Origin of the sequence: Nocardioides sp. (genome assembly GCF_024509035.1) — a bacterium.
Classification (GTDB): domain Bacteria; phylum Actinomycetota; class Actinomycetes; order Propionibacteriales; family Nocardioidaceae; genus Nocardioides.
The window spans coordinates 1-56811 of sequence record NZ_JANINT010000010.1 but is presented as its reverse complement, the minus strand read 5'-3'; the positions used below and the strand labels follow the sequence as shown (position 1 = coordinate 56811).

The following is a 56811-nucleotide window of genomic DNA, read 5'->3' as shown; positions in this document are numbered from 1 at the left end:
ATCCTCGTGCCGTTGGCCGGCACCAGCCGTCCGTTCGGGCTCAGCGTGTCGGTCAGGCAGTCGTGCGTCCCCGGCGTGTTCGCGGTGCACTCCATGCCGAAGAACGTGCCGTTCGTGATCTCGTTCCGGAGCTCGGGGGTGCCGCCGGAACCCATGACGACGATGGACGTCGAGGTCGTGCACTGGCCCGGCGTCGCGCAGTCGTTCCCGGCGTCGTAGCCACCCGCCGAGACCGACCCGGGGCTCGTCTGGGTGAGGAACTGCTCGCCGTTGAGGTAGGCGATCATCGGCTGGCCGGACGGGTCGAAGTAGCGCAGCTCACCCGAGGGCAGCCAGCCGGACAGCCCGGCCTCGGTCTCGTCCGTCGGTGCGGAGGACGGGTCCTGCTTGGTCCACACCTTGCCGCCGGCGATGCCCACGCTCACGGTCGGCACGCCCAGGGCGCCGTTGGACGCCCCCATGCCCCAGGTGTTGATCCGGGTGGCGACCGAGTCGAGCCTCGACCAGCCGCTCGGCGTGCCGTCGGGGTGCAGCGCGGTCATCCGGATGCGCGCCGGCGGGTTGGCGGCCGACAACGGGATCTCGTCGTACACCACGCAGGCCGGGCACGCGGACGGCGCCGCCTGCACCCCCACCGTGTGCGCGGGGAACTGCAGCTGGGCCCGGTAGTTGGCGTAGACGATGGGTGCGTCGACGCCCTGGTCGGCGGTCAGGAGGTCGAGGACGTAGCGGTCGGTGTTCGCAGGCTCGGCCGCGGCGGCATCGTCGGCGAGCTGCTTCGGAATGGCAGCCGCGGTGAAGACGCTGATGCCACGAGTGACGGCGATCGTGATCGCGATGGTCGCGATCGTCATCGGGCCGGACAGCGAGCGAGCGCCGGTCTTGACGAGGTCGGCGGCCGCGCGCATCTGGTTGAGGACACGCTGGCTGCCCAGGACGACCCGGCCGGCCTTGACGGCGCCCTGCACGGCCTTGGAGACGACCTGGCCGGCCTGCCGGAGCGAGTTGTAGACCGCGCGGTTGTGGGGCTGGACCACGCGCAGGAACGAGCCGAGCGCCCCGGCGGTCGACTCGAGGGTCGCCGCGACGTGCGGAGCTCCGCCTGCCAGCACGGCGGCCACCGCGCCGGACCCGGCCACGATGCCGTTGTCGATCAGCGTGCGGTCGATGCGCTCCTCGGCCTGGTGGGCCAGCCCGAGGATCTTCTCGGCGTCGTACCGGCCGTACTGGACGAAGTTGGCGTACGTCGGGGGCGCGACGCTGGTGAACAGGCCGATCATGCCCGGGTTGCCGTCCGGGTTGCAGACCGGTTGGCTGCTCGGGTTGTAGGCGAAGACCGTCGTGTTCGGCGGCCGGTAGCCGCACTGCTGGGTCCGCCACTTCTGGTACTCGCGCTGCGCCTCGGCCGCGGCGGTGCGCTGGAAGTGCTGCTGGATCGCCAGGAACCACTGGTAGGCCGCCCGCTGGGCCGGCGTCACGCCGCTCACGTTCTTGCCGACCGCGTAGGCGATCTGCTGCAGGAACGTCTGCACCAGTCCCGCCTGGGCGTAGAGGCTGCTGACCATCACCTCGTCGCCCTCGTCGTAGCCGTGCATGGCGTTGTACGCCGCAGCGGCCGCGTTCTGCAGGCCCCACATCGCGCAGATCTGCGTCGCGCTCTGGGCATAGGAGGGGTAGGTAACGAACTGGTTGGCGGGTCGCTCCTCCTCGCACGAGGCGAGGTCGGGGTTGTAGAGCCGGCGGTCCAGGTCGAAGGTGCCGCCGGTGACGCCCGGCGGATAGATCGAGACGACCGCCGCCGGCGTCGGAGCGGCCGATGTCTGCGGCGGTGCGACCACGGCCAGCGTCGCGATCACGAGGACCAGGCCCAGGACGGACATCGGCAGGTGACGGAGCGCGCGCATCAGGTCCCCTTCGGTGCGGTGGCGTCAGCGCTGCCATGATGGCAAAACCTCGGTTCGCGCGTGGCCCAATGGGACGACTGGCCTAGATTGGTCCCGTGGCCGAGCAGGGTGGCCGGGCCCCGTCGGCGCCCTGGCAGGAGGTGCGCAAGGCGGCGACGCGAGCGCGCATCCTCGAGGCCGGGCGGGGTCTCTTCGCCGAGCGGGGCTACGCCGGCACCTCGATCGGGGACATCTCGGAGGCCGCCGGGGTCGGCGTGCGGACGATCTACCTGCACTTCCCGTCCAAGGCGGCGATCATGCTCGCCTACTTCGACGGGTGGCTCGACGCCTTCGTCGCAGCGGTCCGCGAGCGCCCCGTCGAGGAGCCCGTGGCCGAGACCGTGGCGGCGGCCCTGGCCGCCATGGCCGACGCCGGCTGGGTCGACCGGGCCGGGGAGGACGTCGCGCTCGCCTACCCGTTCCTGGAGCAGCTCACGGTGGGGTCACTCGACATCGCCGGGCACGTCATGCAGCGCTGGATGGCCGCGATCGCCGACCTCGTCGACGACGCGACGGCCCGCGCGGCGGACCCCGATCCCACCCGTTCCCAGGCTCGCGCCAGCGCCCTCTTCGCCGCGTGGGTCGCGAACATGGCCGCCGTGCATGCGAGCAAGCGCGGCGCACCCCTGCCCGAGGGTGCGAGCGGCAACAGCAACGGGTTGGAGATCCTGCGACTGATGACCGGCGGCGAGCTGGCGCAGTAGACCGCACCCCTTCCGCTCGTCGCCTCAGGCGCAGCCCAGCTGCTGGACGGTGCGCGGCCAGACCTCGACGTCACCAGGGCCCGAGCCGACGTAGCCGCGGGAGCGGTCCGGATCGGTTCCGGGGGCCGGGTCCACGCCCCGCTGACATGATGCTCGGATGGTGGCGGCGATCAGTGCGGTACGTCGGGCGTACCGGGCCAGTGGTGCCGACCTGCCCTTCGGGGACCCGCTGCCGGCGCACGGCGTTGCGATGGAGGGCTACTTCTGGCGGTTCACCGACCCCGCTTCGGGGCGCGTGCTGATCGCGCTCAACGGGGTGAACCGCGCGGCGGACGGCCACTGGGCCACCCTCGGGCTCGCGGCGCACCCGCACGGCTTCCTGCGCACGGTCGCCCACCCCGAGGGTCACGCGTCCGGTGCGTGCCTGGGTGCGTACGCCGGCGACGCGTTCCGGGGCGAGGCCGACCGGCTGGTGGTCGACCTCGGGGCGGACGCCCGGGTGGACGTGAGGGTGACGGTCCCGACGCCGTGGCCCCGGCGGGCCGTCGGCGGGTCGAGCGTCTTCCAGGCGGTCCCGGGGCTCAACCAGTACTGGCACCCGTGGCTGCTCGGGGGCTCCGCCCATGGGCATGCGGTGGTCGGCACGGAGACCTGGGACCTGGACGGCTGGGCGGTCTACGCCGAGAAGAACTGGGGCAAGGGCGGCTTCCCCGAGTCGTGGTGGTGGGGCCAGGCCCAGGGCTTCGAGGACCCCTCGGTGTGCGTGGCGTTCGCGGGCGGCGAGGTGACCGCCGGCCCGCTGCGCACGACGGTCACCGCGCTCGTCGTGCTCCTGCCAGGCGGACGGCTGCTCCGGCTGGGCGACCCGGTCGTCTCACCCGTGCGCGCCGAGGTGACCGACGAGCGCTGGCTGCTGCGCGGACGATCGGCTCGGTGGCGCGTCGATGTGGAAGGCGTCGGCGGTCTGGATGCCGCGCACGTGCTGCCGGTCCCGCTACCCCTCGAGCGTCGCAACGTTCCCGGTGCGATCGAGCACCTCGGCGCCACCATGCGGGTGAGCGTCCGGCGCGACGGCCGCCTGCTCTGGGCGGACGACTCGACCGCCGCCGCCCTCGAGCACGGCGGGATCGACCGGGCCATGGCCGAGGTCGCCCGCCGCGGACACGCGCCGGACCAGGTCGACGCCGCGCCCCTCGGGTGAGAGGCACCGACGTACCGCTCCGTCAGCGAGAAGCCTGCTGAGGGACCTCCGCGAGGTGCCGCACGATGTCCTCGACCCGGTCCTTGGCGTCACCGAACAGCATGCTGGTGTTGTCACGGAAGAACAGCGGGTTCTGCACACCGGCGTAGCCCACGGCCATCGAGCGCTTGAAGACGATGACGTCCTTGGCCTCCCACACGTGGAGCACCGGCATGCCGGCGATCGGACTGCCGGGCTCCTCCAGAGCGGCGGGGTTGACCGTGTCGTTGGCACCGATGACCAGGACGACGTCGGTCTGCGGGAAGTCGTCGTTGATCTCGTCCATCTCCAGGACGACGTCGTAGGGCACCTTGGCCTCGGCGAGCAGGACGTTCATGTGCCCGGGCAGCCGGCCGGCGACGGGGTGGATGCCGAACCGGACGTCGACGCCACGGGCCCGGAGCTTGCTGGTGAGCTCGGCGACCGGGTACTGCGCCTGCGCGACCGCCATGCCGTAGCCGGGGGTGATGATCACGCTGGAGGCGTCGGCGAGGAGCTCGGCGACCTCCTCGGCAGTGATCTCGTGGTGCTCGCCGTAGTCGGTGTCACCCGATGCGGCGACCTCGATGCCGAAGCCTCCGGCGATGACGGAGATGAACGATCGGTTCATCGCCTCGCACATGATGTAGGACAGGTACGCACCCGAGGACCCGACGAGCGCGCCGGTCACGATCAGCAGGTTGTTGTCGAGCAGGAAGCCGGACGCGGCCGCGGCCCAACCCGAGTAGCTGTTCAGCATCGAGACCACGACCGGCATGTCGCCGCCGCCGATGGAGGCGACCAGGTGCCACCCCAGGGCGAGCGCGACCGCGGTCACGGCGATGAGCACGCCGATGTTCGGCGAGACGGTGAACCACACCGTCAGGCCGGCGAAGATCCCCAGCGCGCCGAGGTTGATGGCGTTCTTGCCGGGCAGCATCAGCGGCGCCGACTTCATCCGCGCCGAGAGCTTGAGGTTCGCGACGATCGAGCCGGTGAACGTCACCGCGCCGATGAAGACGCCGATGACGACCTCGGCGCTGTGGATCCGGTGCAGTGAGCCGGTGAGCCCTTCGTCGTGCAGGTAGCCGTTCCAGCCCACGAGGACCGCAGCCAGACCCACGAACGAGTGCAGCAGCGCGATCAGCTCGGGCATGCCGGTCATCGCGACGACCCGGGCCCGCCAGAGGCCGATGGCGGCTCCGGCCGCCACGGCCACGACGAGCAGGATCATCGGCAGCGCCTCGTCGGTGTCGTCGATGAGCAGACCCACGGTCGCGGCCAGCGCGAGGGCCATCCCGGCGATGCCGTAGCTGACGCCGTTGCGGGCGCTCTCGTGCCGCGACAGGCCGGCGAGGCTGAGGATGAAGAGGAGGGAGGCGACCAGGTAGGCGCCGACGGCGATGCTCACGGCATCCATCACTGGTCCGCCTTCCGGAACATGCCGAGCATCCGGCGCGTCACGGCGAAGCCGCCGAACACGTTGATGCTGGCGAGGAGAACTGCGACGAAGGACAGGGCGCGTACGGCGGCGTCGTCCACTCCGAGCTGGAGCATCGCTCCGACGACGATGATCCCGGAGATCGCGTTCGTGACGCTCATCAGGGGCGTGTGCAGCGCGTGGTGCACGTTGCCGATCACGTAGTAGCCGATCACGATCGCGAGCGTGAGCACGAAGAAGTGCTCGGGCAGCGGGGCCGGGGCCGTCGCGGCCACGAGGAACAGCAGGACGGACACCGCGGCGAACACCAGCCACATCGGCCGCTTCTTCTTCGGCGGCGCCGGCTCGGCCGGCGCGGCCGGCGCCGGCGTCTTGGGTGCGGCGGAGACCTGCACCGGGGGCGGCGGCCAGAGCACCTCGCCGTCGCGCACGACCGTCAGCCCGCGCTGGACCGGGTCCTCGAGGTCGAGGGTGAGGGCGCCGTCCTTCTCGGGCGTCATCAGCGTGAGCAGGTTGACGACGTTGGTGCCGAAGAGCTGGGAGGTCTGGGCGGCGAGGCGGCCCGCGAGGTCGGTGTAGCCGAGGATCCGCACCCCGTTGTCGGTGACGACCTCCTGGTCGGCGACCGTCAGGGCGACGTTGCCGCCGTTGGCCGCGGCCATGTCGACGATCACGCTGCCCGGGCGCATCGCGGCCACGGTCTCCTCGGTGAGCAGCCGCGGCGCCGGGCGTCCCGGGATGAGGGCGGTGGTGATGACGATGTCGGCCGCGCGGGCCTCCTCGTCGTACATGACGGCGGTGGCCTTCTCCTGCTCCGCGGTCATCTCCTTGGCGTAGCCGTCGGAGCTGACCTCGGACTGCATGTCGACGGTGACGAACTCCGCGCCCATCGACTCGACCTGCTCGGCGACCTCCGGGCGTACGTCGAAGGCCCGGACGATCGCGCCCATCGACCCGGCCGCGCCGATCGCGGCGAGCCCGGCGACGCCGGCGCCGACGACGAAGACCCGCGCGGGCGGGATCTTGCCGGCGGCGGTGACCTGTCCGGTGAACTGACGGCCGAAGGCGTGCGCGGCCTCCACGACGGCCCGGTAGCCGGCCACGTTGGCCATCGAGGACAGCACGTCCATCGACTGGGCACGCGAGATCCGCGGCACCGCGTCCATCGCCAGCGCGGTCACGCCCGCGGCCGAGAGCCGCTCGACGAGCTCGGGCGAGCGCGCCGGCGCCATCAGCGACACGACGGTGGCGCCGCGGCGCAGCCGCGCGATCTCGCCGTCGGTGGGGGCGTTGATCTTGACGACGATGTCGCTGGACCACACGTCCTCGGCGCTGCCGACCGTCACGCCGGCCTCGGCGTACGCCTCGTCGGGCTGGCTGGCCGCGCCGCCGGCGCCGGACTCGACCACGACGTCGTAGCCGAGCTTGACCAGTCGTGACGCCGTGGTGGCGGTCGCCGCCACGAGGGTCTCCCCTGCTCGCGACTCACGTGGGACACCGATACGCACTGGACCTCCTGGGGGACGCTGACGGCGGGTGACACCTCACCAGCCGGACTCGAACCTGTCAGTGACCGCAGTCACTTCCGGCTCGTGCGTCCCACAGCCTGGACGCGGCCGAGCGCTCGCACGCTACCTCGGCGAAGGTCCCCCCAAGAAGGGCCGAAGGTCGCCCGCGTGGTCGCCCGTGGATCGCGTCAGTAGTACCAGGGGAAGGGCGACCAGTCGGGCTCGCGCTTCTCGAGGAACTGGTCGCGGCCCTCCTGGGCCTCGTCGGTCATGTACGCCAGACGCGTGGTCTCGCCGGCGAACAGCTGCTGGCCGACCAGGCCGTCGTCGATCGCGTTGAAGGAGTACTTGAGCATCCGCTGGGCGGTGGGCGACTTGCCGTTGATGATCCGTCCCCACTCCAACGCGGTCGCCTCGAGCTCGGCGTGCGGGACCGCGCGGTTGACCGTGCCCATCCGGACGCCGTCCTCGGCGGAGTACTCCTGGCCGAGGAAGAAGATCTCGCGGGCGAACTTCTGGCCGACCTGACGGGCGAGGTACGCCGAGCCGAAGCCGCCGTCGAACGACCCGACGTCGGCGTCGGTCTGCTTGAACCGCGCCTCCTCCAGGCTCGCCAGCGTCAGGTCGCAGACCACGTGCAGGCTGTGCCCGCCGCCGGCGGTCCAGCCCGGCGCCACGCAGATCACGATCTTCGGCATGAAGCGGATCAGCCGCTGCACCTCGAGGATGTGCAACCGGCCGAGCTTGGCCTTGTCGACGGTATCCGCGGTCTCGCCCTCGGCGTACTGATAGCCGGCCTTGCCCCGGATCCGCTGGTCGCCGCCGGTGCAGAACGCCCACTTCCCGTTCTTCGCGCTCGGGCCGTTGCCGGTGAGCAGCACGCAGCCGACGTCGCTGGAGGTGCGCGCGTGCTCGAGCACGCGCAGCAGCTCGTCGACCGTGTGCGGGCGGAACGCGTTGAGGATGTCCGGCCGGTCGAAGGCCACGCGCACGGTGCCGTGCGCCTTGGCCCGGTGGTAGGTCAGGTCGGTCAGGTCCTCGAAGCCGGGGACGGCGTCCCAGGCGTCGGCGTCGAAGATCTCCGACACCCCGTCGATCGCGCTCATGCGGGTGAGGCTAACGGGCCCGCACCCAGGCGCGCGCGAGCAGGGCGGCGGCACCGAACGCCGCCGCCGCCGGGAGGTACGGCGTCGCACCGGCCGCGACGAGCGCGCCGGTGAGCGCCGTACCCAGCGCGTAGGTCAGGTTCGTCGAGGTGTTCACCAGCGTCGACGCCTCGGTGCGCTGCCCCTCGGGGGCCAACCGGTCCGCGGCCTCGAACGCCTCGACGAACGTCGGCGCCCAGGACAGGCCACCGAGCGCGATCAACGCCGCCGCCACCCAGAAGGGCGTCACCGCTGCCCCGATCAGGAGACCGGCACTGCCGGTCAACAGCACCGGCACCGGTGGCAGCAGCCGTCGCGACGACGCCCAGAGCACGCCGCCGGTGACCGAGCCGGCCGACAGGCAGGCCTCGACGAGGCCCGCCCAGCTCGGGTGTCCGACGGCGTCGGCGGCCGCGGCGACCCCGGTGAGCGTGAGCGAGGCGCCCACCCCGAAGCACGCCATCGTCGCCATCAGCCGGGGCACCCCCGGCCGGCGGGCCGGACCGAGGAGGCTCGCACGCGCAGGACCGAGCTCGGCGCGCACGGTCGCTGCGGGCGACGCGGTCAGCGCGGCGGTGCCGACGACGGCGAGCACCGCGACCAGGAACAGACCGTTGCGCGCGGGACCGACGGCCAGCAGCCCACCCGCGATGGCGGGACCCACCAGGTAGAGCATCTCCTCAGCCACCGTGTCGACGGAGTAGGCACGGGCCCGCAGGTCGGTGCCCTCGGTGAACCACCGCCACTGGGCACGCATCGAGGGCCCCAGCGCGGGCGCGCAGACGCCGAGGGGCACCGCGATCGCGACCCACGCCACGGGCGCGGACACCCCGAACAGCGACAGCGCCAGCGCTACGCCGAGCAGGCCGACCCAGGTGCCGGCGACCAGCGGCAGCACCCGCCGCTGGCCCCAGCGGTCGAGCGCGCGTGCCTGCAGCGGCATGGCCAGCGCACCCAGCCCGAAGACCGCGACGGCGCCGCTGGCGGCCGAGAACGACCCAGTCGCCTGGCGGACGGTGAAGAGGAACGAGAGGGGGAGAACGCCGTACCCGAGCCGCCCGACGAGTCCGAGCGCGAAGGTGCGCAGGACAGCGGGGCGGGAGAACAGGCGGCTCCGGGCACGAGACGTGCCGGTCATGCCGGACATGGAGGGACTCCGTGAGGGTGGAGAGGGACGGGACCGGAAAGGCGGTCGACCGTCAGTCACGGAGGTGCAGCATGGCCTCAGCCTAGACCTGGAATACGGCGACCGCGCGTGGTCTTCTGGTGGACATGACTCTCGAAGGCGAGTACGAGCCCAGCCCGGAGCAGTGGGTCCGCGACCAGGTGGCGGAGTACGAGGCGTCGAACGGCGCGCGCATGAACACGCTCCCCGACCATCCCGAGTGGCCGGTCGTGGTGATCACGTCGAGGGGCGCCAAGTCCGGGAAGCTCCGCAAGAACCCCGTCATGCGCGTGGAGAAGGACGGCGTCTACGCCGCGGTCGCCTCCAAGGGCGGCGCTCCCGAGCACCCGACCTGGTACCACAACTTCGTCGCCCACCCTGAGGTCGACCTCCAGGACCGCGCCGAGAAGCACACCTACTCCGTGCGCCTCGCCGAGGGCGCGGAGCGCGAGGAGTGGTGGGAGCGCGCGGTGGCGGTCTACTCGCCGTACGCCGAGTACCAGCAGAACACCGACCGCCAGATCCCGGTGTTCCTCCTCGAGCGCAAGGACTGACGTCACCCCGGCGGCAGGACGCTCGTTGAGCGCACATGCGTGCACTCGCCTCGGGCGTCCTGTCCCTCTGCGTCGCCGCCGCCCTCGCGGCCCCGGCCGCCGGTGACCCGGCGCCGACCGACCCCGCGTACACGCAGCGCGACCTGCAGAACATCGCCGACGCCTACGGCCGGATCGACGGACCGGGCGGGCAGCTGCAGAACCCGGCGTACCTCCCCGCGCTCGTGGCGGCCTCGACCCAGCGCAGCGTCGACCAGCTGCTGACCCAGGTCGCCTCGCCCACGCGCCCGGCACTCACCGCCGGCAACGTCGTGCCCGGCTGGAACGTCGGCAACCCCCTGCGCGCCGGCTGGAACGGCACGCGTGGGCTGTCGCAGGCGGTCGCGTTCGAGAACCGGTACGGCGCGCAGCTGCGCGGCCACGTCTACAAGCCGCTCCCCGGCGCGGTCGACCCCTACACCGGCCGCCGACTGCGCGGGCCGTTCCCCGGCGTGGTCGTGACCGAGGGCTCGGTGCAGGGCTCGGAGGGCATGTACGAGTGGTTGGCCCAGGACCTCGCCGAGCGCGGCTACGTCGTGCTGACCTACGACGTGCAGGGGCAAGGCACCAGCGAGACGCTGCCGCACCAGCCCTCGCCCCTGGATCCCGTGGTCGGCGCAGGCACCCTGCCGTTCTGCAACCCGTTCGCCGCACCCGAGGACGGCGAGATGCTCGGCTGCCCGGGCGTGCCCTTCCAGCAGCTGTCGAACTTCCTCGTCGGCACCGAGGACGCGCTCGACTTCTTCACCTCGCGCGCCAACCCCTACCGGGGCAGCCTCGACCTCTCCCCCGACCCGCACCCGGCGACGCCGGGACGCACCACGCGGATCGCGATCATCGGCCACTCGATGGGCGCGGCGGCGGTCTCGAAGGTGCAGGGCACCGACCGGCGCGTGGCCGCCGTCGTCGCGCTCGACAAGCTCACCGGACCGAGCTCGACCGGACCGCTCGACGGCAGCGGCAACCGGCCGGTGGTCCCGGCCCTGGCCGTGCAGTCGGAGTACGGGTTCACGGTGTCGCCGTGGTTCCTCAGCGGCGGCAGCTCGCTGACCCCCTCACCGAGCCCGGAGGGTCCCGACCCGATGCGCGAGCGCGAGAGCGGCTACGACGCGTGGCGCGCCGCCGGCGTGGACGCGATGCTCGTCGTACCCCGTGCCTCCACGCACCTCGACTACACCGACATCCCCCTGGTGCTGCCGGCCAGCCGGTACGGGCAGGACCTCACCAGCGTCTACGTGCAGCGGTGGCTGGACCGCTACCTCAAGCACCGTGCCAACACCAGGGCGCTGCTGGCCGACTCGTTCCGCTACCTGGAGCCGACGGGCAACGGGATGTGGTCGCCGGTGCGGCTGGAGCGCGAGGACCTGTTGAGCTTCTACTACTGCTCGGCGTACGGCCTCCACACGCCGGGCGGGGTGGTGACCGAGGGCGACATCGCGGACGTCGGCTGCTGATCTTCCGCCGATTCCGGGTGCTCGCGCCCGGCGGGTGCGCCACGATGCCCGGGTGACCGGCACCGCTCCGGCTCCGCGCTCGGCCCTGGCCGAGCCGACCGACAACCCGCCCGGCCGCTGGGTCGCGGCGATCACCCTGACCAGCATCGGGCTGTGGGCGGGCTTCTTCGGTCCGATCCAGGTGCTGCTCGCCCAGCAGGCCGAGGAGATCTCGGCCGACCACAAGAAGACGATCCTGGCGGTCGTGCTCGGGCTGGGCGCGTTCGTCTCCGTCGTCTGCAACCCGGTGTTCGGGGCGTTCTCCGACCGCACGACGCTACGCGTGGGACGCCGGCTCCCCTGGGTGATCGGCGGCGCGGTCGGCGGCGCGCTGTCGCTGCTGCTGCTCGCCGTCGCCGACAACGTCGTCGTGATGGCACTCGGGTGGTGCGGCGTGCAGGCCACGCTCAACGCGATGCTCGCCGCGGTCACCGCGACCGTGCCCGACCAGGTGCCGGTCGCCAGGCGCGGCCGGGTCGGCGGCATCCTCGCGGTGGCCCAGACCGTGGGCGTCGTGGCCGGCACCGGCATCGCCTCGGCGACCGGCAGCATCGCCGCGGGGTACGCCGTGACAGCGGCGGCGCTGGTCGTGCTGACCGTGCCGTACTGCTTCGACTCCCGCGACCTGGCCCTGGCGCCTGACGAGCGGCCCGCGCCGTTCGACTGGGGCGGCTTCGTGCGCGGGTTCTGGATCTCGCCACGGGAGCACCCGGACTTCGCCTGGGCGTGGATCACGCGGTTCCTGGTCAACCTCGGCAACGCGCTGAGCCTTCTCTACCTCCTCTACTACCTGCAGGACGTGATCGGCGTCGACAAGGACGAGGCCGACGACCGCGTCTTCGTGCTGACCGCGATCTACGCGGTCGTGATCATGGCGACCACGGTCGTCTTCGGCATCTGGAGCGACCGGTCCGGTCGGCGCAAGGTGTTCGTGACGTGGTCCGGCGTGGTCGGCGCCCTCGCCTCGCTGCTGCTCGCGGTCGGCCAGAGCTGGCCGGCCGCCGTCGCCGCGGCCGTGCTGCTGGGCGTGGGCTACGGGATCTACACCTCGGTCGACTTCGCCCTGATCACCCAGGTGCTCTCCGGCGCCGAGGACCGGGCCAAGGACCTCGGCGTCATCAACATCGCCAACGCCCTGCCCCAGGTCGTGGCGCCCTTCATCGCCGCCCTGATCCTGCTGGTCGTCGAGGCCGCGGGCGGCGTCACCGAGACCGGCGGCGACCGGTTCTCCGTGGGTTACTGCGTCCTCTACGCCGCCGCGTTCCTCGTCGCCATCCTCGGGTCGGTGCTCGTCCACCGGATCCGCTCGGTGCCGTAAGCACGTTGACCCGCCCGAAACTTCACGACGGGTCAACGTCGAATGTCGACAAGTGACGTTGACCCGCCCGAAAGTTCACGACGGGTCAACGAGATCAGCTGGTGGCGCGGGCCGCCTTGGCGATCGACATGGCCAGGCCGACGAGGTGGCCGAGGCGGGCGATCTCGGAGTCGAGGAACGCGGGGCCGCCGCGGCGGCCGATCACGATGATCTCGGACTTGTTGAGGCGCGCGCCGCAGTGGATGTTGTTCTCGTCGGTCGACTCGATGACCTCGGCGCGCTCGATCGGCTGCCAGGTCAGGTCGGTCGGCGCGGCCCCGGTGGCGTGGAGGATGCCGTCGGTCTTGCTGACCCGGGCGCCCCAGTCGGCACGGAAGACGACGGGGAGCCGGTCGACCAGCCGGTCGAGGGCGGTCTCGGGGTCCTCGGTGAGCTCCTCGACGGCCTCGAGGTCCAAGAACAGGTTGCCGCCCGCGGCGTACCGGCCGATCCACAGCACGCGCACGCCCTCGAGGGCGTTGACGGTCGAGACCACGGAGTCGGGCATCGACCCGGGCGCAACCTCGAGGAACACGTCGTCGACGGCCGAGCCACCGCGGCCCTTCTCGACGATCTCGATGGCCTCGATGTCGCCGCCGGCGTCACCGATCGCACTCGCGAGGCGTCCCAGGGAACCCGGGACGTCGGGCAGCTCCACGCGCAGCAGGTAAGGCATCAGCACTCCAATCCGACGTCGACCCTAGCCGCCTGAGGTTGCGGCAGCGTTTCGTCAGCGGCCCGCGAGACGCGCCGGGAGCCCGGTCGCGCGCTGTGCGCGGGTGGTGACGGCGGCGCGTACGGCGACCTCCGACCCCACCACGCGCACGTGATGCCGGGCGCGGGTGACCGCGGTGTAGAACAGCTCGCGGGTGAGCAACCGCGACCCCTCGTCGGGCAGCAGCACCGTCACCCGGTCGGCCTGGCTGCCCTGGCTCTTGTGGATGGTCATCGCGTGCATGGTCTCGACGGCCTCGAGCCGACCGGGGGCGAACTCCTTGAGCCGCTCCGAGCCGGCGATGAACACCCGGCGCCGCTGGTCCTGGCGGACCACCACCCCGCTCTCGCCGTTGTAGACGTCGAGGGCGTAGTCGTTGCTGGTCACCAGCAGCGGGCGGCCGACGTACCACTCCCCGTAGACCTCGACGTCCGGGTCCTCGGCGAGCCAGCGCTCGACGAGGTGGTTCCAGCGCCGTACGCCGTAGGGTCCCTCACGGTGCGCGCAGAGCAGCCGGTAGCGGTCGAGCTCGGCGAGCGCCGCGTCCGGGTCCTCGTCACGGGCGGCCGCCCAGACCGCCCGGGCCGCGGCGAGCGAGTCGGGACGCAGGGCCGCCTCGATCTCGGCCTCGTCCGACGTCTCGAGCCAGGAGACCTGGTCGGAGGGCATGCGCAGCGCCTGCACCACCTCGTCGGGATCGCCCGTCCGCAGCGCAGCGGCGAGCGACTTGATGTCCTCCTCGGACCGGAAGTTGGTGGTGAGCTGGGCGACCGGCGAGTCGGGCCTCCCGTCGTAGCCGACGACCAGGTCGCTGAGCACCGCGCCAGCGCCGACCGACGTGAGCTGCTGGGGGTCGCCGACGAGCACCAGCCGGGCGTCGGGCCGCAGCGCCTCCAGCAGCCGCCCCATCATCGTCAGGTCGACCATCGAGGACTCGTCGACGACGACCACGTCGTACTTGAGCCGGTTGGCACGGTCGTGACGGAAGCGGGTCGCGTTGTCCGGGCGCCAGCCCAGCAGCCGGTGCAGGGTGAGCCCGTCGACGCGGCCGACCAGCCCCGGCGCCTCCGGCCAGCTCGACGCGACCGCGGCGAGCTCGGCCGCGACGGCCTCCTGCAGACGGGTCGCGGCCTTGCCGGTGGGCGCCGCGAGAGCGATCGACAGCCCACCCACGGCCTGGTCGGCGAGCAGCGCGAGCAGCCGCGCGACCGTGGTCGTCTTGCCGGTGCCGGGCCCTCCGGTGAGGATCGTCGTACGCCGACGCACGGCCGCGACGACCGCCTCGCGCTGCTCGGGGCTGAAGTGCCCTCCACCGAGCCGCGCCAGCGCCGCCTCGAGCCGCTGCTCGTCGACGACCGGCGGCGCGAGCGCGAGCCGGGCGGCCAGGTCGTCGTGGACCTGGCGCTCGAGCCGGTGGTAGCGGTCGAGGTATAGCAGCCCGTGCTCATGACGCACCACGCCGGCGTGCACGAGGGGCGAGTCGGCCACCGGCCACTCCTCGGGCCAGGGCAGCTCGGGCGCGATGGCGGCGACACCCGCGAGGTCGAGGCACACGGAGCCGCGGCGCACGGCGCGCACCGTGAGCGCCACCGCGAGGAGCACCCGCTCGTCGGTCTCACCGCCGAGGGCGCCGATCCGCCTGGCGACGTGCACGTCGCTCGCCGTCAGCAGCCCGGCGGCGTTGAAGGTCGCGAGCAGGCCGGTGGCGCCGGTGGCGATCCGCCAGTCGTGCTCGTCGACGGGCTCGAACAGCTCGCTCATGCGCTCCCTCCGTCCAGGAGGTCGGAGAGCTCCTCGACCAGCGCGACCGGCGGCCGCCACGCGAAGACGCCGCACGGCGAGCCGTCGACGAGCGGGGTGTCGGGGCCGCACATGCCGCGCAGGTAGAGGTAGAGGACGCCGCCGAGGTGGCGCTCCGGGTCGTAGCCGGGCTGGCGCCAGCGCAGGAACCGGTGCAGGACCGCGGCGTACAGCAGCGCCTGCAGGGGATAGTCGGAGTGGCCCATCGCGGCGTCGAGCGCGGCAGGCGCGTAGCTGTGGGCGGTCAACGGCTCGTCGGCCGGTCCGAGCCAGTTGGTCTTGTAGTCGACGACGAGGTAGCGCGGACCGCCCTCGGCGCGCAGCCGCAGGACCACGTCGACCGAGCCGGTGAGGTAGCCGCGCAGGGTCTGCTGGCCGAGCGGGCCGTCGAGGTGGGCGACGTAGGCCCGCACCGGGTCACCGAGCGGCAGGTGCCGCTCGAGGAGCGGAGCCAGGTCCGCAAGGAGCCCGTCGCCGAGCGGCAGCTCGAACTCCATCTCGCGCAGCCGGTCGCCGAGGCCGACCCGGCGCAGCGTGGTGCCGTCGGCCAGCGGCCCGAGCGGCGAGTCGCAGACCGCGACGAGCGCGTCGGCGAGCTCCTCGCGGTCGAGGGCCACCGGCCACCACCCGAGCTGCTCGTCGATGTGACCGAGCAGCTCCTCACGCAGGTCGGGCGCGTCGGGGTCGGCGTGCTCGAGCACCGCGTGGACCAGCGAGCCGAAGGTGGCCCCCACCGGCAGCCCCGCCATGGGCGACGGGACGTCATCGGCGATCGCTGGCGGGGCGGGCACGGACTCGGGGGCGAGGGACTCGTCCTCCTTGGCCCTGACCTCGGGCTCGCTCGCGACCGCCCCCACGGCGCCGCTGGACGCCGCGACCTCGACCTTGCTCAGCGAGGAGTACGACGCCCGACGCCACTCGGTGTCGACGCTCCGGCTGAACGACCGCGCCGCGAGGTCGGGCACCGTCGGCAGCGGCGGGTCGGCGCCGGGGTCGGCGTGGATCGCGGCCTCGGGGGCCGGCCCCCCGCGGTCGCGCCACCGCGAGAACAGCGGGATCACGGCGTCGTCGTCCGGCACGGGCGGCGTCTCGGGCACGTCCGAGGAGGCCTCCTCGGGGTCGCGCATCAGCATCCGGTGCAGCGGCGAGGCGACGGCGTTCTTGGTCGGCGCCCACCAGGCGACCACCTGGGACTTCGCCCGCGTGGTCGCGACGTAGAGCAGGCGCAACCACTCGCCGGCCTCCTCGTCGGCCCAGCGCCGGCAGTGGTCGGTCCAGCTGCCGCCCGAGCGCGACCCACCGACGTCGAGGCAGCGGGTGCCCTGGTCGTCGTGGAACAGCGGGCGCGTCGGCTTGGGGACGAACCGGTCGGCGAGCGCGGGGACGTAGACGACGGGGTACTCCAGGCCTTTGCTGGCGTGGATCGTCACCAGCTGGACGGCCGCGGCGTCGGAGTCGAGCCGGCGGGTGCGCTCGACGCCCCGTCCGGCGCGGCCCTCGGCGACCTGCTCGCGCAGCCACGTCAGCAGCGACGGCAGCCCGTGCCGCTCGGTCAGGGTCACCTCGTGCAACGCCTCGCCGATGTGGCGCAGGTCGGTCAGCCGGCGATCTCCCCCGACCTCGGCCAGCACCCGCTCGGGCAGGCCGGCCACGTTGGCCGCCTCGAGCACCGCGGCGAGGCCCCGGGTGGCGAACAGCTCGACCCATCCCCGGAGCCGGTCGGCGACCGCGTCGGTCAGCTCGTCCCCGCCGGCGTCGAGCTCGGCCGCGGTGTGGCCGACGAAGCAGGTCAGTGCCGCGGACCGCACCCGCGTGCTGCGGTGGGGCTGCTCAAGCGCCTCCAGCAGCGTGAGCCACTCGACCGCCGCCGGGGTCGCGAACACGCTGCCGCCCCCGGCGATCACGGCCGGCACTCCCACGTCGAGCAGCGCCTCGCGCACGGCGGCCAGGTCGGCGTGGCGGTAGCTGATCACCGCGATGTCGCGGGGCCGGACCGGCTCACCGCACCACGTCGCCCCGGACGCGAGGAGCCGGCGTACGTCGAGCGCCAGGTCGCGCGCGACATGGGGGCGCACCTGGCCGACCGCGAGCGTGCTGCTGCCGCGGCGTCCGAACGTGTCGCGCCGCACGACGCGCAGGCGGAACGGGTGCGGAACCGGCGCTCCCTGGAGGCGGGAGGTGGGGTGGTGTGCGGTCACGTCGTGCACGACGATGCGGTCGTCGCCCAGCGCGGCGCCGGCGAGCAGGGCCTGTAGCGAGTCGAGCAGCGGGGCGTCGCTGCGGCGGTTGACCGCGAGCGTCTGACGCGTCTGTGCCGTCGCGGCGGCGCGGAGGTAGGTGGTGACGTCGCCGCCCCGGAACGCGTAGATCGCCTGCTTGGGGTCGCCGATCAGCACCATCGTGGCGTGCCCGGTGAATGCCCGGTCGAGCACGTCCCACTGCACGGGGTCGGTGTCCTGGAACTCGTCGACGAGCACGATCTGCCAGCGCGCCCGCATCCGCTGGGCCGCGGCGCTGTCGGGCTCGTCGAGCGCGTCGGCGAGCTGGGAGAGCAGGTCGTCGTAGGAGAGGATGCCGAGCCGACGCTTGCGCCGGTCGAGCTCCTCACGGACGGTGCGCGCGAACGCGACCTTGCGGCCGGCGGTCGTCGAGCGGTCCTCGTCGGCGGGCTCGAGCCGGGCCTGCGGGTCACCGATCGCCGCCCGGGCGATCGCCAGGGCCTCGTCGTGGGTGAACGCCGGCTCCGCGTCGGCGAACGCCCGCAGGTAGAGGTCGTCGACGGTCTCCTTGACGAGGTCGTCGAGGTCCTCGACCAGGCGAGCGCGCGCGTCGCTGTCGCCGGCCACGCCGAGTGAGTCGAGCACCATCGAGCAGAACTGGTGGGTGGTCGCGATCGTCGCGGCGTCGAAGCCGGCGAGCGCCTCGGTGACCCGTCGATGGCCGCGCCGCCGGTCCTCGGGACCCCACGAGCGCAGCAGCGTGACGAGGTCGGAGTCACCGACCCCACCCGCAGCGGGGTCGTCGCTCAGCACCCGCTCGGCCTCGACGAGCTGGGCACGCACCCGCTCGCGCAGCTCCTGGCTGGCCGCGCGCCCGAACGTGACGACGAGCAGCTGCTCGAGCCGGGCGACCCCCTCGGCGACGTAGCGCGTGACGAGCGCACCGATCGTCCAGGTCTTGCCGGTGCCGGCGCTGGCCTCGAGCAGCACGGTGCCCGTGGGCAGCGGGTCGGCGATGGAGAACGGGGTCATGGCGTTCATGCGGGGTCCCCGCGGAATCGTGGGCTGGAGGAGCGGAGCGGGGGAAGTCCGCGATTGCGTGGGGTGCTCACAGCGGACCCACCCGCTCGGCGCCGCTGAGCAACGGCTCCCAGATCGCCCACGCAACCTCGCCGAGCCCGGCGTCGCGCAGGACTTCGACCGGGGCGCCGGCCCCGTAGACCCGCTGGTGGTAGGGGTCGGCGTCCTCGCCGGTGATCCCGAAGGCGTTGTGCGGGTCGGTCTCCCACTCGCGGCGGGCGGCCTCGATGGGTGGGTGGTCCTGGCCCATCAGCTCGCGCGCGTAGGCCTCCGCCCACGCGAGCCCGGTCTTGACCGGCACCGGCAGCGGCGCGCAGAGACCGCGGTCGCGCAGCTCCACGAGCCCGCGCAGCCACTCCACCGACCGGTGGTCGAGCGGCCCGCTGAGCGCCCGCTTGGGGCCGGCGCGATCCTTGCCGATCGCGTGCGCGGTCCAGTGCTGGTCGGGGCAGGTCGCCGAGAGCGCCAGCAGGTCGACCCAGGCGAGCAGCCGCTGGCGAGCATTGAGCCGGGAGTAGCCGAGGCTCACCACGCGGCTGCCGTAGACACCCGGCACGGTGCCGGTGAGCCGGCGTCCGTCGCCGAGGTCGACCTCGACGTCGACCGAGCGCCGCTCGCCCTCGCGCACCTCGTCGGTGCGTGACCAGAGCCGCTGGCACTCCTCGGCGACCTCGTGGAGCGTGCGCGTGCCGAGACCGCCCGGCGGCAGGGTGCCGGCGAGCTGCTCGGCGGTCATCACCGCGACCGGGTCCTGACCGGCGAGCAGCTCGCGCAGCAGCCGGTCGCCGATCTGCCACTTCTCGAGGCTGTCGAGCGAGACCGGGATCGCGTCGGCCAGGTCGTCGGGCTCGAACGGCGCGGCCACGTCGAGCCGGCCGCGCAGGAACGCCCGCACCGGGTGGGCCAGGAAGTCGCGCAGGTCCTGCAGCGAGACGTCCTCGCGGGGCCTCGGTGGCAGCGGACCGTCGAGCAACGGGGGCGGGTCGCGGCGTACGCCCGCGGCCGATCGCGCCCCGGCGAGCGCGGCGGTGTCGAAGCTGAACGGGCGCTCGCGGACGAAGTTGCGCGCGTCGTAGGGCTGGAGCGGGTGACGGGTGAGGATCCGGTCGCGGACCGGCTCGGCGGTGGTGCGGTCGGCGGCGTCGAGGATCTCACCGAGGGGTACGGCGGGCGGGCGGGCGGCACCGGACTGCTCGTCGGCACCGGAGTAGGTGATGACGAGGTGCTCGGTCGCGGCGAGGACCGCGTCGAGGAGCAGCTGTCGGTCCTCGCTGCGCACGTCACGCTCGCCGGTGCGGGGGTGTCGCGCCAGCACGTCGTCGCCGTCGACGGCGCCCGCGCGCGGGAACACCCCGTCGTCGAGCCCGACCAGGCACACGACCCGATGGGGGACCGAGCGCATCGGCACCATCGTCGCGACGGTCAGGCTGCCGGTGCGGAAGTTGGCGCGCGTCGGCCGCCCGGCCAGCCGCGACTCGAGCATCGCGCGCACGTCGGAGAGCCGCAGCTCCAGGCCGCCCTCGTGGGAGGACGCCGCCGCCCGGGCCAGCTCGCGCTCGAACTGGGGCACCTGCCATGCATCGTCGGACGCCACGTCGACCAGCGAGCGCACGCCGTCGCGCAGGCCGGTCGTCCAGTCGGCGACCGTGGTGGCGCGGCCCAGCGCCGAGAGCGTGCGGTCGACGCGGTCGACGAGCTCGGCGAGCCGGCCTGCGAGGTCGATCTCGGAGCTGGCGACGTCGTCGAGAGGCAGGCCACGGCCGAGGTGATGGTGGTCGTCGCCGCTCATGGCGACGCCGAGGAGGATGCGGTCGAGGCCGGTGCGCCAGGTGTTGTGGGGGAAGCGCTCCATCCGGAACGCCGATCGCGACTCCTCGTCGAGGCCCCACCGGACCCCGGCCCGCGCGACCCAGCGGGACATCCGGTCGAGCTCGTCGTCGGTGAACGCGAAGCGGCGGCGCACCGGGTCGGACCCCGCCAGGTCGAGGACGTCCGAGGCGGTCACCCGGCCGCCCGCGAGGTCGAGCAGGTCGCTCGCCACGGCGAGCAGCGGGTTGGTGCTGGTGAGCGCCCGGTCGGCGAGCTTGACGCGCAGCCGGTGGGCGGGGTGCCCGTCGGTCGTCGCGAGCCCGAACCCCGCCGAGATCAGCGGCGCGAAGGTCTCGATGTCGGGGCACATGACCAGCACGTCGCGCGGCTCGAGGGTCGGGTCGTCCTCGAGCAGGCCGACGAGCACCTCGCGCAGCACGTCGACCTGGCGGGCCGGGCCGTGGCAGGCGTGCACCTGCAGGCTCCGGTCGGCCGGGTCGAGGTGGCGGGCCGCGCGCTCGCCGTAGGTCGGCGCGTGGTTGGCGCGCAGGTCGTGCTGGAGCCACCCGAGCAGGCGGTCGTCGCCGGCGGTCGAGACCGGCACCAGCGTCGAGGGGACGCCGTCGAGCAGGCGGCGCAGCTCGCGGGCGTCGCGGCCGAGCGAGGCGAGCAGCGGGTGGCCGACCCGCTCGACGGAGTCGTCGTCCTCGCGCGCGACGACCCCTCCGAGGCCGGTCAGGTCGTCCCACAGCGCCGGCGAGGGCTGCGGCAGGAACAGGTGGACGTCGCGGTGCTCGCCGAGGGCCGTGAGCAGCCCGACCTCGGTGGGCGGGATCCGGGTGTGGCCGAACAGCGAGAGGCGGTCGGGCAGCGGCAGGTCGCGGCCGCCCGCCTGCAGCGCCGCGCAGGTCTCGGCGTGCCGGACGTCGGGCGGCGGCGCGTCGACCTGGGCGATCAGCCGGCGCCACAGCTCGGGCTGCCACGCGAGGTCGGGTGGGAGCTCGTCGGCGTCGTGCCGTCCCTCGCGCCAGGCGGTCACCAGCGACGGTCGCTGGACGGCGTACGACGCGAACAGGTGCGCCAACCGCAGGGCGACCGAGTAGCGCCGGTTGCGGCGCAGCTCGCCGTCGGGCCCGTCCTGGCCGTGGCCGAGGTGGCGCGCCAACGTCGCGAACTCCCGCTCGTCGAGGCTCTCGTCGATCGTCGCGAGCAGCGGCCACACCAGCCGCTCGGGGTCCCACGGGTCGTCGCGCTCGCGCCCCAGCAGGAGCGACACCAGCGACCGCGGGTTGAGGAACCGCACGCCCGCGCACACCCCGTCGCCGCCGCGCGGGCCGGTGCCGAGCCGGTGGCTGAGCCGCTGGGTCAGCCAGCGCTCGACCCCCTTGGCCGGGACGACCACGACCTCCTGCGCGAACGGGTCGTCCAGCGGCGTGCTCAGCAGGTCACCGAGCGCGTCCGCGAGCACGTCGGTGCGCGCGGCTCGGTGGATCTGCAGGGTCACGACGCGACCCTAATCGGGACCAGGGACACCAGGGACACCGAGCGCCCGGGTCGATGCGGCACCAGCAGGTCGACCCGCCCGAAAGTTCCGGGCGGGTCGACGTCGTCAGGCGTCGCGCCGCCGCAGCACGACGTAGGCCGCGGCGAGCAGCACGGCCGTCTCGGCGGCGAAGACCGCGAACCCGGTCCAGGGGCCGAGCAGGTCGGGGTTGAACGGCACCGGCGTGGAGATCACCGAGCCGGCGTTGCCGGGCATCAGCTTGACCAGCCAGTCGCCGAACGCGCCGGGCACCAGGTTGACCATGTTGCCGAGGATCAGCATCAGCGCGAGGACGACCGAGATCGTGCCGGCGGTGTGCCGCAGCAGGAACCCGACGGCGACGGTGAACAGCCCGATGCCGGCGAGGTAGAGGCCCGAGCCGTACATGGAGCGCAGCACGCCGCCCTCGAGCGCCATCCCGATGCCCTCGCGGTCGAGGAAGTAGTTGCCGCCGGCGTACCCGGCCAGCGCGGTCACGGTGCCGACGACGAACAGCACGGTCACCAGCAGCAGCGACTTCGCCGCCAGCACCCGTCCGCGAGCCGGCACGGCCGCGAAGCTCGAGCGGATCATCCCGGTGCCGTACTCGGTGGTGACCACCAGGGCACCCAGGACCACGGCGGTGATCTGGGCGATCATCATCCCCCAGGTGACGAACGAGCCCGGCGACTCGTCGGCGTCCGCCGAGGCCAGCCAGTCCGCGTTGGCCCAGCACAGCAGCACGGTCAGCCCGGCGCCGAGCACGAACGTCGCGACCAGTGTCCACCAGGTCGACCGGACGGTCCGCAGCTTGAGCCACTCGGCCCGCAGCACGGCACCGAAGCCGGGCCCGCGCTCCGCCGAGCCCACGAGGAGGGTGCCGCCCTCGGTCATCGTCGCGGTCATCGCAGCGCTCCCCTCGAGGCATCGGCGGCGTGGTACTCCACGCTGTCGGCGGTCAGTGCCATGAACGCGTCCTCGAGCGAGGACCGCACGAGCGTCAGCTCGTGGAGCATCAGCCCGTGCCGGAAGGCGAGCTCGCCGACGGCCGCCGCGTCCAGCCCGACGACGCGCAGCTCGTCGTCGACCCGGGTGACGTCGAGCCCCCGGCCCGAGAGGAGGTTCTCGACGTCGGCGAGCGCCGGCGCCTTCACCCGCACGTACGACGCGGCGTGGTCGCTCATGAAGTCGCTCATCGAGCAGTCGGCGAGGATCGAGCCCCGGCCGATGACGAGCAGGTGGTCGGCCATCAGCGCCATCTCCGACATCAGGTGGCTGGAGATGAAGACCGTGCGGCCCTCGTCGGCGAGCTGCCGGGCGAACGTGCGGACCCAGCGGATGCCCTCGGGGTCCAGGCCGTTGACCGGCTCGTCGAGCACGACGACGGGCGGGTCACCGAGCATCGCCGCGGCGATGCCCAGTCGCTGGCCCATGCCCAGGGAGTAGCGCCCGGCCCGCTGGCCGGCGACCGACTCCAGGCCGACCAGCTCGAGCACCTCGCCCACCCGGGTCGTCGGGATGCCGTTGGACGCCGCCATCCACCTCAGGTGGTCGCGTGCCGACCTCCCGGGGTGGATGGCGTGCGCGTCGAGGAGGGCGCCGATCTCACGGAGGGGCGCCGGCGCGGCGGCGTACCGGTGTCCGTTGACGCTGACCGTCCCGGAGGTCGGAGCGTCGAGGCCGAGGATCATCCGCATGGTCGTGGACTTGCCGGCGCCGTTGGGGCCGAGGAACCCGGTCACCCGGCCGGGCTCGACCACGAAGTCGATGCCGTCGACCGCGACCCGGGTCTGCCCCTTGCCGGTGGCGAAGCGCTTGGTGAGTGCGTGGGCACGGATCATGGGCCCCAGCCTGCGACGGGGGTCCCGCCCCGCACATCGGGGACGGACCCCGATGCGACCCCGGGGTGACCCCGGGTTCCCCCGATCGGCTGCGGGGTCCGCCGGGGCTGCCTACGCTCCCGCCATGACGAACCGTCTCCTCCTCCCCGTCGGCGGGCTCGCCCTCGTGTGCTCCGGCTTCGGCGCCGGCATCGCGGTCTCCGCAACGGCGGCCGACGAGCCGGCGCCGGTGGTCGTGACCCGCGAGCCCCTCGCCGAGGTCACCGCGCCGCCCGGCGCACCGCACCGGACCCTCGGCCTGAGCAAGGTCGTCGTGATGCCGGGTGCGAAGCTTGCGTCCCACCACCATCCCGGCGCCCAGCTGGGGTACGTCGCGGAGGGCACGCTCACCTACACCGTGGAGTCCGGGCAGGCGAGGCTCATGAAGGGCCCCGGGGACGACCCGACCCTGGTGCGCACGATCGAACCGGGCGAGACGGCCAAGGTGCGACCGGGCCGCTGGCTGGTCGAGGAGCAGGACGCGGTCCACCATGCCCGCAACGCCGGCACCACGCCGATCGTGATCTACATCGCCACCCTGCTGCGTACGGGGGAGCCGGCCGCCATCTCGGACTGACGCGCGAACGGCCATACTCGGGACTGGTCGGCGGGAGGCCGACCGGAGGCTCGGCGGGAGGACAGGGTGAGCGACAGCGAGGCCACGCGCGCCGAGGAGGCGCGCGCCGGCTGGTCGGACTCGGCCGCCCGCGCGGTGCTCCAGCTCATGGTCGAGTCGGTCGCCGAGATGATCGGTTTCGAGGTGGCCACGCTCTCGGTGGTGCTCGACGGCAACCTGGTCACGATGGCCTACACCGGGCCCGACGAGTTCTCCGACTACCTCACCTCGACCGACCCGGTCTCCGTGCTCGACCCGGTCCTGGCCCACGCCGAGACGTGGGGTCGCTTCCGGTTCCTGGCCGCGGAGGACTACGACGCGTCCATGCTCGAGGGGCACTGGATGGTGGTGGCCGAGGAGCAGGGCGACACCCCCGACGCCTGGCACCCGATGGACGTGCTCGTCGGCCTGCTGACCGACGACGAGGGCCGGTTGATCGGCGCGATGTCGGTCGACCGCCCGGTCTCGGGGCGGCGGCCAGACGCGGCCCAGCGGCGGCTGCTGGAGCGCTACGCCGCGCAGGCCGAGCGGGCCGTGGTCACGGCGTTCGAGCGTGAGGCCCTGGTGCAGCAGGTCGCGCACGCCGAGGCGGCGCGGCGCCTGATCCGGTCGGCCTCGATGCCCGACCAGGCCTCGCTGGAGGCGGTGCTCGACCACACCCACCAGCCCCTCGTCGAGGGCTTCGGGGCCAGCGGCTCCTGGATCCAGCTCCTCGACGACAAGGGCGGCGGTCTCGGCAAGGCGCGCACCCGCGAGGGCGAGGTGGTCGAGCTGTCGGACCGGATGGTCGACCTGGCGCACCGCCTGGCGCCGCGGCTGTGGGAGGCCCAGCAGGTGCTGGTGATCGCCGAGGGCATCGAGCCGTCGCTCCCGGCCGCCGAGCCGCTGCTCGAGGAGTCCTTGCGCCAGCTGACCGAGCTCGGCCTGGACTCCGCGCTCGCCGTACCCCTCGGCGCCGGCAGCGAGTGCCTCGGGTTCCTGGTGCTGTCGCGACGCGCCCAGGACCCGCCGTGGTCAGCGGTCGAGACCGGCTCGGCGCTGCAGATCGGCTACGACCTCGGCGCCGCGCTGATGACGGTGCGGGCCCTCGAGCGCGAGCGCGCGCTGGTGCACGAGCTCCAGCAGCTCGACGACTACCGCAGCCAGCTCATCGCGACGCTCTCCCACGAGCTCCGCACGCCGCTCACGGTGATCTCGGGCAACCTCGAGCTCCTGGGCGACCTCGAGCTCGACCCCGCGGCGCAGCCCTACCAGGCGGCGATGACCCGCGGCACGGTCCGGATGAAGAAGGTCGTCGACGACCTGCTGCTCCTCGCGCGGGTCAGCGATCCCCAGCACCCACTGGCGCGGGTGCCGGTCGACCTGTGCGCCATCGCGAGCAGCGTCGTGGGGCTGGTCGGCTCGACCGCCGAGGGCAAGGGCCTGACCCTGGAGGCTCGGCTCGACCCCGCCGGGCTCGTGGTGCAGGGCGACCCCGCGGAGCTCGACCGCCTCGTCGGGAACCTCGTGAGCAACGCCGTGAAGTACACCCCCGCCGGGGGCACCGTCACGGTGACGATCGAGCGCCGCGGCCGCACCGCGATCCTGCGCGTCGCCGACGACGGGCTCGGCATCTCCGAGGAGGACCAGGTCGGCCTGTTCCGGCCCTTCTTCCGCACCACCAACCCCGATGCGCTGCGCGAGCCCGGCACCGGGCTGGGGCTGGCGATCGTCGCCACGATCGTCGACCGCCACGACGGCGAGGTCGCGGTGCACTCCCGGCTGGGTGGCGGCACGACGTTCACCGTGGCGCTGCCGACCGATTGACCGGCCGACACCGACCCCCGGATGACGCGGCCACGGAATTGACACAAGATTTTCCGTGACAAATAGGTCCTCCTGCCGTCTACTGGCTTCATGGAGAGCGAGATGGGGGGCTCGTCGACCGCCGGAATCGACGAGTGGACGACACGACACACGCCCGTGGTGCACCACCTGGTCGCCGAGACGCTGCGGCGGGTTCCGGACTCGGTCACGCGGGACGAGCTCACGGCCGCCGCACTGGCCGCCCTCACCGTGGCGCGCCGCGCGTACGCGCCAGCGGTCCATGGTGACGTCCACCGGTACGCCGAGCAGCGGATCCGGGCCGCGCTGGTCGACCTGCTGCGCTCGATCGACTGGCAGGCGCGCGCCCGGCGGCCGAGGCCGGCACCCGATCGGGGCCGGGCCGAGGCCGCCCACGCCGCCCTCGCCGCGCTGCCCGATCTGCAGCGCTCCGTGATCGAGGGCTACTTCCTGGACCAGCGAGCGCTTCCGGAGCTGGCGGCCGACCTGCAGCTCGACGAGCACGAGGTCGTCCGCCTGCGCACCGCTGCGCTGCGAGCCCTGCGCCGCACCCTCGCGCCGACGCTCGCCTCGATCGGCCAGGACCACGCAGCCGTCGTGCGGCAGTCCCAGGAGCCGCTCGGCGAGGGTCGTGCGGTCGCGGTCGCCCTGCCCATCGGCTGATCGCCGCCGGCCCCCACTCGCACGACACGCTGTACACCGATCCGTGCGTCGCAGGGCCGCCTCACCGTCGGGGTCGTCCGCGGAGGGACGAGCCGGGTGACGCTTCCGGCCTTCTCCTCGCGAAACCCTCACCACGGAGGTCGTCGTGAACTCAAATGGAGCGCATGGAGAGAGCACCGGGGGGTTGCTCGGCCTCGAGGACTGCCGAGCTGATGCAGCGGCATGCGCCCGTGCTCCATGACCTGGTCGAGGAGACGCTGCGACGGGTCCCGGCCTCGGTGGCCGCCGAGGATCTCCACGCGCCCGGCCGGGTGGCGCTCGCCGAGGCGGCGCGGTCCTGGGCGCCTGACGAGGACGTCGCCTTCGCCGACTTCGCTCGCGCCCGCATCCGCGTCGCGCTGGTCGAGGCGCTTCGCTCGATCGACTGGTCCGCCCGCGGACGCCGGCCGCGCTCCTCCACCCCGCCCGCGCTCGTCGGGGCCGCCCGTGCCGCGGTCGCCGCCCTCCCCGGCGATCACCGCGAGGTCATCGAGGGCTACTTCCTGCACGCGCGATCGCTGCCGGACCTCGGCGACGACCTCGAGCTCGACCTGCCCGAGGTCGTGGCGCTGCGCAACGACGCACTGCGTTCGCTGCGTCGCACCCTCGCGCCCGTGCTCGCTCCCACCACACCGTCGCACCAACCGGACGATCGGGCGGTGGGTCAGTCGTCGTCGGGCAGCTCGGGCACCGGCTCTCCACGCACCTGGAACCTGCGGTAGCTGTAGACGATCAGACCGATCGCGATCAGGCCCGAAGCGACCTGGGTGACCCCCGTCGCCGCGCCGCCCGGCAGCCACCAGCGCTCGGCGAGCGGCCACCACCCGGGCTGCTCCGGGCTCCAGACCCACAGCACGCCACAGGCGATCAGTCCGACCGCGACCAGGCTCGAGAACGTGATCCGGCGCCAGCTCTCGACACTCTCGGCGGCGCCTCTCAGGGCCCGCACCTTGACCGGCTCGAGCCTGCGCTCGGCCCACTCGTACTCCTGGGAGAGGATCACCAGGCCCGCGAAGATCATCAGCAGGCCCGGCCCCGGCAGCACGAGCGCCGCGATCCCGGCCACCACCAGGACCCAGCCGAGGACCTCCAGCGCGACCCGGCGCACGACCGCCTTCATGCCCAGAACTCTGTCAGACCTGCCCAACGCTCGCCCGCGGGACCGACGATCACTACCGTTTCGCCCGTGAACCCGCTGTCCCGCGCGCTCGACCGCGTCCTCAACCGGGGGGTCCATGCCGCGTGGCGGTGGCTGGACCGCGCCGGCGAGATCGTCCCCGGCACCCGCGCGGCCGCCGAGTTCGGCTCCTTCGGCGCCGGGAGCTGCATCGACTTCCCGCCCGCGACGCTGCTCAACCCGCGCGCGATCCACATCGGGTCAGGGGTGCTCGTCGGACGCCACGCGACCCTCTCGGTGGGGTACGGCGCCGACGACCCGCACCTGCCCGAGCGCGCGCTGGTGATCGGCGACCGCACCGTCCTCGGCGCCCGGGTGAGCATCACCGCCCACACCTCGATCACGATCGGCGAGGCCGTCTTCTTCGGCCAGAGCGTGTTCGTCACCGACGCCAGCCACGGCTACCAGGACCCCACCCGGCCGATCGGGGAGCAGTTCGGCCAGCACCAGCCGGTCTCGATCGGGTCCGGGTCGTGGATCGGCCACGGGGCGGTCATCCTGCCAGGCACCGCGATCGGCCAGAACGTCGTGGTCGCCGCGGGCGCGATCGTCCGGGGCGAGGTCGAGGACTTCGCCGTCGTCGCCGGCAACCCGGCCCGGGTCGTGCGTCGCCTGGAGCCCGAGGTCGGCTGGGTCGACTCCCGCGGCGGCGTACGCCCCGTGATGGAGGGCCTGTTCGGCTCGGGCTGACCGCCGGCGGCGATGCTCCATGACGTTCGCGGGGTCCGCAGACCGGATCGCCCCCTCGACCGTCTGGGGCTATCGGCTCGGGGGCACCGGCTCAGGCGACCAGGCTCAGGTCCTCGCGGCTGACGTCCGGGTCGAGGCCCTCGGTGGGGACGGCGACGGGGCCGGCGACGGGGCCGGCGACGGGCACGGGGACCAGCCGGGCGTGCACGTGGGCCGGGATCGAGATCCGGAGCAGGATCGCGAGAGACCCGATCGTGGCGACGGCGGCGTAGATCAGGTTCGCGTCGATGTCCGCGAGGATGCCGTACGCGCCGGCGAGCAGCGCATCGAGGATCAGCATCGCCCAGGCCGACGCCGCGATCGCGGAGACGTCGTGGCTGCGCCACGCGGTCACCGCCGCGGGCGTCACCAGCAGGGCGACCGAGCAGCCGAGGACGACCGTCGCCGGCGCGGTCCCGATCCACGGCGTGGACAACCCGGCGAGGACCAGGGTGACCAGCCAGACGACCGGCAGCCACATCCGGTCACGCGAGCCGCCGCGCAGCCAGGCGAGCACCGCCGCGCCCACGGTCGCCGGGATGGAGACGGCGGCCGGCAGCGCCACCCAGATCTCACGCTCGTGGATGCCGAAGACCGTCCACGCGACGCCACTGATCGTGGAGTTGGCGAGCGCGGCGATGCTCACCCCGGCGGCGCTGGTCATCTGGCGCAGCTTGCTGAACTGCGGGACCGAGTAGCCGACGGCGAGCAGGGTGCCGGCGAGACCGACGAGGGTGGTGAGGGAGAGGGTCACTGGCGTTCCGTGCTTCTCGCGCTGGCGCGCGAACGTGCAGCGCGACCGCTGGCACCAGGGGTGCGGCGGTCGCGCTGCGAGGTGGGTCTATGGGGTGGTGCAGCAGAAAGATTACCCGTTCAAGAAGGTCGATCCGGACAATATTTCGGCTTCACGGCTCACAGACCGGGTGATCTTTGGCACACCAGGGGCCGAAGCGTCAGATGTCGGTGACCCGGACGCCGGCGTGGGCCTTGTAGCGGCGGTTGACGCTGATCAGGTTCGCGGTGAGCGCCTCGACCTGGTGGGCGTTGCGCAGCCGCCCGCCGTACACCCCGCGGACTCCGGGGATCGTGTCGCACAGGTCCTGGACCAGGTCGGTGGCCTCGCGGACGTCGCCGAGCACCAGCACGTCGGTGTCGACCGAGGTGACCTCGGGGTCCTCGAGCTTGACCGCGCTGACGTTGTGGAACGCTCCGACGACCGTGCTGTCGGGCAGCAGCGCCTGCGCCTGCTGGGCCGCCGAGCCCTCCTCGACGACGAGCGCGTAGGCGCCCTGCTTGTCGAAGCCGAGAGGGTTGACGCAGTCGACGACGACCTTGCCGGCCAGCTCGCCGGCGAGTCCGGCGACCAGCTCGCCGTGGCCGTCCCACGGTACGGCGACCACGACGATGTCACCGCTGGTCGCAGCACCCGCGTTGTCGGCGCCGGTCACGGCGCCGCCGGTCGCGGCGGCGAGCTCCTCGGCGGTGGCGGCGGCCCGCTCGGCACTGCGGCTGCCGATCACGACCGGCAGTCCGGCCGCCGCGAACCGGCGCGCGAGCCCGCGGCCCTGGGGTCCGGTGCCGCCGAGCACGGCGACGGTCTTGTCAACGAGGGAGGGCGGCAGGTTGCTCATGGTCTGCACTCTCTCAGGACCGGACGCCGCGCAGCGACCTGCTCAGGAAGTGGAACCCCCGACCCCGTGCACGACGAGGTCCGCGAGCGCCCGGTAGGCCTCGGCGTCCGCCAGCCCCGAGCCGGCCGCGATCCGGCCACCCTGGATCGCGGTCATCACCTGCGCCACCGCGGTGCCGACGAAACCGGCGTGGACCGGTCGCAGCGCGCCGGCGACCACGCCGGCGCTCACCAGGTCGTGGACCCGCTCGGCGGCCAACCGGGTGTTGGCCTCGTAGATCTCCGCGGCCGGGGCGTAGGCCTGGAGGTCGGCGTAGAACCGCTCGGACGCGGGCGCGAGCTCGGCCGCGACCGCGGTCAGGTAGACCGAGAGCCGCGCGCCCGGGTCCGGCTCGGCGTCGACCTGGGCCTCGATGCGCTCGGCCGCCCGGCGGAAGAAGCCGCGGACCGCGGCGAGCACGACCTGCTCCTTGGTCTCGGCGACCCGGTAGATCGTCGAGCGCGAGCAGCGCAGCCGCGCCGCCAGGTCCCCGATCCCGAACTCCAGGAACCCCTCGGCGAGGAACAGCTCGATCAGCTCGTCGAGCAGCTGATGGCGCGGTGGCGGCACGACGTGACGCTATCAGTACTCCGCGACGTACTCTGGTACTCATGCCCGCCACCCGCATGCTGCCCACCGACGAGGCCGTCGACCTGATCGCGCTCGTGCGCCAGATCGCCGCCGACGAGCTGGCCCCGCGCTCCGCCGAGGCCGAGGCGACCGAGACCTTCCCCCGCGAGGTGTTCCGGATGCTCGGTCGCACCGGCCTCCTGGGCCTGCCCTACCCCGAGGAGCACGGCGGGGGCGGCCAGCCCTACGAGGTCTACCTCCAGGTGCTCGAGGAGGTCGGCGCCGTCTGGTCGAGCGTCGGCGTCGGCATCTCCGTGCACGCACTCAGCTGCTTCGGGCTCGCGACCGCCGGCACCGAGGAGCAGCGCGCCCGCTGGCTCCCCGAGATGCTGGGTGGCGAGCTGCTCGGCGCCTACTGCCTCTCCGAGCCGCACGCCGGCTCGGACCCCGCCGCCATGCGCACCCGCGCCCGGCGCGACGGCGACGAGTACGTCATCAGCGGGGCGAAGGCGTGGACGACCCACGGCGGCCACGCCGACTTCTACAAGGTGATGGCCCGCACCGGCGACGCCCGCGGGGACATCTCCTGCTTCCTGGTGCCGGCCGACAGCGATGGCCTCTCGGCCGACCCGCCGGAGCACAAGATGGGCCTGACCGGCTCGGCGACCGCGACCATGCGCTTCGACGACGTCCGCGTGTCCGCCGACCGGCTCCTCGGCGCCGAGGGCGACGGGCTCAAGATCGCCCTGGCCGGCCTGGACGCCGGCCGGCTCGGCATCGCCGCGGTCGCCACCGGCCTGGCCCAGGGCGCCCTGGACCGGGCCGTGGCCTACGCCCAGGAGCGGGAGACGTTCGGGCAGCGGATCATCGACCACCAGGGCCTGGCCTTCGTGCTGGCCGACATGGAGGCCGCCGTGCAGTCCGCCCGCGCCACGGTGCTGCACGCCGCCCGGCTCAAGGACGCCGGACTGCCGTACGGGCGCGAGGCCTCGATCGCCAAGCTGGTCGCGACCGACAACGCCATGCGGGTCACCACCGACGCCGTCCAGGTGCTCGGCGGCTACGGCTACACCCGGGACTTCCCGGTCGAGCGCTACATGCGCGAGGCGAAGGTCATGCAGATCTTCGAGGGCACCAACCAGATCCAGCGGATGGTGATCGCGCGTTCGCTGGACCGTGGCGGCGCGGGCGCCCTCAGCGTCGCACCCTGACGGGAGGCCCGCGGCTTGCCCGTGGTCGACGGTGCGCCATAGGTTGCAGCCACCCTGTGATCCGCATCACGCCCTCGGGAGGGACCATGCGCCTGTTGTCGACCGCACCACTGTCTGCGATCGTCGCCGCCGTTCTCGGCCTCGGGCTCGCCGGCCCGGCCGGTGCCGCGGGCGCGCCGCACCCGGCCGCCGACCGGCCCGGCCACCCCGCGGGCTATGCCCAGCACGCACCCCGGCCCGGGGTGACCGATCAGGACTTCTACTTCGTGATGGGCGACCGGTTCGAGAACGGCGACCCCACCAACGACACCGGCGGCCTGACCGGCGACCGCGACGTCACCGGCTTCGACCCGACCGCCAAGGGCTTCTACAACGGTGGCGACCTCGCGGGCCTGCGCTCGCGCCTCGACTACATCCAGGGCCTCGGCACCGACGCGATCTGGCTGACCCCGATCTTCAAGAACAAGCCGGTCCAGCTCGAGGACGGTCCGTCGGCGGGCTACCACGGCTACTGGATCACCGACTTCACCACCGTCGACCCGCACCTGGGCACCAACCAGGACCTCCGCGCCCTCGTGGACGCCGCCCACCAGCGCGGCATGAAGGTCTACTTCGACATCATCACCAACCACACCGCCGACGTGATCGGCTACGACGAGGGCGACCGCACGGCGTACGTCTCCAAGGACGCCGAGCCCTACCGCGACGCCTCGGGCACACCGTTCGACGACCGCGACTTCGCGGGGACGTCGCGCTTCCCGGCACTCGACCCGGCGACCTCGTTCCCCTACACCCCGAAGCTCGACGCGGGCGAGCAGGACCTCAAGGTGCCGGCCTGGCTCAACGACGTCACCAACTACCACAACCGGGGCAACACGACGTTCACCGGCGAGGACAGCCAGTACGGCGACTTCTTCGGCCTCGACGACCTCTTCACCGAGAAGCCGGAGGTGGTCGACGGCATGATCGACATCTACCGCGCCTGGGTCGAGGGCTTCGACATCGACGGCTTCCGCATCGACACGATGAAGCACGTCAACGACGAGTTCTGGCAGCAGTTCGGCCCGGCGATGCAGCGCATCGCGGCGGCGGACGGCAACCCCGACTTCTTCATGTTCGGCGAGGTCGCCCTCGACGGCAGCGACGCAGCGGCGAAGGCCTTCACCTCGCACTACACGACCCACGACCGGATGCAGGCCGTGCTGGACTTCCCCTTCCAGGACGCCGCACGCGGCTTCGCCTCGAAGAGCGGCGAGACCGACGCGCTCGCGACGTTCTTCCGCAACGACGACTGGTACACCGACCGCGACTCCAACGCGTACTCACTGCCGACGTTCCTCGGCAACCACGACATGGGCCGGATCGGCCACTTCCTGAAGGCCGACAACCCCGACGCCGACGACACCGAGCTGCTCGCGCGCGACCGGCTCGCCCACGAGCTCATGTACTTCTCCCGCGGCAACCCGGTGGTCTACTACGGCGACGAGCAGGGCTTCACCGGCAACGGGGGCGACCAGCTGGCACGGCAGACGATGTTCGCCAGCCAGGTCCCCGAGTACCAGGCCGACGACCAGATCGGCACGGACCGCACCGGCGCGGACGACAACTTCGTGACCGACTCCCCGCTCTACCAGGCGATCGGTCGCCTCGCCCGGCTCACCGAGCGCCACCCCGCCCTGCGCGACGGCGCCGAGCAGGTCCGCTACTCCTCATCCGGGCCGGGGCTGTTCGCGTTCTCGCGGGTCGACCGCGCCCGCCGCACCGAGTACGTCGTCGTGCTCAACAACAGCGAGCAGGCCCGGTCCGCCCCGATCCCGACGTACCTCCGCAAGGGCGGCTTCGAGAAGATCTACGGCGACGGCCCGACCCGGCGCAGGAGCGACGGGGCGCGGCGCCTCGACGTCACCGTGCCCGCGCTCTCCACCGTGGTCTACCGCTCGACCGACGAGATCGCTCGCGAGCGCCGCGCGCCGGGCATCACCCTGCGCGCGCCGGCCGTGTCGGCGATCGAACGCGGCCGGATGCAGGTGGCGGCGGCCGTGCGAGGGAGGTCGTTCTACGAGGTCACCTTCCAGCAGCGCGTGGGCACGGGCCCGTGGCGGACGATCGGCATCGACGACAACGCGCCCTACCGCGTGTTCCCCGACGTCTCCGGCCTCGCGCCCGGCACCCGGGTGAGCTACCGCGCGGCCGTCCTCGACAACGCCGGCCACACCCGCGGCACCCAGGCCCGCTCCACCCGGGTGCCGCGCTCCACGGTCGTCGTGGCCGCGCCGGCGGACGACGGGACGGTCAGCAGCGTCGACCCGGTCACGGTCAGCGCGACCGTCGACCCGGAGCGACCGCTGCAGTCCGTAGAGTTCGAGCGCAGCGTCTCCGGTGGCCCGTGGACCAGCCTGGGCACGGACAGCTCGGCCCCGGCGTACACCGTCGTCGACGACGTCAGCGACCTGCCGCTCGGCACCCAGGTGCGCTATCGCGCGACCCTGCGCGAGCGCGGCGCGGTGCAGGACACGAGCGCCCCGATCACCGTGACCACCGCCGAGCCACAGCCCGCGGTGGACTCCGTGACGGTGGCGGGCAGCCTGCAGGACGAGATCGGCTGCCCCGGGGACTGGCAGCCCGACTGCGCCGCGAGCCACCTGGGCTTCGACAGCTCCGACGGACGCTGGCACGGCACGTTCACCCTCCCGGCGGGGGACTACGAGTGGAAGGTGGCCATCGACGACTCGTGGACCGTCAACTACGGCGCCGGGGGTGCCGCAGGCGGCGGCAACCTCACCCTGTCCGTGCCGACCGGCGGCGGGACCTACGTGTTCACCTGGGACCAGGTCAGCCACGTCCCGTCGGTGCAGCCGGCCCCGGCCGGCTGAGCCCGGCTCGGGATAGTCCCTGACGTTCGCGGGCGGAGACCCGCCCGGGCCCCCGCGAACGTCAGAGATGATTTCACTTGACCGGTAAAGGTCGCGGCGCTACTGTATCGGTACAGATGATCTTGACCGGTACAGCCTCGAAGGAACTGCCATGAACGACCTGTTGTCCGCCGACCTCGCCACCCGGCTCACCACCACCGAGGTCCTCAGTGCCCGTCCGGACGCCCCCGTCGTCCTCGAGCGCGTGCGCACGGCGCGCGCCGCGGCGCTGCGCAGCCTGCTCGCCACCGAGCTGCGCGCGGTCGCACGCTGGGTCGAGCCGCGGCCCACCAAGGCCTGCCTGCACGGTTGAAGCGCGCGGCGAACGACGTGCCGGACCCCGTGCCTGGGCGGACCCGCGATACTGGGTCTGCCATGGCCAAGGTGACGCTGCAATCCATCGCCGACCGTGTCGGCGTCAGCCGGATGACGGTCTCGAACGCGTTCTCGCGTCCCGACCAGCTCTCCGCCGAGCTGCGCACCCGCATCCTCGCGGCCGCCGACGAGCTCGGGTACGTCGGGCCCGACCCGGCCGCCCGGGCCTTGGCGCGCGGACGCACCGGCTCGGTCGGGCTGCTGCTCACCGACGAGCTGAGCGACGCCTTCCAGGACGCGGTGGCCACCGAGTTCCTGACCTCGGTCGCCGATGCCCTCAACACCGAGGGCCTCGCGGTCACGCTCCTGACGTCCGGCACGCCGGACGGTCCGTACGTCCCTGCGCGGGACGTCGCGATGGACGGCGCGATCGTCTACATCTGCGACGCCTCCTCCCCCGACATCGAGTGGCTCGAGCGGCGCGGCCTGCCGTTGGTGTCGGTCGACCGCGACCCGTCCCCCACCGCTCCCAGCGTCAACGTGGCCGACCGGGACGGCGCCCGCGCAGCGGCCCAGCACGTCGTCGACCTCGGGCACCGCTCGATCGGCATCATCAATCTCGACAGCGGCTTCGACATCGAAGGCCTGCCCACGGCCAACCGACCCGCCCGCGAGCGGCTGCTCGGCTGGCGCGAGGCCCTCGATCCCGCCGGCCTCGAGCCCCTCGTGCGCACCGCGAAGTTCCGGCCGCACGTCGCGGTCGAGGACATCGCGCGCGAGCTGCTCGACCGTCCCGACCGACCGACCGCCGTCCTGTGCTTCTCCGACGCCTTCGCGGTCGCGACGATGCGGGTCGCGGAGTCCCTCGGCCTCCGGATCCCCGAGGACCTCTCGGTCGTCGGCTACGACGACTCCCCCCTTGCGACGGCCGTCCGGCCGCAGCTGACCACCGTGCACCAGGAGGTGTCCAGCAAGGGGCAGGAGGCGGTGCGGACCCTCCTGCAGCGGATGCGCGGCCAGGAGCCCGGCGAGCCCGAGCGGGTGCTCCTGCCCACCACGCTGGTGGTGCGCGACAGCACTGCGCCTCCGCCAGACATCGCCCAGCTGTAACGCCCTGTTACCCCACCTTCCCGCCCCACTGCAACGGGGTGGGAAGGTGGGGTAAACGGGCGTTACAGCGACCGGGGCGCGCGCAGAGCAGCGCGTGGCTCAGGTCGCGATGAAGAGGATCTCGTCGCGGCCGTACTCCATGCCGGGGTGCTCCGCGGCGAGGTGCTGCTGGGTGAGCTCCACGAGCTCGTCCTCGTCGGTGCCCTTGATCACGGTGCCGCACGGGCAGGTCAGGCGGGTCTTCATGCGCTCAGCGTAGTGACCTGCGCCACCCCCGGGGCGCCTACGCCGCTGCCTGGGCGAGCGCCGGCAGCCACACCCGGAACTCGCTGCCGCGCCCCACCTCGCTGGCGACCTCGATCCGGCCGCCGTGCTGCTCGACGATGGCCTTGGCGATGCTCAGGCCGAGTCCCACTCCCTGGATCGCCGCTTCCATGGCGGCGCGCGTGCGGAAGAAGCGGGTGAAGAGCCGCTCGAGGTCGGGGGGCGAGATCCCGATACCGGTGTCGACGACGCGCAGCTCCACGCCCGCGTCGCAGCACTCCACGCCGACGCGCACCCGGCCCCCACGTGGGGTGTACTTGATCGCGTTCGAGACCAGGTTGTCGACGACCTGGCCGATCCGCTCCGGATCGGCCAGCACGACGGACGCCGACGCGCCGTCGTACTCGAGGTCGACACCGCTGGCCATCGCCGTGGGCTCGGCAGCTCGCACCCGTTCAGCGACGACGCCGGCGAGGTCCATCTCGCAGGGCGCGAGCGGGAGGACGCCGTCGACGAGGTGGGCCTCCTGGAGCAGCGCCTCCACGAGCCCGGTGAGCCGCTTGGTGTTGCGATCGACGACGCGCAGCTTGCGCTCGATCGCGGCATCGAGGTCGGCGTCCTCGAGCAGGATGCTCACGTAGCCGGCGATCGAGGTGAGCGGCGTGCGCAGCTCGTGCGAGACGGTCGCGACGAACTCGTCCTTGACCTCCAAGGCGCGCATCAGCTCGGTGATGTCGGTACAGGCGAGGGCCGCCCCGACGGGCTTCCCGTCGGGGCCCGTCGCTCGGCGCGCCGACACCGAGAGGCACCGGCGCGTGCGGGGGTCGGCTCCGGCCCAGATCCGGTAGTCGTCGAACTCCTCGCCGCGCGCCGCACGGGCGCTCGGGACCTCGTCCGGCCGGAGCCGGGTCGTCCCGTCCGCTGCGAAGGTGTCGCCTGGCCACGGGAGCGGGGTGTCGGAGAGCGAGAGGTTGACGCACTCCTCGTACCGGCGGTTCATGCCGACTCGGCGGCCCTCGCGATCGAGCAGCATCAGGCCCACGTCGACGGAGTCGAAGACCTCCTGTGCGGTCTGCCGTTCTGCCTCCAAGGCACGCAGGGCCCGTGCGAGCCGATGCTCGCCCGCCTCGGCCCGGCGCTGCGCCGCCTCGGCGATGTCGAGGCCCGCGGCCAGGGCGAGGGCGCCGAGGCCCGCGAGGATCGGGAGCGGCACGAAGCGCGCGAGCCACTCGCCCTCCAGGCCGTGGGCGAGGAGACCGGGCACGGTGACCAGACCGAGGGTCGCGAGGGCCGCGGCGACGGCCCCCCGCAGGCGGAACTCGTTGCCCAGCCAGAGGGCCGGCAGCACCAGCAGCAGCCCGATGCCTCCCGTCTCGGGACCCAACGATCCGATGCCGATGGCGGCGAGGTCGGCGCCGGCGAGAAGGGCCACCGTCCGTCGTCGGCTCCAGCGACCCGGGACGAGGCACACGACGACCAGCACGAGCAGCGCGAACGCGGCCCCCCGCAGCGGCCAGTTGCCATCGCCGAGCGGCACCCCGCCCGCTCGCCGAAGGAGCCGGTCGAGCACGATCAGCACGAAGAATCCGACCTGCAACCCGCGCGGGTCGGGGTCGCCGGACACCCACGCGAAGGGGCGAAGGGCGCGCTGCCAGACGGCGTTCTCCTCCATCTCACCCCCTGGGCCTCAAGCCATGTCCGGCCCCTCCCACGCCACGAGGCCCCGATCGGCTGGTCGGTGCCGGATCTGAGGAGGTGACTGGACCGGCGCCGGACCAGGAGAGCGTCGACGCCGATGAACGACGAAGGGCCGGCCCCGAGTCGGAGCCGGCCCTTCGCACCTGCGCGCCCGTAGGGATTCGAACCCCAAACCTTCTGATCCGTAGTCAGATGCTCTATCCGTTGAGCTACGGGCGCCCGCCGCGCATCGAGATGAGCGACCTGTCGAGGATAGCGGACCTCCCGACCACGGCCGAAATCGGGGCCTGGAGGACCGCTGCGCAACGTCCGCGAGGACGCCGGAGGGACCGCGCGTCGCGCTGTTCTTTGGTCACGAAAATGCGGAAGAAAGCCTTATGTAGACAGGGATTCTCGCAGTGTGACGGAGCCCACGGAGCGTTGAACGTTCCAATGTGTCCGCGCGGAAATGCAGGGGTACTGTCGCCCCACCCCAGGGGGTCCGGTCGGTTGGCCGACCTCCTCCGGGCCCCACCAAGTCGCCGCCAACGACGCCGGCCGCACCAAGACCGACTCCACGACACACCGTCGACGCGTCGACGGCCGGAGGCCCCGACAGTCGGGTGTCCACCGCGAATCCGCGAGAGGGAACCAGGCAATGACCGCCGAGACGCAGGCACCGACCACCGACTCCGGTGAGGCGACGAGCACCCGCCCGCCGACCACGCACCAGGGCATCCTCGACTTCGTCAACGAGGTCGCTGCGATGACGCAGCCCGACCGCATCCACTGGTGCACCGGCTCCGACGAGGAGTGGACCGAGCTCACCGACGCGCTGGTGTCGACCGGCACGTTCACGCGGCTCAACCCCGAGATCAAGCCGAACTCGTTCTACGCCGCCTCCGACCCGATCGACGTGGCGCGCGTCGAGGACCGGACCTACATCTGCTCGGTCGACAAGCGCGACGCGGGGCCGACGAACAACTGGATGGACCCCCAGGAGATGAAGTCGCTGATGCGCGACCTCTACCAGGGGTGCATGCGTGGTCGCACGATGTACGTGATCCCGTTCGTGATGGGTCACCTCGACGCCGAGAAGCCCATGTTCGGCGTGGAGATCACCGACTCGGCGTACGTCACCGCCTCGATGCGCGTGATGGCCCGCATGGGCAGCAACGTGCTGGCGCGCATGGAGGAGCTCGACGCCGAGTTCGTCCCGGCGCTGCACTCGGTCGGCCACCCCCTCGAGCCGGGACAGGCCGACGTCGCCTGGCCGTGCAACGACACCAAGTACATCGTGCAGTTCCCCGAGGAGCGGGCGATCTGGTCCTACGGCTCCGGCTACGGCGGCAACGCGCTGCTCGGCAAGAAGTGCTACGCCCTGCGCATCGCCAGCGTGATGGCCCGCGACGAGGGCTGGCTCGCCGAGCACATGCTGATCCTCAAGCTGACCTCGCCCGAGGGCACGGTGAAGTACGTCGCGGCGGCGTTCCCGAGCGCCTGCGGCAAGACCAACCTCGCGATGCTCAAGCCGACGATCCCCGGCTGGAAGGTGGAGACCCTCGGCGACGACATCGCCTGGATGCGGGTCGGCGAGGACGGCCGGCTGTGGGCGGTCAACCCCGAGTACGGCTTCTTCGGCGTGGCGCCCGGCACCAACGAGCACACCAACCCGAACGCGATGGCCACCATCAACAAGGGCAACTCGGTCTTCACCAACGTCGCCCTCACCCCCGACGGCGACATCTGGTGGGAGGGGCTGGAGAACACTCCGGCCAAGGCCACCTCGTGGAAGGGCGAGGAGTGGACTCCGGAGAGCGACTTCCTCTCCAGCCACCCCAACAGCCGCTACTGCACCCCGATCAAGCAGTGCGACATCCTGGCGCCGGAGTACGACGACCCGCGCGGCGTCCCGATCGACGCGATCCTGTTCGGCGGCCGGCGCAAGACGACCGTCCCCCTGGTCTTCGAGGCCCGCGACTGGACCCACGGCACGTTCCTCGGCGCCACGCTCTCCTCGGAGACCACCGCCGCCGCGGTCGGCCAGGTCGGCGTCGTACGCCGCGACCCGATGGCGATGCTGCCGTTCATCGGCTACAACGCCGGCGACTACTTCAACCACTGGATCACGGTCGGCAAGGACAACGACGCCGCCAAGCTGCCGCGGATCTTCTACGTCAACTGGTTCCGCCGCGACGCCGACGGCGGGTTCCTGTGGCCGGGCTTCGGTGAGAACAGCCGGGTCCTGAAGTGGGTCGTGGAGCGCATCGACGGGCAGGCGGCCGCGGTCGAGACCCCGATCGGCCACGTGCCGACCCCCGACTCGCTCGACACCGAGGGCCTCGACATGTCCCGGGAGGACCTCGAGGCCGCTCTCGCCGTCGACGTCGAGGAGTGGCGCGCGGAGCTGCCGCAGATCCAGGAGTGGTTCGAGAAGTTCGGCGACGACCTGCCGGCCGTCCTCTGGACCGAGCTCGACGGCCTGCGCGCCCGCCTCGGGGACTGACCAGCCCGTCCGATCCGAGCGTCACGAAGATCACCCGAAGGGCCCCGTCCACCACGGACGGGGCCCTTCGTGTCGGCTCCTGTGGAATCATCGGCTCACAGGTTCGGCACGCATGGGGGGACGGTCGAAAGGGGAGGCACGCCGTGGAGTCCTTGGGTCCGGACGATCGGGCACTGTTCGAGAGTGCTGGCACGGCGCTCTACGAGGAGATGGTCACCGCCAGCGGGATCTCCACCGAGGATCGGCGCCTCGTACCCGGAGGTGACCTTCACCCCGCGCTGGAGCTGCTGCGCTCGCTGGGGCTGGTGCGAATGTCCTCGGACAGTGCCCGGTGGGAGGCCCAGGATCCTGCGATCGTCCAGTCCCGCGTGGTGTCGCCACTCGGCCAGGAGGGCGCGCGGCTGCTGAGCGAGTCGTCCCAGTGGGCGACCGCCTTCGGCGCGCTGTCGCACGCCTGGCGCCGGGCACCTCAGGAGATCGCCGGTGGCCCGTTCACCTACCTTCCGCTGGAGGAGATCGACCCGTTCATCGCCAGCCTGGTGGCGGACTGCGAGGAGGAGGTGCTCACCGCACAACCGCAGGCGATCCGCGACACTAAGGCGCTGCCCCATGTGGTGCTGCGCGACACCGCGTTGCTCGAACGAGGCGCTCGCATGCGCACGCTGTACCAGCACAGCGCGCGTCGCAACAACTCGACGCGAGAGTACGTCGCTGAGATCACGGCACGCGGCGGTGAGGTGCGCACCCTCGACGAGTTCTTCAACCGGATGATCGTGGTCGACCGCCGGACGGCGATTCTGCCCAGCAAGGAGACCCATCGCATCGCTTTGGTGGTCCGGGAGCCGTCCGTGGTGGCCTACTTGGTCGACGTGTTCGAGCGCTCGTGGGAGCGAGGGCGCCCGTTCACCAGCAGTGAGGCCTCGGTCATGCGCGACATCGCCTCCGAGCAGCGGTCGATGACGCTCCGGATGCTGATCGAGGGGCACTCCGACCCGGTCTCCGCCAAGCGTCTGGGCGTGAGCCCGCGGACCTATGCGGGCTACATCGCCGATCTCAAGGAGGAGTTCGAGGCCGAGACGCGTTTCCAGCTCGGCTACCGCATCGGGCGTTTGGGCATTACCGGGACGGACGATGAGGACGGCGACGAAGAGATCACGGCAGACTAGGCACCGACCCTGGCTCGACAGAGACGTGACGAAGGGCAGTGACGCTTTGCGTCACTGCCCTTCGTCATGGTGGTCGAGCCGGGCCGGGGGGGTGGCACTGGGACCGAACAAGTGGGGGGTGAGTTGGGTCCCCGGCTCGACCGAGCTGTTAGCGACCCCCGCCGGGACCGGGGCGGCCGATGCCCCAGCTGCTGTCGGCGTGCGCCGGGGCCGAGATCCCCAGAAGGCCGAAGCTCAGCGTCGCGGTGATAGCGGCGACGGCGACCTTACGTGCAATGTTCATGTTCCCTCTCCACCTTCTACGCGGGTCCCACGGAAGACCCGGTGCGACGATTGTCCTGGCGCGAGGCGTCCGCACGCGAAGAAACGACCGCCTCAAAATTGTGCATTGCACATTTCTGCAACGGCTTGCATGCATGAATCACGGGACGGGCGGCCCCCACGTGGGCCGAGCTCCCGCACCCGGATCAGGGAGCGGGAGCCGCATCCGGACTGTCCCCCGTGGCAGCCCGGCACGCGATCGAGGGCAGTCAGCCCCGACCCGGCCTGGAGCCTAGGGCGCGGCCAGCCACGTCGTCGCGCCTGTTGCAGGAACCTGCAACCGGGCCCCTTGGGTCAGCGCTCGCCGCTGAGCTCCGCGAAACGCGCGCCGGCGGCGAACCGGGACCGGACACCCAGCGCGTCCATGAGGCGCGCAACGTCCGCCCGCACGGTGCGGACGCTCACGCCGAGCGTCTCTGCGATCACCTCGTCACGGGCATCCTCCGCAAGCAGAGCCGCGACCTGGCGCTGGCGGTGGGTGAGCTGCCGCAGGTCCCGTCGCTCTTCGGCCGCCGGGTAGCACCCTGCCAACGCCGCGTGCCAGTACTGCCACGCCGCCGCCATACAATCCGACGCAGTGACCACCATCAGGGTCATCTCACCATCGACAAACGGCCCCTGGAGGAGCACGTTGCGGCGGTCCACGATCTTCATCTGGACGGGCGCCACCCCCAGGCGGTAGTCCCCGAGCTGCTCCCCGGCGAGGAGCTGTCGCGAGGCCGGGTCGAGGCCGTACCAGTCGAACAGGCTCACCATGCGGAGGCCGTTCTCCACCAGTTGCCGGTTGTACGGGACGGAGACCCTGAGCTCGGCCACCGTCGCCGAAGGACGCACCGATAGCAGGTCGCGCCAGCCCTTGATGTCCTCACGTATCCAGTCGTTGACGGCCGAGAGGCCCCGAGCGACCACCCATGCCCCGCAGGCCTGGCCTCGCTCGAGTGCCGAGGCGAGCTCGCTGCGGCGCACCTGCAGGACTGCCGCCGCGTCCAGCACGGCGTGCAGGCGCTCATGCGGCATGCGATGTCGCGGCCCCAGGTTCACCTGGTCCATCAACGAGCCCCCGATCCATCAGTACCCCCCGACCAACTCGTCCGTGAGCAAGGGGTGGTCCCGCGTGGCCAGGACCGCAGACCGCGGCCGAGGCAAGGCAAGAATCATTGCGCCTCACGGCTCCTCGATCGCGGCGCGGAAGCGAACGCCCGCGGCGAAGCGCGAGCGGACCCCGAGAGCGGCCATGAGCTGGGCGACGTCCGCGCGCACGGTGCGCACGCTCACGCCCAGCGTCTCGGCGATCGCCTCGTCCCGGATGTCCACCGCGAGCAGCGCCGCCACCTGCCGCTGGCGAGTCGTCAGGCCCTCGAGCTCGACCGCCTCGTCCTCGTCCGCCGGATACGACGACGCCACCGCGGCATGCCAGTACCGCCACGCGGCTGCAAGACAGGCCGGGTCGGTCACCGCCATCACCGTGGGCTCACCCTCCACCATGGGGCCCTGCAACAGGACCCACCGCCGATCGACGAGGTTCATCTGCACCGGCCCCACCCCGAACAAGTAGCGACCGACCCGCTCCCCTGCCAGCAGCCGGCGCGCCTCGGGCTTGAGCCCGTCCCAGTCCCACAGGCTCACCATCTGCAGGCCGTTGGCGATCAGCTCCCGGTTGCGAGGGAGGATCGACCGCAGTGGTCCCGCCGTGCCCGCAGGACGCACGGTCAACAGCTCACGCCAGCGGGTGACCTCGTCGTGGATCCACAGCTGGGCACCGCTGGTGGTGCGAGCGACCACCTCCGCCTCGCACGGCTCGCCCCGCGCAAGGCAGGTTGCGATCTCACTGCGAGCGATCTGCAGGAGTGCCACGGCGTCAAGCACCCCCTGACGGCGCTCCTCCGTGATGCGCGAGCGCGGACCGTGGGTGGACCCGTGGAACGACGCTGGCGCGATCATCCGTCGTCCACCATCTCGCGGAAGCGGGTGCCGGCCGCGAACCGCGAGCGGACCCCGAGAGCGGCCATGAGCTGGGCGACGTCCGCGCGCACGGTGCGCACGCTCACGCCCAGCGTCTCGGCGATCGCCTCGTCCCGGGTGTCCACGGCGAGCAGCGCCGCGATCTGACGCTGTCGAGGCGTCAGGCCCTCGAGCTCGACCGCCTCGTCCTCGTCCGCCGGGTAGGAGGACGCCACGGCGGCATGCCAGTACTGCCAGGCCGCGGCGACGCAGTCCGGCGCGGTCACGGCCATCACGGTCGGCTCGCCGTCGAGGAACGGGCCCTGGAGCACCACGAAGCGGCGGTCGACGATGTTCATCTGCACCGGGCCGACGCCGAACAGGTAGCGGCCCACCCGCTCCCCCGCCAGCAGACGGCGGGCCTCCGGCTTGAGGCCGTCCCAGTCCCAGAGACTGATCATCCGCAGACCGTTCGCGATCACCTCACGGTTGTAGGGCAGGCTCACTCGCAGGTGCGGCAGGGTGCCCGACGGGCGCACGGTCAGCAGCTCGCGCCAGGCGCGGATCTCGTCGCGGATCCAGAGCTGCGCACCGGCCAGCGTCCGCGCGACCACCTCCGCCTCACACGGCTCGCCGCGCGCGAGGCACGCGGCGATCTCACTGCGGCGGAGCTGGAGGACGGCTGCGGCGTCCAGCGCTGCCTGGCGGCGCTCCTCGGTGATGCGCGAGCGCGGCCCATGCGTGAACCCGACCTCGTCCACCATCGACCTACGGACCCCCGAACTGATACCGCCTCTCAGGATAACGACGGCCGACGTCGCCAGGGACGGAACGTGGAAACCGCCCCAGGTCCATCACGGGACCGGGGGCGGTTCGGCTGGCGGAGGCGGCGGGATTTGAACCCGCGAGAGGGGTTTGCCCTCAACCCGCTTAGCAGGCGGGCGCCATAGACCGGACTAGGCGACGCCTCCCCGACAGCCCGCACAGGCTACAAGGCCCCGGCGCCGACGACCAATCAGGGGCAGCCTGCCGCCGGGGCGGCGTACGTCACGGCGCGCCCGGGTCAGCGAGCGGGCGCAGTCGCTGCCCGCGCTGGAGGTGGTCGCGCACGTCGCGCGCGAACTCCTCACGGTCGGCCGCGAGCGCCTGCACCGGGATCGTCGTGGTGCGCCCCTCGGTCAGGCGCAGCTCCAGCACCGGCACTCCGCGGGGTGAGGCGGCGACCGCCTCCTCGACCTCGCGCCAGTCGGCCGCCGCGACACCGACGCCACGGACCAGGCGCACGCGGTAGCCGGCCTCGTCGAGGTGGACCACCGCCACCCGCTGGGAGATCGCGACCCCGGCGCCGAGCACGCCGGCGACACCGACCACCACCGCCACCAGCAAGGTGACGGTCGGGAGGCTGAGGATCGCGACCAGCAGGGTCACCACGACCAGGGCGACCGCAAGACCGACGAGCATCACCCCCACGAATCGGGCGGCGAAGGCCGGCGCGAGCCGATAGTCGGACGTCGAGGGGTCGAGGCGGTCGTCGGGCATGGGTTGATTGAACAAGACATCGGATTGGGGCCCCGCAGCGGGTTGTGGCGGCGTGCCGTCCGGGTGACACTCGAAGCTCCCCCACAGCTCCGGGCCACCGGGAGGCTCCGATGACGATCACCACGACCGGGATGTCCGTCGCGTTGCAGGGCCTGGGGCAGGCCCTGGAGGCCAGGCACGAGCCAGAGATGTCGCTCGGCAGCTGGCGGTGGTCGGTGCGTCAGCAGATGGCGCTCGTGCGCGACACCCTCCTCACCGAGGCCGAGTACGCCGACGAGGGCTGGCTGGTCGCCCGCACCGGCAGCCTCCTGCGCGAGCGCTCGTCACTGCTCGCCCGCCTCAGCGCCCTCGGACCGGCGGTGCTCGAGAGCCCCGACGTCGACGCGGTGCACCGGGAGCTGGACCGGCTGCTGGTCGACCTCGGCCGGCACGCCCAGCGGCTGCACGACCTCGCCTACGACGAGGTCGAGCTGGAGCTGGGCGGCTCGGAGTAGCCCCCGGACCACCCCGGCCCGCAGCAGCGCCGGATACCCTGGTGCGCCGGACCAGCCGCGAGCCGCGCTCGCGGGCTGTCCAGGAGGGGTGCCGGAGTGGCCGATCGGAACCGCCTTGAAAGCGGTCGTAGGGAGACCTACCGCGGGTTCGAATCCCGCCCCCTCTGCCACATGAGGAAGCGACACCGGGGTCGCGCGAGCTAACGCACGAGCTCCACGAGCACGTCGCCCTCCTGGACGACGTCGCCGGGGGCGACCTTCACCGCTCGGATCGTCCCGGGCGCCTCGAGCAGCACCGGGATCTCCATCTTCATCGACTCCAGGAGCACCACGGTGTCGCCTGCTGCGACCGTGTCGCCGGGAGCGACCGCAACGCTCAGCACGTTGGCGACCATCTCCGCCAGCACCTCGGTGACCTGCTCACGCGCCATGCTGCCGACGCTAGCCGTTACCGACGCGTAGCCCCGAACCGGAGCCGCGTGCTCCGAGCCAGACGCTCAGAGCAGCGCGCGGGTGCGGCTGGGCTCGGGTCGCAGGGCACCGGCCTCCTCGTCGCGCCGGCCCCGACGGCCGCGGCTGCCCCGCGGGGCGGTGAGGGCGAGATCGAGCCGGATCAGCAGGAAACCGAGGATCAGGCCGACGACCACGCCGTACACGACCGAGAGCCCGCCCTCCACCAACGTGATCGAGGGGTTGACCAGCGCCACGGCGACCGGGATGGTCGCGGCCACCCCGAACGCGCACACCCACCAGCCCTGCCGGCGCCGGGCGCGCATGTGCGTGCCCCAGGCCAGCGCCGGGATCCCGAGGAGCGCCTCCAGCGGGCGGGGGAAGGCGCCGAGGTGGTCGCGGCTCCAGTCGACGACGTCGAAGAGCCGGTCCACGACAGCGGGCGTGCCGTACCGGCGCAGCAGCTCGGCGTAGGCCAGGGTCAGGGCCAGCACCAGGCTCCCGATCAGGACCGTCGCCACCCCGCGACGGCCCAGGCCGTGCAGACCCGCGCCGAGCCGGTAGACGAGCAGCAGCGCACCGAAGAACGACAGGCCCAAGGTGGCGTACTCGAACCGGGCGACCGTCACCACCGGCTCGAAGCCGACGGTCGCCAACGCGCCGACCGCCGCCACGGCGACCGCGATCACGACCTCACGCACCACGTGCACGAACCGCACCGCGGGGACCGTCGCCATCACCGCGAGCACCGCCGACACCACGCAGGTCAGCACCGCGGCTCCCGTGCGCAGGGAGTCGTCGTCGCTCACGACCACCACGACACCGAGGACGAGCGCGACCAGCCCCACGACGACCGGTCGCCCGCCCGTGCGCGCGGCCAGCGCCCAGGAGTACGCCGTGACCACCGCGATCGAGCCCGCCCCGCAGAGCCAGGTCGGCCCGCGCTCGGCGAGGCAGGCCACCAGCGAGCCGAAGCCGGCGAGCAGGACCAGCCACCACAGCACCAACGGCGCCCGGGAGCTCGCCACCCGCTCGGCCCGCGTGCGCACGCCCTCGGCGGCACGCTCACGGCGCGACGGCGGCCGCTCGGCACGACGACGCGGGGCGGACCTGGACACGAGAGGTCAGGTTACAGACGCCGGTTGGCCAGCGACGGGTTGGTCTTCCGGGCCTCCGCGAGGTCCGCGAGACGCACCGTCGCCGTCACCACCTCGGGCCCCTCGCCGGCCTCGGCGAGGACGTCGCCGAGCGGATCCACCACCATCGAGTGCCCGGTGTAGCGGGGTCCGGGCTGGCCGGCGGCCGCGACGAACACCGTGTTCTCGATCGCCCGGGCGCGTACCAGCGTGCGCCAGTGGTCGACCTTGCGCGGCCCGGCGACCCAGGCGGACGGGACGACCAGGAGCTCGGCTCCCTGGTCCACGAGCAGGCGCGCCATCTCGGGGAAGCGCAGGTCGTAGCAGGTCATCAGCCCGACCCGGACGCCGCCGAGGTCGACCACGACGGGTGATCCGACCGGGCCGGCCGTGAGCCGGTCGGACTCGCGGTAGCCGAAGGAGTCGTAGAGGTGGACCTTGCGGTACGACGCGTGCGCCGCGCCCCGCAGGAGCAGGGTGTTGTACGGACGCTCGGGATCCTCGCTCGACTCGAACATGCCGGCGACCAGCGTGGCGCGGTGACCGGCCGCGACGCGCTCCAGCTCCGTCGCGAACGGGCCGTCCGGCGCCTCGGCGTACGCGCTCACGTCGGAGCCCGCGTCCCCGAAGTCGCGAGCGAACGCCTCGGGGAACACGACGAGGTCCGCGCCCTCGGGGGTGAGGTCGCCCAGCAGGGCCCGGTTGGCGTCCGGGTCCAGGCCGGAGGCGTGCTGGACGAGCGCGACGCTCAGGCGGGCGTCGGTACGGACGTCGGGAGTGGCGGAGGACACGGACCTCAGCGTGCCACCGATGCGAGACTGACGCCCATGGACCTCCCTCCCGGCACGACGGGGTTCTGCGCGGTGCTGCTCGCCGGTGGCCGCGCCGCCCGCCTGGACGGCGCCGACAAGGCCTCGGTCGAGTACCACGGACGCACGCTGCTCGAGCACGCGATCGAGGCGCTCATGGACGCCTCGGAGGTGGTCGTGGTCGGCGATCCGGTGCCGACCACGCGGCCGGTGACGTTCACGCGGGAGAACCCGCGGTACGGCGGCCCCGTGGCGGCCCTGCTCACCGGCCGTGACGCGCTGGTGCGCACCCCCCGGACCCTCGGCGTCCTCGCGGTGGACATGCCGCTGGTGACGCCGTGGACGTTCCGACGCCTCCACGAGGCAGCGGTCGGGCACGACGGCGCCTTCCTCACCGACGCCGCGGGGAACCGGCAGCTCGCCGGCGTCCTCGACGCCGTGCGCCTCGACGAGATCCGTCCCGACCACGAGGCCCAGCACGGCATGTCGCTGCGGCGGCTGCTCGCCGACCTCGACCTGGTGCTCGTCGCACCGGAGCACGAGGAGGGACGCGACGTGGACACCTGGGAGGACCTGCGCGACCTGTGACGCTGGCGACGGGGGGTTGCGAGGGGCGCGCGTTACGGGAAATCTGTCCTCCGTGAACCTCCACGACTGGATCGACGAGCTGAGCGACGTGCTCGATGTGGACACCGAGCTGGACGAGGGCCTGGTGCTCGACCTGGCCCGCGCCGCGGCCCACAACGTCGCCCGGCCGGCGGCACCGATCACGGCGTACCTGCTCGGCTTCGCGGCCGGCTCGCAGGACGCCGACCCGGAGACCGTGGAGGCACTCGCGGCGCGCGCCCAGGCGCTCGCCGACGGCTGGGACCGCCCGGCGAACGCCCCCGATCCCGACGACATCAACGACCCGGTGCCGGACGACAGCACCGTCGACCACACGGGCGACGCGTTCGAGGACGACGGCGACGAGGACGAGGACGCCGACGACGAGGACTGATCGGCCCGGCCTGGTGGCCGCTGCCTAGTCTGGGCGCCATGCGTGCTGTGATCGCCGACGGCGTCGGCGGACCCGAGGTCCTCTCCGTGGGCGAGCTGCCCGACCCCGAGCCCGGCCCCGGCGAGGTCGTCCTGGCCGTCGCCGCCGCCGGCCTCAACCGTGCCGACCTCCTGCAGCGGCAGGGCTTCTACCCACCGCCTCCCGGCGCCTCCGACGTCATCGGGATGGAGTGCAGCGGCACGGTGACGGCCGTCGGCGAGGGCGTGACCGGCTGGTCCGTCGGCGACCGGGGGTGCGCCCTGCTGGCCGGCGGCGGGTACGCCGAGCTGGTCGCCGTACCGGCCGGGCAGCTGATGCCCGTCCCCGACGGCGTCGACCTGGTCACCGCCGCGGCGCTGCCGGAGGTCGCGTGCACCGTGTGGTCCAACGTGTTCATGATCGCCGGGCTCAAGCCTGGCGAGGCGTTCCTGGTGCACGGCGGGGCCGGCGGCATCGGCACGTTCGCGATCCAGCTGGCGCACCACCTCGGCGCCCGGGTGCTCACCACCGCGGGCACTCCCGAGAAGCGGGCCGCGTGTGCCGCGCTCGGGGCCGACGTGACGATCGACTACCGCGAGCAGGACTTCGTCGAGGAGGTGCGCTCGGCGACCGAGGGCCACGGGGCGGACGTGATCCTCGACAACATGGGCGCGAAGTACCTCGACCGCAACCTCGACGCCCTGGCCACCGAGGGCCGCCTGGTCATCATCGGGATGCAGGGCGGCACCAAGGCCGAGCTCGACATCAACAAGCTGCTGCGCAAGCGCGGGGCGATCATCGCGACCACCCTGCGGGCCCGCCCGTCCGACGAGAAGGCCGCGATCTGCGCCTCGGTCGTGGAGCACGTCTGGCCGCTGGTGGCGGCCGGCGTCGTACGCCCCGTCGTGCACGGCACCATGCCGCTGGCCGACGTCGCCACCGCGCACGAGCTGATGGGCTCGGGCGAGCACAGCGGCAAGATCCTCCTCACGGTCTGACCAGAGGGGCGAGGGCTCGGCCGCCCGGATACGGTGGTGGCATGAGCGAGCAGGGCGCACAGGACGAGCAGGAGCAGCAGGTCGTGATCATCGGCCCCGACGGCCAGCCGATGGGCTCGGTGCCGGCCTCCGCGCTGCAGGGCGCCGTCGAGGGCGACGACCAGGGCGAGGGCGACGACGAGCGCGCCATCACCGACCTGGTCGAGCAGCCCGCCAAGGTGATGCGGATCGGGAGCATGATCCGCCAGCTGCTCGAGGAGGTGAAGGCCGCGCCCCTCGACGAGGCCAGCCGCAACCGGCTCAAGGAGATCCACCAGGCCTCGATCAAGGAGCTCGAGGCCGGTCTGGCGCCCGAGCTCGTGGAGGAGCTCGACCGGCTGACGCTGCCGTTCACCGACGACAACGTGCCTTCCGACGGCGAGCTGCGGATCGCCCAGGCCCAGCTGGTCGGCTGGCTCGAGGGCCTCTTCCACGGCATCCAGACCGCGATCTACGCCCAGCAGATGGCCGCACGGGCGCAGTTCGAGCAGATCCGCCGGGCGCTGCCCCAGGCGATGACGCCCCCCGCCGGCCAGCAGCCCGAGGGCCAGGCTCCGCGCCCCGGCGACTCGGGCGGCATGTACCTCTGACCACGTTGACCCGCCCAAAACTTTCGGGCGGGTCAACGAGAATTGTCGACATGATGCGTTGACCCGTCGTGAAGTTTCGGGCGGGTCAACGTCAGGAGCGCCGGCGCCCCAGCCCGGCGACGAGCAGCAGCCCGAGGACACCGACGATGGCCAGGGCGGCACCGGGGGCGGCGAGCCGCTCGAAGCTGGTGCGCTCCCCGGCGACCCGGGTGAACGTCGCCTCCGCGGGCTCGACGGGTGCCACGCTGCGCCCCTCGCCGAGCAGCCGCTCGATCCGTCCGACGCGGGCGTCGGTGGCCTGCGCGGTGCCGGAGGTGCTCGTGGTCTCCAGGTCGGCACCGGCGGTGAAGAAGACGTAGTCCGTCCCCGCCCGCAGGTCGGGTAGGCCGCACTCCCGCGCCGACGACGGCGTCGACACGGTGGCCTCGACCGAGTCGAGGTCGCCCTTGTAGACCCGGTCGACCGAGACGTCGTAGACCACCGTGCGGCCCTGACCGGTGCGCTTGTCGACGGTGGCGGTGAAGACGTCGTCGGCCTTCATCGTGAGCTGGTCGATGCCTGCGCGCGACTGCGGGCACCGTCCGTCGGGCGCTGCCGTCGCGCCGCCGGGCGTCGCGACCAGCAGGCTGCCGGCCAGCAGCAGCGCGGAGAGCAGGGCACGGGTCACAGGCACGCCGTCCATCTCAACAGATCACAGGTCGAAGACACCAGCCAGGACCCGCGCGACACCGTCGTCGTCATGGCCGGGCGCGACGTGGTCGGCCGCCGCCGTGACGGTCGGGTGGGCGTCGGCCATCGCGTACGCCGTCCCGGCCCAGGCCAGCATCGGCAGGTCGTTGGGCATGTCGCCGAACGCGATGACCTCCTCGGCGCTGACGCCGAGGTCGTCGCACAGCAGCGCCAGCGTCGAGGCCTTGGTGACCCCGGGCGCACTGATCTCCAGCAGCGCGGAGCTCGACGACCAGGTGATCACCAGCCGGCCCTCGAGCACCTCTTCCGCGAGGTCCCAGAACTCCTGGGGCTGCAGCTGCTCGTGACGCGCGAGCAGCTTGACCACCGGTTCGTCGAAGAGCTCGGCCAGCGGCGCGTGGCGCGCGCCGGCGGGGACCCGATGGTCGTCGGCGAACCCCTCCTCCACGGCGATCCCTCCCAGCGTCTCGACTGCGAACGCCGTGTCCGGGACCGCCGCGCGGAGCAGCCGGCAGGCCTCGAGCCCGAGCGCGGGATCGATCGGCCGGAGCAGGTGCACGTCGTGGCGGCCGACGTCCCAGACCAGGGCCCCGTTGGCCACGATGGCAAGGCCGTGCTCGCCGACGTGCTCGAAGACCTCCGCGGCCCAGCGCAGCGGCCGGCCGGTCACGAACACCACGACCGCCCCGGTCGCCTCGACGGCGGCGAGCACCTCGGCGGTGTACGGCGAGACCGTGCCGTCCGAGCGGACGAGCGTGCCGTCGAGGTCGGTGGCGACCAGGCGTGGGCGGTTCATGGCGCCGGCAGCGGCCGCACCATCACGAGCTCGCCGTCCTCGTTGCTGCCGCGCAGCTCGGTGAACCCGCACGTGGCGAGCACCCGGATGCTCGCGGCGTTCGTGGGCTCGACGCTCGCCCGGACGCGTACGCCGAGCCGGTCGGTCTCGGCGAGCAGCGCACGCAGCGCCTCGGTGGCGAAGCCCCAGCCGCGGGCCTCCGCCACCATGCCGTAGCCCACCTCGACCTCCGGCAGGCCGTCGGCCGCGGGCTCAGGGGGGCCGAAGAACCCGATCGAGCCGAGGGTCGTCGTGCCGCGCACGATGTGCCGCGGCGCCCAGGCGTCGCCGACGCGGTAGATCGTGGCGGCGTCACGGTCGTCCTGGCGCGGGTAGTCGCGGTGCCATCCCTCGCGCCGGCGGCCGGCGCGGATGTCCTCGGCCTCCTCCGGCGTCCAGACCGGCAGCCGGAGCCGCTCGCTGGTGACCAGCTCGGGCGGACCCTCGGGCAGCATCAGCCGAACCAGCGGTCGAGCTCGGTGGCGACCCCGTCGTCGTAGACGGAGCCGGTCACGTTGTCGGCGGCGGCGAGGACGTCCTCGATGGCCTGGCCCATCGCGACCCCGCGGTGGGCCCACTCGAACATCTCCAGGTCGTTGCGTCCGTCGCCGATCGCGAGGGTCTCGTCGGCGGAGACGCCGAGCTCCCGGGCGACGTACTCGAGCCCGGACGCCTTGGAGACGCCGACCGGGGCCAGGTCGAGCCACGCCGTCCACCCGACCACGTAGTTGGTTCCCTGCAGACCGAGGCTCTCGGCGAGGGCGACGAACTCGTCGGCCGTGGACTCGGGGTCCCGGATGATCACCCGGCTCACCTCGGCCGCGAGCAGCTCGTCGATCTCGGTGATGATCATGTCGCCCGAGAGCTCCCCGTCGGGGAACTGCGAGTTGACGCGGTAGCCGACGCCGCGCTCCTCGACCGCCACCAGTGCCGTCGGGTGCCGGTCGAGGATCGCCTCCACCGCGGACCGCGCGTCGAAGGTCTCCTCGTGCACGACCTCCAGTGGCGGGTAGCGGAACACGACCGCGCCATTGGACGCCACGACCCACAGGCGGTCGCGGTCCTCGGCGTGCAGCTCGAGCAGGTCGGCCACGTTGGTCATGCCGTGCGGGGAGCGCCCGCTCGCCAGCACGACGTGCGCTCCCGCGGCGAGCGCGCGGTGCACGGACTCCTTGACCGCGGGCGCGATCTCCTCGCGGGTCGTCCCGGACCCCTCCACCCACTTCAGGATCGTGCCGTCGATGTCGAGTGCGACGAGCCGGGGCCGCCAGCTGTCCTCGGGCGTGCTCAGGGGCGTGCTCTGGGGCGTGCTCTGGGGGGTGCTCACGTGGTGACCGGCTCCAGGACCTCGCGGCCCAGCCAGGGCTGGAGCGCCTGCGGCACCCGCACCGAACCGTCGGCCTGCTGGTGGGTCTCGAGGATCGCCACGATCGTGCGAGTGATCGCGCAGAGCGTGCCGTTGAGCGTCGAGATGGGCTTGATGTCCTGCCCGAAGCGGCCCCGGGTGTCGAGCCTGCGGGTCTGGAACTCGGTGCAGTTCGACGTCGAGGTGAGCTCGCGGTAGCGGCCCTGGGTGGGGATCCACGCCTCGCAGTCGAACTTGCGCTGGGCGGAGAGGCCGAGGTCGCCCGCGGCGACGTCGATCACCCGGTAGGCGAGCTCGAGCTTGCCGAGGAACTCCTTCTCCCAGGCGAGCAGCCGCTGGTGCTCGGCGTACGACTCCTCGGTGGTGGTGTAGACGAACATCTCCACCTTGTCGAACCAGTGCACCCGGATGATGCCCTTGGTGTCCTTGCCGTGCGACCCGGCCTCCTTGCGGAAGCAGGGGCTGAAGGCGGCGTAGCGCAGCGGCAGCGCGGCGCCGTCGAGGATCTCGTCGGAGTGGTACGCCGCCATCGGGACCTCCGAGGTCCCGACGAGGTACATGTCCTGGCCCTCGATCCGGTAGACGTCGTCGGCCGCCTGGCCGAGGAACCCGGTGCCGTCCATGGCCCTCGGCTTGACCATCGAGGGAGCGATCACCGGGGTGAAGCCGGCCTCGCGGGCCTGCTGCATCGCGAGGTTGACCAGGGCGAGCTCGAGCTCGGCGCCGACGCCGGTCAGGAAGTAGAAGCGCGAGCCGGAGACCTTCGCGCCGCGGTCGAGGTCGATCGCGGCGAGCATCCGGCCGAGCTCGATGTGGTCGCGCGGCTCGAAGCCCTCGGCGGCGAAGTCACGGGGGGTGCCGATCTCCTCGAGCACGACGTAGTCGTCCTCGCCCCCCGCCGGCGCCTCCTCGGCCGCGAGGTTCGGGATGCTCATCAGGGCCGCCTGCCAGGCCTCCTCGGCGGCGGTCTGGGCCGCCTCGGCCTGCTTGACCTCGGCGGCCAGCGTCTTGGTCTGGGCCAGCAGGGCCTGCTTCTCCCCGCCCTGGGCCTGCGGGATGAGCTTGCCGAGCTGCTTCTGCTCCGCCCGCTTGGCCTCGAAGTCCGCGATCGCGCGGCGCCGCTCGGTGTCGGCCGCGAGCGCCTGGTCCACGACCTCGTCGGACAGCCCGCGCTTGGCCTGGGCGGCGCGCACGCGGTCGGGGTCGTCTCGCAGGACTCGTGGGTCGATCATGTCCGCAAGGCTATCCGGCGCGTACCCGCCTCCGCGCGCGAGATCCTCCGTCCTGAGGACGAGCGGTGCGGTCGATGCCGAGGTCGATGCCGAGGTCGATGACGAGGACGGTGCTGTCCTGGCTGCGGGGAGCGTGAGCGTGGGCGGCATACTGCAGGCGACCGCCCCCCCGACCCGAAGGACCCGCGTGCTCGACCGTCCCCGCGTCCTCGCACTGAGCTGGGCCGCCCTGTGCTTCGCGCTCTTCGGCCTGCTCGCCTGGGCGGTCGTCTCCGACTGGAGCGTGCTGGTCGACCTCGACGACCGTGGCCGGTCGACCGAGGCCTGGGCGGTGCACGAGACCTGGCTGCGCCGGCCCCTCCGCGGGGTGGAGATCGCGTTCGGGACGGTCGCGATGACCGTCTACACCGTGCTCCTGGCGGGGATGCTCGTCCGCCGGTACCGACGCGCCGCGATCTTCACCGTCGGCGTCATGCTCGCGACGTCGCTGTCCACCACGCTGATCAAGGGCGCCGTCAACCGCGACCGTCCGCCGTGGCAGAGCACCGACGCGCTGCTGCACAACGCAGCGTTCCCCTCCGGACACGCCTCAGCGGTCGCCGCGTTCGGCGGCATCGTGATCGTCCTGGTCGCGATGCTGGTCCGGCGCTCGAACGTACGGCGCATCACCACCCTCGGCGTGGTCCTCGGGGTGCTCGGGGTGGGCGCCGACCGGCTCCTGCTCGGCCGCCACTACCCCACCGACGTGGTGGGCGGGATCCTGCTCGGCGCCGGCATGGTGGCGCTCGCGCTCGCCGTCTACAGCCCGCAGCCCCGCAGCCACACCGCGAGCGTCGAGCCGCTCCCGGAGGTCTTCGTCTCCTCGCGACAGCTGGCCGTGATCCTCAACCCGATCAAGGTGGAGGACGTCGGGCAGTTCGAGTCGATCGTGACCGCGATGGCCGCCGAGGCCGGGTGGTCGTCGCCGAGCTGGCACTACACGACGATCGAGGACCCCGGCACCGGCATGGCCGCGGCCGCCGCGGTCGGCGGCGCCGACCTGGTCCTCGTGTGCGGCGGCGACGGCACGGTCCGGGAGGTCTGCGCCGAGCTCGCCGGCACCGGCATCCCGGTCGGGATCATCCCGGCGGGCACGGGCAACCTGCTGGCCCGCAACCTCGACATCCCGCTCTACCTGCGCGCCGCCATCGACGTGGCGCTGACCGGCCAGGACCGCGCCATCGACCTGGTCGAGGTCTCCGGCGACGGGTTCGAGGACACCCACTTCATGGTGATGGCCGGCATGGGCTTCGACGCCGCGATCATGGAGGG

51 protein-coding genes and 3 tRNA genes (1 of these 54 only partly in view) are annotated in these 56811 nt (G+C 72.7%); 23 read left to right on the top strand and 31 right to left on the bottom strand.

The features are described from left to right. Positions 1-1904, bottom strand: the beginning of a protein-coding gene (locus Q0L15_RS01185; RefSeq protein WP_296601663.1) for an Ig-like domain-containing protein. 5527 nt of this gene lie to the left of the window's left edge; 1904 of the gene's 7431 nt are visible here — the first part of the coding sequence; it begins with the start codon at positions 1902-1904; its stop codon lies beyond the left edge, outside the window. A gap of 95 nt (positions 1905-1999) precedes the next feature. Here Q0L15_RS01185 and Q0L15_RS01180 point away from each other — a divergent pair, with 95 nt between their 5' ends. Both Q0L15_RS01180 and Q0L15_RS01175 read left to right on the top strand, forming a co-directional pair. Beyond that, positions 2000-2647 carry a TetR/AcrR family transcriptional regulator gene (locus tag Q0L15_RS01180; RefSeq protein ID WP_296601661.1) on the top strand — a complete coding sequence of 216 codons (648 nt, stop codon included), beginning with the start codon at positions 2000-2002 and terminating at the stop codon, positions 2645-2647. A gap of 157 nt (positions 2648-2804) precedes the next feature. Continuing rightward, a complete protein-coding gene (locus tag Q0L15_RS01175; RefSeq protein WP_296601660.1) occupies positions 2805-3848 on the top strand; it encodes a tocopherol cyclase family protein in 1044 nt (347 codons plus the stop codon). A 22-nt stretch (positions 3849-3870) separates the two neighbouring features. On the opposite strand, the gene pntB is transcribed toward Q0L15_RS01175, so the two are convergent. From pntB to Q0L15_RS01155, 4 genes are all read right to left on the bottom strand, one after another. Then, complete coding sequence (pntB, locus tag Q0L15_RS01170; RefSeq protein WP_296601658.1) at positions 3871-5286, bottom strand: Re/Si-specific NAD(P)(+) transhydrogenase subunit beta; 1416 nt, start codon at positions 5284-5286, stop codon at positions 3871-3873. Next, positions 5286-6815 carry a Re/Si-specific NAD(P)(+) transhydrogenase subunit alpha gene (locus tag Q0L15_RS01165; protein WP_296601657.1) on the bottom strand — a complete coding sequence of 510 codons (1530 nt, stop codon included), beginning with the start codon at positions 6813-6815 and terminating at the stop codon, positions 5286-5288. The genes pntB and Q0L15_RS01165 overlap by 1 nt, the downstream gene beginning before the upstream one ends. Before the next feature lie 188 nt (positions 6816-7003). After that, positions 7004-7921 (bottom strand): 1,4-dihydroxy-2-naphthoyl-CoA synthase, encoded by a 918-nt coding sequence (locus Q0L15_RS01160; protein ID WP_296601656.1) that lies wholly within the window; start codon positions 7919-7921, stop codon positions 7004-7006. 10 nt (positions 7922-7931) lie between these two features. Beyond that, complete coding sequence (locus Q0L15_RS01155; RefSeq protein ID WP_296601655.1) at positions 7932-9098, bottom strand: MFS transporter; 1167 nt, start codon at positions 9096-9098, stop codon at positions 7932-7934. A 134-nt stretch (positions 9099-9232) separates the two neighbouring features. Between Q0L15_RS01155 and Q0L15_RS01150 the strand changes: the two genes are divergently transcribed. The 3 genes from Q0L15_RS01150 to Q0L15_RS01140 are packed head-to-tail and all read left to right on the top strand — an operon-like array spanning position 9233 to position 12529. Further along, positions 9233-9679, top strand: a complete 447-nt coding sequence (locus tag Q0L15_RS01150; RefSeq protein WP_296601654.1) for a nitroreductase family deazaflavin-dependent oxidoreductase — start codon at positions 9233-9235, stop codon at positions 9677-9679. A 35-nt stretch (positions 9680-9714) separates the two neighbouring features. Further along, positions 9715-11172, top strand: a complete 1458-nt coding sequence (locus Q0L15_RS01145) for an alpha/beta hydrolase (protein WP_296601653.1) — start codon at positions 9715-9717, stop codon at positions 11170-11172. A gap of 52 nt (positions 11173-11224) precedes the next feature. Further along, positions 11225-12529 carry an MFS transporter gene (locus Q0L15_RS01140; protein ID WP_296601652.1) on the top strand — a complete coding sequence of 435 codons (1305 nt, stop codon included), beginning with the start codon at positions 11225-11227 and terminating at the stop codon, positions 12527-12529. A gap of 94 nt (positions 12530-12623) precedes the next feature. On the opposite strand, the gene Q0L15_RS01135 is transcribed toward Q0L15_RS01140, so the two are convergent. The 6 genes from Q0L15_RS01135 to Q0L15_RS01110 form a co-directional block, all read right to left on the bottom strand. Next, positions 12624-13244, bottom strand: a complete 621-nt coding sequence (locus Q0L15_RS01135) for an ACT domain-containing protein (RefSeq protein WP_296601651.1) — start codon at positions 13242-13244, stop codon at positions 12624-12626. Between the two features lie 54 nt (positions 13245-13298). Then, positions 13299-15044, bottom strand: coding sequence for an exodeoxyribonuclease V subunit alpha (gene recD / locus Q0L15_RS01130; protein WP_296601650.1), 1746 nt, complete (start codon positions 15042-15044; stop codon positions 13299-13301). Next, positions 15041-18334 carry a UvrD-helicase domain-containing protein gene (locus tag Q0L15_RS01125; protein WP_296601649.1) on the bottom strand — a complete coding sequence of 1098 codons (3294 nt, stop codon included), beginning with the start codon at positions 18332-18334 and terminating at the stop codon, positions 15041-15043. Before Q0L15_RS01125 ends, recD begins: the two co-directional genes overlap by 4 nt. Before the next feature lie 76 nt (positions 18335-18410). After that, positions 18411-21695 (bottom strand): exodeoxyribonuclease V subunit gamma, encoded by a 3285-nt coding sequence (gene recC / locus Q0L15_RS01120; RefSeq protein WP_296601648.1) that lies wholly within the window; start codon positions 21693-21695, stop codon positions 18411-18413. Between the two features lie 105 nt (positions 21696-21800). Beyond that, positions 21801-22619: an ABC transporter permease gene (locus Q0L15_RS01115; protein ID WP_296601647.1), complete on the bottom strand. Its 819-nt coding sequence runs from the start codon at positions 22617-22619 to the stop codon at positions 21801-21803. Further along, the gene (locus Q0L15_RS01110) at positions 22616-23554 is read right to left on the bottom strand and encodes an ATP-binding cassette domain-containing protein (RefSeq protein ID WP_296601645.1); all 939 of its coding nucleotides are present in this window, start codon (positions 23552-23554) and stop codon (positions 22616-22618) included. Before Q0L15_RS01110 ends, Q0L15_RS01115 begins: the two co-directional genes overlap by 4 nt. Before the next feature lie 124 nt (positions 23555-23678). Here Q0L15_RS01110 and Q0L15_RS01105 point away from each other — a divergent pair, with 124 nt between their 5' ends. From Q0L15_RS01105 to Q0L15_RS01090, 4 genes are all read left to right on the top strand, one after another. Next, positions 23679-24170: a cupin domain-containing protein gene (locus Q0L15_RS01105; protein ID WP_296601644.1), complete on the top strand. Its 492-nt coding sequence runs from the start codon at positions 23679-23681 to the stop codon at positions 24168-24170. Between the two features lie 66 nt (positions 24171-24236). Beyond that, positions 24237-26015, top strand: a complete 1779-nt coding sequence (locus Q0L15_RS01100; protein WP_296601642.1) for an ATP-binding protein — start codon at positions 24237-24239, stop codon at positions 26013-26015. Positions 26016-26105: 90 nt separating this feature from the next. Beyond that, positions 26106-26696 carry a hypothetical protein gene (locus Q0L15_RS01095; RefSeq protein ID WP_296601641.1) on the top strand — a complete coding sequence of 197 codons (591 nt, stop codon included), beginning with the start codon at positions 26106-26108 and terminating at the stop codon, positions 26694-26696. 212 nt (positions 26697-26908) lie between these two features. Then, on the top strand, positions 26909-27457 hold the full coding sequence (locus Q0L15_RS01090; RefSeq protein WP_296601639.1) for a hypothetical protein: 549 nt from the start codon (positions 26909-26911) through the stop codon (positions 27455-27457). On the opposite strand, the gene Q0L15_RS01085 is transcribed toward Q0L15_RS01090, so the two are convergent. After that, entirely contained in the window at positions 27400-27855 is a 456-nt protein-coding gene (locus tag Q0L15_RS01085; RefSeq protein ID WP_296601638.1) for a PGPGW domain-containing protein, read from the bottom strand. The genes Q0L15_RS01090 and Q0L15_RS01085 overlap by 58 nt on opposite strands. 66 nt (positions 27856-27921) lie before the next feature. Here Q0L15_RS01085 and Q0L15_RS01080 point away from each other — a divergent pair, with 66 nt between their 5' ends. Further along, complete coding sequence (locus tag Q0L15_RS01080; RefSeq protein WP_296601636.1) at positions 27922-28602, top strand: acyltransferase; 681 nt, start codon at positions 27922-27924, stop codon at positions 28600-28602. Between the two features lie 91 nt (positions 28603-28693). On the opposite strand, the gene Q0L15_RS01075 is transcribed toward Q0L15_RS01080, so the two are convergent. From Q0L15_RS01075 to Q0L15_RS01065, 3 genes are all read right to left on the bottom strand, one after another. Beyond that, the gene (locus Q0L15_RS01075) at positions 28694-29395 is read right to left on the bottom strand and encodes a hypothetical protein (protein ID WP_296601635.1); all 702 of its coding nucleotides are present in this window, start codon (positions 29393-29395) and stop codon (positions 28694-28696) included. A 199-nt stretch (positions 29396-29594) separates the two neighbouring features. After that, complete coding sequence (gene npdG / locus Q0L15_RS01070) at positions 29595-30272, bottom strand: NADPH-dependent F420 reductase (RefSeq protein ID WP_296601634.1); 678 nt, start codon at positions 30270-30272, stop codon at positions 29595-29597. Positions 30273-30314: 42 nt separating this feature from the next. Next, positions 30315-30881, bottom strand: a complete 567-nt coding sequence (locus tag Q0L15_RS01065) for a TetR/AcrR family transcriptional regulator (protein WP_296601633.1) — start codon at positions 30879-30881, stop codon at positions 30315-30317. Between the two features lie 41 nt (positions 30882-30922). Here Q0L15_RS01065 and Q0L15_RS01060 point away from each other — a divergent pair, with 41 nt between their 5' ends. The 4 genes from Q0L15_RS01060 (at position 30923) to Q0L15_RS01045 (ending at position 36429) form a co-directional block, all read left to right on the top strand. Next, entirely contained in the window at positions 30923-32092 is a 1170-nt protein-coding gene (locus Q0L15_RS01060; RefSeq protein ID WP_296601631.1) for an acyl-CoA dehydrogenase family protein, read from the top strand. 86 nt (positions 32093-32178) lie between these two features. After that, entirely contained in the window at positions 32179-34965 is a 2787-nt protein-coding gene (locus tag Q0L15_RS01055; protein WP_296601630.1) for an alpha-amylase family glycosyl hydrolase, read from the top strand. Between the two features lie 151 nt (positions 34966-35116). Continuing rightward, positions 35117-35317 (top strand): hypothetical protein, encoded by a 201-nt coding sequence (locus tag Q0L15_RS01050; RefSeq protein ID WP_296601628.1) that lies wholly within the window; start codon positions 35117-35119, stop codon positions 35315-35317. A gap of 62 nt (positions 35318-35379) precedes the next feature. Next, the gene (locus tag Q0L15_RS01045) at positions 35380-36429 is read left to right on the top strand and encodes a LacI family DNA-binding transcriptional regulator (RefSeq protein WP_296601627.1); all 1050 of its coding nucleotides are present in this window, start codon (positions 35380-35382) and stop codon (positions 36427-36429) included. A 99-nt stretch (positions 36430-36528) separates the two neighbouring features. Here Q0L15_RS01045 and Q0L15_RS01040 read toward each other — a convergent pair whose 3' ends face one another. From Q0L15_RS01040 to Q0L15_RS01030, 3 genes are all read right to left on the bottom strand, one after another. Further along, a complete protein-coding gene (locus Q0L15_RS01040; protein WP_296601626.1) occupies positions 36529-36675 on the bottom strand; it encodes a hypothetical protein in 147 nt (48 codons plus the stop codon). Between the two features lie 37 nt (positions 36676-36712). Continuing rightward, complete coding sequence (locus tag Q0L15_RS01035; RefSeq protein WP_296601625.1) at positions 36713-38365, bottom strand: ATP-binding protein; 1653 nt, start codon at positions 38363-38365, stop codon at positions 36713-36715. Between the two features lie 172 nt (positions 38366-38537). After that, positions 38538-38610 (bottom strand) — tRNA-Arg (locus Q0L15_RS01030). 418 nt (positions 38611-39028) lie between these two features. Between Q0L15_RS01030 and Q0L15_RS01025 the strand changes: the two genes are divergently transcribed. Together Q0L15_RS01025 and Q0L15_RS01020 are read left to right on the top strand one after the other, a co-directional pair. Further along, on the top strand, positions 39029-40876 hold the full coding sequence (locus Q0L15_RS01025) for a phosphoenolpyruvate carboxykinase (GTP) (RefSeq protein ID WP_296601624.1): 1848 nt from the start codon (positions 39029-39031) through the stop codon (positions 40874-40876). A gap of 143 nt (positions 40877-41019) precedes the next feature. After that, positions 41020-42042: a LuxR family transcriptional regulator gene (locus Q0L15_RS01020; protein WP_296601623.1), complete on the top strand. Its 1023-nt coding sequence runs from the start codon at positions 41020-41022 to the stop codon at positions 42040-42042. A 615-nt stretch (positions 42043-42657) separates the two neighbouring features. Here the strand turns inward: Q0L15_RS01020 and Q0L15_RS01015 are convergent. From Q0L15_RS01015 to Q0L15_RS00995, 5 genes are all read right to left on the bottom strand, one after another. Then, positions 42658-43413 carry a helix-turn-helix transcriptional regulator gene (locus Q0L15_RS01015; RefSeq protein WP_296601620.1) on the bottom strand — a complete coding sequence of 252 codons (756 nt, stop codon included), beginning with the start codon at positions 43411-43413 and terminating at the stop codon, positions 42658-42660. 114 nt (positions 43414-43527) lie between these two features. After that, positions 43528-44145, bottom strand: a complete 618-nt coding sequence (locus tag Q0L15_RS01010; RefSeq protein WP_296601619.1) for a LuxR family transcriptional regulator — start codon at positions 44143-44145, stop codon at positions 43528-43530. 155 nt (positions 44146-44300) lie between these two features. Next, positions 44301-45068: a helix-turn-helix transcriptional regulator gene (locus tag Q0L15_RS01005; protein WP_296601618.1), complete on the bottom strand. Its 768-nt coding sequence runs from the start codon at positions 45066-45068 to the stop codon at positions 44301-44303. A gap of 114 nt (positions 45069-45182) precedes the next feature. Beyond that, positions 45183-45275: transfer RNA gene (locus Q0L15_RS01000), tRNA-Ser, on the bottom strand. A 76-nt stretch (positions 45276-45351) separates the two neighbouring features. Further along, the gene (locus Q0L15_RS00995) at positions 45352-45843 is read right to left on the bottom strand and encodes a hypothetical protein (protein WP_296601616.1); all 492 of its coding nucleotides are present in this window, start codon (positions 45841-45843) and stop codon (positions 45352-45354) included. Between the two features lie 110 nt (positions 45844-45953). On the opposite strand from Q0L15_RS00995, the gene Q0L15_RS00990 reads away from it, so the two are divergent. Next, on the top strand, positions 45954-46337 hold the full coding sequence (locus Q0L15_RS00990) for a hypothetical protein (protein WP_296601615.1): 384 nt from the start codon (positions 45954-45956) through the stop codon (positions 46335-46337). Between the two features lie 82 nt (positions 46338-46419). Then, positions 46420-46507, top strand: a tRNA-Ser gene (locus Q0L15_RS00985). Positions 46508-46537: 30 nt separating this feature from the next. Here the strand turns inward: Q0L15_RS00985 and Q0L15_RS00980 are convergent. From Q0L15_RS00980 to Q0L15_RS00970, 3 genes are all read right to left on the bottom strand, one after another. Continuing rightward, positions 46538-46768, bottom strand: a complete 231-nt coding sequence (locus Q0L15_RS00980) for a biotin/lipoyl-binding carrier protein (protein WP_296601613.1) — start codon at positions 46766-46768, stop codon at positions 46538-46540. A 66-nt stretch (positions 46769-46834) separates the two neighbouring features. Then, a complete protein-coding gene (locus Q0L15_RS00975; protein WP_296601612.1) occupies positions 46835-47905 on the bottom strand; it encodes a hypothetical protein in 1071 nt (356 codons plus the stop codon). 11 nt (positions 47906-47916) lie between these two features. Further along, complete coding sequence (locus Q0L15_RS00970; RefSeq protein WP_296601611.1) at positions 47917-48714, bottom strand: carbon-nitrogen hydrolase family protein; 798 nt, start codon at positions 48712-48714, stop codon at positions 47917-47919. Between the two features lie 36 nt (positions 48715-48750). On the opposite strand from Q0L15_RS00970, the gene Q0L15_RS00965 reads away from it, so the two are divergent. From Q0L15_RS00965 to Q0L15_RS00950, 4 genes are read left to right on the top strand one after another with little or no spacing between them, the layout of a single operon-like run. Then, entirely contained in the window at positions 48751-49320 is a 570-nt protein-coding gene (locus Q0L15_RS00965; RefSeq protein ID WP_296601609.1) for an NTP transferase domain-containing protein, read from the top strand. Between the two features lie 52 nt (positions 49321-49372). After that, positions 49373-49732, top strand: coding sequence for a DUF6457 domain-containing protein (locus tag Q0L15_RS00960; protein ID WP_296601607.1), 360 nt, complete (start codon positions 49373-49375; stop codon positions 49730-49732). 38 nt (positions 49733-49770) lie between these two features. Beyond that, positions 49771-50748: an NAD(P)H-quinone oxidoreductase gene (locus tag Q0L15_RS00955; protein ID WP_296601606.1), complete on the top strand. Its 978-nt coding sequence runs from the start codon at positions 49771-49773 to the stop codon at positions 50746-50748. A 41-nt stretch (positions 50749-50789) separates the two neighbouring features. Further along, positions 50790-51377, top strand: coding sequence for a bacterial proteasome activator family protein (locus Q0L15_RS00950; RefSeq protein WP_296601604.1), 588 nt, complete (start codon positions 50790-50792; stop codon positions 51375-51377). A gap of 91 nt (positions 51378-51468) precedes the next feature. Here Q0L15_RS00950 and Q0L15_RS00945 read toward each other — a convergent pair whose 3' ends face one another. Genes Q0L15_RS00945 through serS form a run of 5 tightly spaced genes read right to left on the bottom strand, consistent with a single transcriptional unit; the run spans position 51469 to position 55500 of the window. Then, a complete protein-coding gene (locus tag Q0L15_RS00945) occupies positions 51469-52050 on the bottom strand; it encodes a hypothetical protein (RefSeq protein ID WP_296601603.1) in 582 nt (193 codons plus the stop codon). Between the two features lie 18 nt (positions 52051-52068). Then, a complete protein-coding gene (locus tag Q0L15_RS00940) occupies positions 52069-52863 on the bottom strand; it encodes a Cof-type HAD-IIB family hydrolase (protein ID WP_296601601.1) in 795 nt (264 codons plus the stop codon). Continuing rightward, positions 52860-53357, bottom strand: a complete 498-nt coding sequence (locus Q0L15_RS00935) for a GNAT family N-acetyltransferase (protein ID WP_296601600.1) — start codon at positions 53355-53357, stop codon at positions 52860-52862. Before Q0L15_RS00935 ends, Q0L15_RS00940 begins: the two co-directional genes overlap by 4 nt. Beyond that, positions 53357-54229 (bottom strand): HAD family hydrolase, encoded by an 873-nt coding sequence (locus Q0L15_RS00930; protein WP_296601599.1) that lies wholly within the window; start codon positions 54227-54229, stop codon positions 53357-53359. The genes Q0L15_RS00935 and Q0L15_RS00930 overlap by 1 nt, the downstream gene beginning before the upstream one ends. Further along, on the bottom strand, positions 54226-55500 hold the full coding sequence (gene serS, locus Q0L15_RS00925) for a serine--tRNA ligase (protein ID WP_296601598.1): 1275 nt from the start codon (positions 55498-55500) through the stop codon (positions 54226-54228). Before serS ends, Q0L15_RS00930 begins: the two co-directional genes overlap by 4 nt. 187 nt (positions 55501-55687) lie before the next feature. Here serS and Q0L15_RS00920 point away from each other — a divergent pair. After that, the coding region (locus tag Q0L15_RS00920; protein ID WP_296601597.1) for a diacylglycerol kinase family protein at positions 55688-56811 on the top strand (1124 nt) is incomplete at its 3' end.

Excerpts from the sequence above, each read along its gene's own strand:
- Q0L15_RS01175 (WP_296601660.1), top strand. The coding sequence starts at position 2,805 with ATGGTGGCGGCGATCAGTGCGGTACGTCGGGCGTACCGGGCCAGTGGT.
- pntB (WP_296601658.1), bottom strand. The coding sequence starts at position 5,286 with ATGGATGCCGTGAGCATCGCCGTCGGCGCCTACCTGGTCGCCTCCCTC.
- Q0L15_RS01160 (WP_296601656.1), bottom strand. The coding sequence starts at position 7,921 with ATGAGCGCGATCGACGGGGTGTCGGAGATCTTCGACGCCGACGCCTGG.
- Q0L15_RS01155 (WP_296601655.1), bottom strand. The coding sequence starts at position 9,098 with ATGACCGGCACGTCTCGTGCCCGGAGCCGCCTGTTCTCCCGCCCCGCT.
- Q0L15_RS01150 (WP_296601654.1), top strand. The coding sequence starts at position 9,233 with ATGACTCTCGAAGGCGAGTACGAGCCCAGCCCGGAGCAGTGGGTCCGC.
- Q0L15_RS01145 (WP_296601653.1), top strand. The coding sequence starts at position 9,715 with ATGCGTGCACTCGCCTCGGGCGTCCTGTCCCTCTGCGTCGCCGCCGCC.
- Q0L15_RS01135 (WP_296601651.1), bottom strand. The coding sequence starts at position 13,244 with ATGCCTTACCTGCTGCGCGTGGAGCTGCCCGACGTCCCGGGTTCCCTG.
- recD (WP_296601650.1), bottom strand. The coding sequence starts at position 15,044 with ATGAGCGAGCTGTTCGAGCCCGTCGACGAGCACGACTGGCGGATCGCC.
- Q0L15_RS01125 (WP_296601649.1), bottom strand. The coding sequence starts at position 18,334 with ATGACCCCGTTCTCCATCGCCGACCCGCTGCCCACGGGCACCGTGCTG.
- Q0L15_RS01115 (WP_296601647.1), bottom strand. The coding sequence starts at position 22,619 with ATGACCGCGACGATGACCGAGGGCGGCACCCTCCTCGTGGGCTCGGCG.
- Q0L15_RS01110 (WP_296601645.1), bottom strand. The coding sequence starts at position 23,554 with ATGATCCGTGCCCACGCACTCACCAAGCGCTTCGCCACCGGCAAGGGG.
- Q0L15_RS01105 (WP_296601644.1), top strand. The coding sequence starts at position 23,679 with ATGACGAACCGTCTCCTCCTCCCCGTCGGCGGGCTCGCCCTCGTGTGC.
- Q0L15_RS01095 (WP_296601641.1), top strand. The coding sequence starts at position 26,106 with ATGGAGAGCGAGATGGGGGGCTCGTCGACCGCCGGAATCGACGAGTGG.
- Q0L15_RS01090 (WP_296601639.1), top strand. The coding sequence starts at position 26,909 with ATGCAGCGGCATGCGCCCGTGCTCCATGACCTGGTCGAGGAGACGCTG.
- Q0L15_RS01085 (WP_296601638.1), bottom strand. The coding sequence starts at position 27,855 with ATGAAGGCGGTCGTGCGCCGGGTCGCGCTGGAGGTCCTCGGCTGGGTC.
- npdG (WP_296601634.1), bottom strand. The coding sequence starts at position 30,272 with ATGAGCAACCTGCCGCCCTCCCTCGTTGACAAGACCGTCGCCGTGCTC.
- Q0L15_RS01060 (WP_296601631.1), top strand. The coding sequence starts at position 30,923 with ATGCCCGCCACCCGCATGCTGCCCACCGACGAGGCCGTCGACCTGATC.
- Q0L15_RS01055 (WP_296601630.1), top strand. The coding sequence starts at position 32,179 with ATGCGCCTGTTGTCGACCGCACCACTGTCTGCGATCGTCGCCGCCGTT.
- Q0L15_RS01050 (WP_296601628.1), top strand. The coding sequence starts at position 35,117 with ATGAACGACCTGTTGTCCGCCGACCTCGCCACCCGGCTCACCACCACC.
- Q0L15_RS01045 (WP_296601627.1), top strand. The coding sequence starts at position 35,380 with ATGGCCAAGGTGACGCTGCAATCCATCGCCGACCGTGTCGGCGTCAGC.
- Q0L15_RS01040 (WP_296601626.1), bottom strand. The coding sequence starts at position 36,675 with ATGAAGACCCGCCTGACCTGCCCGTGCGGCACCGTGATCAAGGGCACC.
- Q0L15_RS01035 (WP_296601625.1), bottom strand. The coding sequence starts at position 38,365 with ATGGAGGAGAACGCCGTCTGGCAGCGCGCCCTTCGCCCCTTCGCGTGG.
- Q0L15_RS01025 (WP_296601624.1), top strand. The coding sequence starts at position 39,029 with ATGACCGCCGAGACGCAGGCACCGACCACCGACTCCGGTGAGGCGACG.
- Q0L15_RS01015 (WP_296601620.1), bottom strand. The coding sequence starts at position 43,413 with ATGGACCAGGTGAACCTGGGGCCGCGACATCGCATGCCGCATGAGCGC.
- Q0L15_RS01005 (WP_296601618.1), bottom strand. The coding sequence starts at position 45,068 with ATGGTGGACGAGGTCGGGTTCACGCATGGGCCGCGCTCGCGCATCACC.
- Q0L15_RS00995 (WP_296601616.1), bottom strand. The coding sequence starts at position 45,843 with ATGCCCGACGACCGCCTCGACCCCTCGACGTCCGACTATCGGCTCGCG.
- Q0L15_RS00990 (WP_296601615.1), top strand. The coding sequence starts at position 45,954 with ATGACGATCACCACGACCGGGATGTCCGTCGCGTTGCAGGGCCTGGGG.
- Q0L15_RS00980 (WP_296601613.1), bottom strand. The coding sequence starts at position 46,768 with ATGGCGCGTGAGCAGGTCACCGAGGTGCTGGCGGAGATGGTCGCCAAC.
- Q0L15_RS00965 (WP_296601609.1), top strand. The coding sequence starts at position 48,751 with ATGGACCTCCCTCCCGGCACGACGGGGTTCTGCGCGGTGCTGCTCGCC.
- Q0L15_RS00955 (WP_296601606.1), top strand. The coding sequence starts at position 49,771 with ATGCGTGCTGTGATCGCCGACGGCGTCGGCGGACCCGAGGTCCTCTCC.
- Q0L15_RS00950 (WP_296601604.1), top strand. The coding sequence starts at position 50,790 with ATGAGCGAGCAGGGCGCACAGGACGAGCAGGAGCAGCAGGTCGTGATC.
- Q0L15_RS00940 (WP_296601601.1), bottom strand. The coding sequence starts at position 52,863 with ATGAACCGCCCACGCCTGGTCGCCACCGACCTCGACGGCACGCTCGTC.
- Q0L15_RS00935 (WP_296601600.1), bottom strand. The coding sequence starts at position 53,357 with ATGCTGCCCGAGGGTCCGCCCGAGCTGGTCACCAGCGAGCGGCTCCGG.
- serS (WP_296601598.1), bottom strand. The coding sequence starts at position 55,500 with ATGATCGACCCACGAGTCCTGCGAGACGACCCCGACCGCGTGCGCGCC.